The sequence below is a fragment of the Amycolatopsis sp. NPDC026612 genome, assembly GCF_040638285.1.
Lineage (GTDB): Bacteria > Actinomycetota > Actinomycetes > Mycobacteriales > Pseudonocardiaceae > Amycolatopsis.
This window is the reverse complement of record NZ_JBEZYB010000070.1, coordinates 1-40,711: the sequence shown is the minus strand read 5'-3', so window position 1 is coordinate 40,711 and position 40,711 is coordinate 1. Positions and strand designations below refer to the sequence as shown.

The 40,711-nt window shown below is 71.7% G+C and carries 34 protein-coding genes and 1 pseudogene; 12 read left to right on the top strand and 23 right to left on the bottom strand.

Going from position 1 to position 40,711, the window contains the following annotated elements; genetic code table 11:
• The coding region (locus AB0F15_RS36635) for a hypothetical protein (protein WP_360280900.1) at positions 1–189 on the bottom strand (189 nt) is incomplete at its 3' end.
• A 392-nt stretch (positions 190–581) separates the two neighbouring features.
• On the opposite strand from AB0F15_RS36635, the gene AB0F15_RS36630 reads away from it, so the two are divergent.
• Both AB0F15_RS36630 and AB0F15_RS36625 read left to right on the top strand, forming a co-directional pair.
• A complete protein-coding gene (locus tag AB0F15_RS36630; protein WP_360280897.1) occupies positions 582–893 on the top strand; it encodes a hypothetical protein in 312 nt (103 codons plus the stop codon).
• A gap of 25 nt (positions 894–918) precedes the next feature.
• Positions 919–993, top strand: a pseudogene (locus AB0F15_RS36625) (DUF418 domain-containing protein); the annotation flags it as partial.
• Positions 994–1,130: 137 nt separating this feature from the next.
• Here the strand turns inward: AB0F15_RS36625 and AB0F15_RS36620 are convergent.
• Positions 1,131–2,564: an alpha/beta fold hydrolase gene (locus AB0F15_RS36620; RefSeq protein ID WP_360280894.1), complete on the bottom strand. Its 1,434-nt coding sequence runs from the start codon at positions 2,562–2,564 to the stop codon at positions 1,131–1,133.
• A gap of 44 nt (positions 2,565–2,608) precedes the next feature.
• Here AB0F15_RS36620 and AB0F15_RS36615 point away from each other — a divergent pair, with 44 nt between their 5' ends.
• Positions 2,609–3,088 carry a MarR family transcriptional regulator gene (locus AB0F15_RS36615; protein WP_360280891.1) on the top strand — a complete coding sequence of 160 codons (480 nt, stop codon included), beginning with the start codon at positions 2,609–2,611 and terminating at the stop codon, positions 3,086–3,088.
• 424 nt (positions 3,089–3,512) lie between these two features.
• A complete protein-coding gene (locus AB0F15_RS36610) occupies positions 3,513–4,790 on the top strand; it encodes a hypothetical protein (RefSeq protein ID WP_360280887.1) in 1,278 nt (425 codons plus the stop codon).
• 41 nt (positions 4,791–4,831) lie between these two features.
• Here AB0F15_RS36610 and AB0F15_RS36605 read toward each other — a convergent pair whose 3' ends face one another.
• Positions 4,832–5,836, bottom strand: a complete 1,005-nt coding sequence (locus AB0F15_RS36605) for a nitrilase-related carbon-nitrogen hydrolase (protein ID WP_360280884.1) — start codon at positions 5,834–5,836, stop codon at positions 4,832–4,834.
• Between the two features lie 444 nt (positions 5,837–6,280).
• Positions 6,281–6,550, bottom strand: a complete 270-nt coding sequence (locus AB0F15_RS36600; RefSeq protein ID WP_360280881.1) for a hypothetical protein — start codon at positions 6,548–6,550, stop codon at positions 6,281–6,283.
• Between the two features lie 296 nt (positions 6,551–6,846).
• On the opposite strand from AB0F15_RS36600, the gene AB0F15_RS36595 reads away from it, so the two are divergent.
• Complete coding sequence (locus AB0F15_RS36595) at positions 6,847–9,774, top strand: CHAT domain-containing protein (protein WP_360280878.1); 2,928 nt, start codon at positions 6,847–6,849, stop codon at positions 9,772–9,774.
• Here AB0F15_RS36595 and AB0F15_RS36590 read toward each other — a convergent pair.
• Both AB0F15_RS36590 and AB0F15_RS36585 read right to left on the bottom strand, forming a co-directional pair.
• Positions 9,759–10,190, bottom strand: coding sequence for a hypothetical protein (locus AB0F15_RS36590; RefSeq protein ID WP_360280876.1), 432 nt, complete (start codon positions 10,188–10,190; stop codon positions 9,759–9,761). The genes AB0F15_RS36595 and AB0F15_RS36590 overlap by 16 nt on opposite strands.
• Before the next feature lie 91 nt (positions 10,191–10,281).
• Complete coding sequence (locus AB0F15_RS36585) at positions 10,282–11,586, bottom strand: DUF3592 domain-containing protein (RefSeq protein WP_360280873.1); 1,305 nt, start codon at positions 11,584–11,586, stop codon at positions 10,282–10,284.
• Between the two features lie 168 nt (positions 11,587–11,754).
• On the opposite strand from AB0F15_RS36585, the gene AB0F15_RS36580 reads away from it, so the two are divergent.
• Positions 11,755–12,495, top strand: a complete 741-nt coding sequence (locus AB0F15_RS36580) for a VIT1/CCC1 transporter family protein (RefSeq protein ID WP_360280906.1) — start codon at positions 11,755–11,757, stop codon at positions 12,493–12,495.
• Positions 12,496–12,554: 59 nt separating this feature from the next.
• Here the strand turns inward: AB0F15_RS36580 and AB0F15_RS36575 are convergent, their stop codons facing one another.
• The gene (locus AB0F15_RS36575) at positions 12,555–12,995 is read right to left on the bottom strand and encodes a MarR family winged helix-turn-helix transcriptional regulator (RefSeq protein WP_360280870.1); all 441 of its coding nucleotides are present in this window, start codon (positions 12,993–12,995) and stop codon (positions 12,555–12,557) included.
• A gap of 88 nt (positions 12,996–13,083) precedes the next feature.
• Here AB0F15_RS36575 and AB0F15_RS36570 point away from each other — a divergent pair, with 88 nt between their 5' ends.
• Both AB0F15_RS36570 and AB0F15_RS36565 read left to right on the top strand, forming a co-directional pair.
• Complete coding sequence (locus AB0F15_RS36570; RefSeq protein WP_360280867.1) at positions 13,084–14,301, top strand: amidohydrolase family protein; 1,218 nt, start codon at positions 13,084–13,086, stop codon at positions 14,299–14,301.
• A gap of 236 nt (positions 14,302–14,537) precedes the next feature.
• Complete coding sequence (locus AB0F15_RS36565; protein ID WP_360280863.1) at positions 14,538–17,222, top strand: glycoside hydrolase family 9 protein; 2,685 nt, start codon at positions 14,538–14,540, stop codon at positions 17,220–17,222.
• A gap of 59 nt (positions 17,223–17,281) precedes the next feature.
• Here the strand turns inward: AB0F15_RS36565 and AB0F15_RS36560 are convergent, their stop codons facing one another.
• From AB0F15_RS36560 to AB0F15_RS36545, 4 genes are all read right to left on the bottom strand, one after another.
• Positions 17,282–18,250, bottom strand: a complete 969-nt coding sequence (locus AB0F15_RS36560; RefSeq protein WP_360280860.1) for a sensor histidine kinase — start codon at positions 18,248–18,250, stop codon at positions 17,282–17,284.
• Complete coding sequence (locus AB0F15_RS36555; protein ID WP_360280857.1) at positions 18,247–19,095, bottom strand: MEDS domain-containing protein; 849 nt, start codon at positions 19,093–19,095, stop codon at positions 18,247–18,249. Before AB0F15_RS36555 ends, AB0F15_RS36560 begins: the two co-directional genes overlap by 4 nt.
• A gap of 61 nt (positions 19,096–19,156) precedes the next feature.
• Positions 19,157–19,978 carry an ANTAR domain-containing protein gene (locus AB0F15_RS36550; protein WP_360280854.1) on the bottom strand — a complete coding sequence of 274 codons (822 nt, stop codon included), beginning with the start codon at positions 19,976–19,978 and terminating at the stop codon, positions 19,157–19,159.
• 128 nt (positions 19,979–20,106) lie between these two features.
• Positions 20,107–20,523, bottom strand: coding sequence for an STAS domain-containing protein (locus tag AB0F15_RS36545; RefSeq protein ID WP_360280851.1), 417 nt, complete (start codon positions 20,521–20,523; stop codon positions 20,107–20,109).
• Between the two features lie 512 nt (positions 20,524–21,035).
• Between AB0F15_RS36545 and AB0F15_RS36540 the strand changes: the two genes are divergently transcribed.
• Positions 21,036–21,740, top strand: a complete 705-nt coding sequence (locus AB0F15_RS36540) for a GAF and ANTAR domain-containing protein (RefSeq protein ID WP_360280848.1) — start codon at positions 21,036–21,038, stop codon at positions 21,738–21,740.
• 46 nt (positions 21,741–21,786) lie between these two features.
• Positions 21,787–22,527, top strand: coding sequence for a GAF domain-containing protein (locus tag AB0F15_RS36535; protein ID WP_360280845.1), 741 nt, complete (start codon positions 21,787–21,789; stop codon positions 22,525–22,527).
• A gap of 52 nt (positions 22,528–22,579) precedes the next feature.
• Here the strand turns inward: AB0F15_RS36535 and AB0F15_RS36530 are convergent, their stop codons facing one another.
• The 11 genes from AB0F15_RS36530 to AB0F15_RS36480 all read right to left on the bottom strand — a co-directional run bounded on the left by AB0F15_RS36530 (position 22,580) and on the right by AB0F15_RS36480 (position 34,968).
• On the bottom strand, positions 22,580–24,022 hold the full coding sequence (locus AB0F15_RS36530; protein WP_360280842.1) for a PP2C family protein-serine/threonine phosphatase: 1,443 nt from the start codon (positions 24,020–24,022) through the stop codon (positions 22,580–22,582).
• A gap of 1 nt (position 24,023) precedes the next feature.
• Entirely contained in the window at positions 24,024–24,746 is a 723-nt protein-coding gene (locus AB0F15_RS36525; protein WP_360280903.1) for a GAF and ANTAR domain-containing protein, read from the bottom strand.
• 112 nt (positions 24,747–24,858) lie between these two features.
• Complete coding sequence (locus AB0F15_RS36520) at positions 24,859–25,098, bottom strand: hypothetical protein (RefSeq protein WP_360280839.1); 240 nt, start codon at positions 25,096–25,098, stop codon at positions 24,859–24,861.
• A 277-nt stretch (positions 25,099–25,375) separates the two neighbouring features.
• Positions 25,376–26,191: a helix-turn-helix transcriptional regulator gene (locus AB0F15_RS36515; RefSeq protein ID WP_360280836.1), complete on the bottom strand. Its 816-nt coding sequence runs from the start codon at positions 26,189–26,191 to the stop codon at positions 25,376–25,378.
• Positions 26,184–26,744 (bottom strand): carboxymuconolactone decarboxylase family protein, encoded by a 561-nt coding sequence (locus AB0F15_RS36510; protein ID WP_360280833.1) that lies wholly within the window; start codon positions 26,742–26,744, stop codon positions 26,184–26,186. Before AB0F15_RS36510 ends, AB0F15_RS36515 begins: the two co-directional genes overlap by 8 nt.
• 54 nt (positions 26,745–26,798) lie before the next feature.
• On the bottom strand, positions 26,799–29,081 hold the full coding sequence (gene yicI / locus AB0F15_RS36505) for an alpha-xylosidase (protein WP_360280830.1): 2,283 nt from the start codon (positions 29,079–29,081) through the stop codon (positions 26,799–26,801).
• Between the two features lie 131 nt (positions 29,082–29,212).
• Positions 29,213–29,905, bottom strand: a complete 693-nt coding sequence (locus AB0F15_RS36500; RefSeq protein ID WP_360280828.1) for a hypothetical protein — start codon at positions 29,903–29,905, stop codon at positions 29,213–29,215.
• 290 nt (positions 29,906–30,195) lie between these two features.
• The gene (locus AB0F15_RS36495; protein WP_360280825.1) at positions 30,196–31,926 is read right to left on the bottom strand and encodes a trehalase family glycosidase; all 1,731 of its coding nucleotides are present in this window, start codon (positions 31,924–31,926) and stop codon (positions 30,196–30,198) included.
• A 25-nt stretch (positions 31,927–31,951) separates the two neighbouring features.
• Entirely contained in the window at positions 31,952–32,761 is an 810-nt protein-coding gene (locus AB0F15_RS36490) for a carbohydrate ABC transporter permease (RefSeq protein ID WP_360280822.1), read from the bottom strand.
• A complete protein-coding gene (locus AB0F15_RS36485) occupies positions 32,758–33,711 on the bottom strand; it encodes a sugar ABC transporter permease (RefSeq protein WP_360280819.1) in 954 nt (317 codons plus the stop codon). The genes AB0F15_RS36490 and AB0F15_RS36485 overlap by 4 nt, the downstream gene beginning before the upstream one ends.
• A gap of 9 nt (positions 33,712–33,720) precedes the next feature.
• Positions 33,721–34,968 (bottom strand): ABC transporter substrate-binding protein, encoded by a 1,248-nt coding sequence (locus AB0F15_RS36480; protein ID WP_360280816.1) that lies wholly within the window; start codon positions 34,966–34,968, stop codon positions 33,721–33,723.
• A 119-nt stretch (positions 34,969–35,087) separates the two neighbouring features.
• Here AB0F15_RS36480 and AB0F15_RS36475 point away from each other — a divergent pair, with 119 nt between their 5' ends.
• Together AB0F15_RS36475 and AB0F15_RS36470 are read left to right on the top strand one after the other, a co-directional pair.
• Entirely contained in the window at positions 35,088–36,149 is a 1,062-nt protein-coding gene (locus AB0F15_RS36475; protein ID WP_360280813.1) for a LacI family DNA-binding transcriptional regulator, read from the top strand.
• Positions 36,150–36,456: 307 nt separating this feature from the next.
• Positions 36,457–39,096 carry a CBM35 domain-containing protein gene (locus AB0F15_RS36470; protein WP_360280810.1) on the top strand — a complete coding sequence of 880 codons (2,640 nt, stop codon included), beginning with the start codon at positions 36,457–36,459 and terminating at the stop codon, positions 39,094–39,096.
• A gap of 246 nt (positions 39,097–39,342) precedes the next feature.
• Here the strand turns inward: AB0F15_RS36470 and AB0F15_RS36465 are convergent, their stop codons facing one another.
• Positions 39,343–40,584 (bottom strand): GDSL-type esterase/lipase family protein, encoded by a 1,242-nt coding sequence (locus AB0F15_RS36465; protein ID WP_360280807.1) that lies wholly within the window; start codon positions 40,582–40,584, stop codon positions 39,343–39,345.
• Positions 40,585–40,711: the final 127 nt, after the last annotated feature.

Here is a 40,711-nt window from a genome sequence, read left to right as displayed (position 1 = left end):
GACGCCGTCACCGCGGAGTACGACTGGTGATGATCGTGCTGTGACGAGTTTTCCCGCCGCGGCGGCCACCGACACGGCGCCGAGCAGCTCGCTCGGCTGCTGAGGGCCCAGGACCACTTGCGTGTGCGCGGCGTCGAAGGCCGCTGTCAGGTCCGGCACCGTGAGCGCTTCGGCGAGCTCGGTAGCCATCTTCTCGGGGCCCCCGTGGTGCCGAGGCACACCGTCGTCACAGCCGACCAGCACAGCCCGGGAGCACCGAAGGTCCGGCAGAAGCGGGTGTCTCGTCACCCCACCAACCATCCACGCCCCAAGCCGCGAACGCCACCCGCTGACCACCGTCTTGGAGAGCTTGCCCGCGGCGGCGGCCGGGCCGTTCGACGCTGAGGGCATGGGCAGCTCCGAGTTCGCGGTGCAGTCATAGTCTGCCGCCTCGTATCCGGCGGCACGAGAACACCAATTCCGGACACCTGTCCGGACACGGTGTCTTGACAGGGTGTCCGAACGAGTTCACCCTGACAGGGACCGAGAGGGAGGACCGCTGTGAATTCTGGTGTGTCTCGTTGTGCGGCAGGGGAAGCCCGGTGACCGCGGTGCTGTGGGTGATGCTCGGCCTGGCCTGGGTCTCGTTCGCCGGCACCGCCACGCTCTGGGGGTACCTGGCGCGGCGGAGCCGGCGCGGGGATACCGGAGCCGACATGGGCCTGCTCGCTATGACGCCCTTGTGGATCGTCGACTTCGTGCTCGCCGTGCTCGGCACCGTTGCGGGCGGTTGGCTCGCCGTCCGGCTCGACGGTCTCGGCGCCCGGCTGATCGCCGGCATCGGGGCCGCGGTGCTGCTGGCCCGCCTCGCGCTCGGGGCGGTGCAGTCGTGGTGGTCTCGGTCGGCCGAGTGACTCGCCTCGCGGACGGTGGTCCACGCTCTGGCTACGCCGATACCGCCAAGGCCCGCTCGAATGGCTGTGGCGCTGGGCAACCTTCGGACCGCGGCGATAGATCCTCCCTGACATTCCCGACGTCGGCCCTTCCAGGACCGGCGTCCCCGCAGCCGCGCTGTCATACCGCTGACCGAGCGTTGCACCGTCCTCACCTGCCGACGTGCGGGCTGTTCATTGCGAGCACGGTGGCGGAAGTCAACGAGAAAGGGCTTCTCTGCCGGGCGACCGGGAAGGGTTTCCGGTTCCGTTGCGGCACTTCTCGTCGGGCGGCAGCGCGCCGGTCGCCAGGTACGTGTCGATCGCGTCTGCCGCGCATGGTGCGTTGTCCAGCGCGCCGTGTCCGGCGACGGGTGCGATCAATACGTGGGAGCCGGCGATCCGCGCTCCGAGGTCGGCCGTCCATGCCGATGGGTTGATGGGGTCGTCCTCGGTGGCGGTGACGAGGATCGGTGCCGCCGGGGCGAGACGGCCGGGCAGCCGCTCGGCCAGGCTCGGCCCGTCCGGCCAGCCGGTGCACGACATGAGTGCGTCCCAGTGCAGTGAGATGCCGCCGGTGTGCGGCGCCAGCGCGTGGACCCGCTGAGCGAGCCCGGTCAGCCGGCCGGGAGTGCTCGGGTGATCTGCGCAAGTCTGGACGTGGGCGGCCGTGTAGTCGGGTTCGGTGTAGGTCAGAGCGACGAAGGGCGCGAGCTCGCTGCCGTCGCCCTCGCTCGCCGCGGCGAGCGCGTGCGCGATGCCGGGCCAGGCGACGGGGTAGCCGAGGAGGAACTGCCCGACGGCGATGCGCACCTCGTCGCCAGTCAGGCCGGGCACGCCGCGGGTGACGACTTCGTCGAGCACGGCCGGGACGTCCTGGCCGGCCAGCGGGCACTCGGGTGTGCGGGTGCACCAGGCGGCGAACCGGGTGAACGCCGTCTCCTCGGCGCGGGCCACGTCGAGCACCCGCCGGGAGGCCGGCAGGAACGGGTCGATCGCGGTGTCCAGGACGATCCGGCCCGTGCGGGCCGGGTGGCGCGCGGCGTACACCACCGCCAGCTCGGCGCCCGTCGCCTGGCCGAGGAAGTCCAGCCGGGGCGCGCCGAGCGCGATGCGGACGGCTTCGAGATCGTCGGCCTGTTCGGCCAGGCCGGTGCGGGCGATCAGCGGGCCGGTCGCGGCGGCGCAGCCGAGGTACACCACGGAGCCGTGCCCGGCGATCCGCGCGGTGTCCCAGGGCGCGGTGGGCAACTCGGGCAGCGCGGGGTCGTGCGCGGACGTCGGGCAGCGCACCGGTGTGCTCCCGCCGAGCCCGCGGGGATCGGCCAGGACGATGTCGTGCGTGCGGTGGGTCTGCGGGAGCCGGGCCAGGTAGTTGTCGCCGTGCCTCAGGAAGAAGTCGATCTGGCTGCCGCCGTAGCCGTCGATCTCCTGCGAGTCGGCGAGGACGGGGCCTTGTGAGGTTCCGGTGGACGGTATCCGCAACAGCGCGAGCGCCACGCCGCCGGTCGCGAGAGTGGCGCATTCCGCGTGGTACTTCGCGGCCTGCGGCTGGGGGCACGACACCCAGCCGAAACCCGGTGCGGCGGTCGCGGGCGCGGGGACCGCGGTGAGCACGAGCGCGGCCACGACGGCCAGGGTCTTCGCGTGCACGGCACCTCCATAATGTTTGACGATCAAACACTATACTGGGTGGCATGTCCGATCGTGAGGCGGTGACCGCCGCACTCGGCGCGTCGATGGCCGACCTGCAGGCCGCCATCGACGCCGACGACCAGGCGCTGGCCGACCACCTCGGTGTGCACCGCACCGACCTGCGCTGCCTGGACCTGGTGTTCCGGCACGGACCGCTGGCTTCCGGCCGGCTGGCACGGATGCTGGGGTTGACGCCGGGCTCGATGACGGCGCTGGTCGACCGGTTGATCAAGGCCGGCTACGCCCGCAGAACACCCGACCCGACGCACGGCAGGCGGGTGCTGGTCATCCCGACCGAGCAGGCCGTCCGGATCGTCACCGGTTCCTTGCGGGACCGGCTGGAAGAGGCCCACGCCGACCTCGAGAACTTCAGCGACGCCGAACTCGGCGCCATCGTGCGATTCCTGCGCTCGGCGACCGATCGGCACGAACGGGCCGCGGCCCGCCTGCGCGGTACCGGCCACCCGGACAGGCAACGCTGACCGGCCGGCACCAGGACACCCGCGCCGCTCGCCGCGGATGCGGACATGCTCTGCTCCCCGCGACAAGCGGGCCGCCCGCGCGGGGTGAGGGTCAGGGTTGTTCGAAGGCGACTTCGGGGTTGTTCGCCGAGACGCCGTCCAGGACGGGTCGCGACCGGGAGCGTGGTCGGCCTTGGTGCCCAGCAGCAGGAAGGCACGGCCACCGAGGCCGGTGGGCGGGACTGCCGCGCGGAACGTGCCGTCCAGGTTCACTCCGGCGCGGATGCGGGGGTCGGCGGCCATCGCGGTGGTGCTCGCCGCGCCGCCGATGGAGTGGCCGGCCATGCCGATCCGGCCGGGTCGCCGCCCTGTTCCGGCTGAGGGCTCGCCCGGCCTCCCCGGAATTCGCTGGCCGAACGAAAAGCGGCGGCCCACACTGGCGGAGATGACCGACGATCCGGATGCCGGGGACGACGACTGGCACTACGCGCCGGCCAAATCATTGCGTGGCGCATTGCAGCGCGGCCACGGCGCGGCCGGTGCCTGGGCCGCCACCCACCCGGTCGCGCCGGACCTGGTGCTGGAGTGCCTGCACCGGGACTACCGGTGGGATCGGCAGGTCGACGAGCGGACGGTCTTCCTCGCCCGGCTGGTCCTCGACCTCGGACTGTCCGTGGACCCGGTCGTCGACCAGGTCCGCGCCGGGCGAAAGACCGGGTACGACGGCAACCGGTTCGGTCAGGCCGTCGACGTGCTGGCCACCGTCGCCCTGGCCCACGTCCCCGCGGCGGCCGACGCTCTACGCCAGTACGTGGGCGAGGGTGAACGCTGGCTCGACGTCCTGCACACCGTCGTCGGCACCTGGCCTCGCGCATGGTGGGACGACCTCGCCCCGATCGTCGCGGGCCGGGCGGCGGACGCCGCACGTGAGGACGTCGCCGCCCTCGAGGAGCCCTGGCTCAGCTGGGCCGGGCGTGACCGCCGGATCGACGTGCTGCTCGAGCGGGCCCAGCCGTCCTTCGACTGGCAGTGCCCGAGCCGGCTCCACCACGACACTCCGGTCACCGCCTTGCTCGGCCTGCTCGCCGACCCGGATGCCGCGCCCGGAACGCTCTCGGCGGTGCTGCACGAATTCGCCCGTCATCGCGACCCGGAGCCGCGGTTGCTCGACGTCACCGATCCGTTGGCGGCCCGCCCGGACGTGCAGCGAATCGGGTTGTTCCCCGTGCTCCAGAAGCTGGGGCCGCGGACCACGCGACACGCCCGTCAATGGGCCCGGGACCCCGCACATCCGCTGTGGTGGAGGGCCGTGGTGACCCTTGCCGAGCACGGGGAAGCCGTCGACGTGCCCGCCCTGCTGGCGGCCCTCGACCACCTCGACAGTGACACGGACGATTGGTGCGGCTACGACGCACTGGCCCGGGGGTTCGCGCGCCTCGGTGTCGCCGAGGTGGCGCCGAGGTTTCGCTCGCTGTGGCGCCACAGCCCGCACTCCTACGAACGGACGAGCTACCTGGAAGTGTTGCTGGCACTGGATCCTGACGCCACGCGGCAGGAACTGCCCGAGGCACTCTCGGACTGCGAGAGCGACGTCCGGCTACTGGCCGCGCAGCACGCTCCGCTGACCGGCGAAGTCCGCCGGCAGCTCGTCCGGCTGCGGGATTCTGCCATCGAGCACACCGCTGTCCGTGCGGCAGCAGCCCTTCGCCTCGCCTCGGAGTAGCGCGATCCCCGGACGCAGAGCACGTCACGCACGAAGAACGGCTAGAACACGCGGCGGTCGTCGCTCCTGCGGTCGTCCTGGACGAAGTGCGGGTCGTAGACGCCCGAACGTGCTGTGCGCCGCCACAGTCGTGCGAAGTTCCGGGGACCGTTGTCGAGATCGGCGATCGTCATCGACGGCTCGCCGCCCTCGGGGCAGCGGGCGACCCATCGCCCCGCGGGGGAGATCACCCCGGACGGTACGCCGGAGACCGCGTCCTGCGCCGGTCCGGCGTAGCTGACCCAGTAGCTGTTGGTGGCCGCGTGCGCCTGCGCCTGGGTGGCGAAGGACCCATCGTCGGTTTGCCGGCCCGGCCCCGCTGTCGAGAACAGGACGCAATCGACGTCGAGCCGTTCGTACTCGATGAACAGCTCGGGAAAGTGGACCTCCATGCCGAGCGCGAGACCGAACCGCAGCCCGTGGACGTCGAAGGTCACCGGCGCCGATCCCGGCGTGTACATGTGGGTGACCTTGGTGTTCGACAACATGCGCTCGTCGTAACGCGTGACCACTTCGCCCCGGTCGGAGAGCACGTACAAGCTGTTGTGCGGGCGATGCGGCGGCGTGAGGCGATGGACCGAGCCCAGAACGGTCCACAGGCTGAGTTCTCTGGCCGATTCCGCAATGGCGGCCAGCTCCTGTTGCAGCACACTCCACTCGAACCGGTTCCAGTCCGCCGGTCCGACCTTGTCCGGGCCGTCGACGGACATGACCCGCTTGTGGGGAGAACAGGTCACGCCCTCGGGGAAGTGGACGAGCGCCGCACCCGCCTCGTGCGCCTCGCGCATCAGGCGACGAATGTCGCGTCCGCTGTCCCGCAGACCCGCGCTGTGGCGGGGGTCCTCGCGCAGAACGGTTTGGGCCACGGCCAACCGCACCTTCTTCGTCTCCGCCATGGCCTCTTCGGCCGGAGTCTGCCGGAAGTGCTGGAGAGCAGTCGTGTAGGACTGGCCGGTCTTGGCCGCACGGGCACGAACCCGGCGTTTGAAGTTCTTGTTCGCTGTCATCAAGGTCCTTCCGCAGCCCGAACGGAGGTCCCCCAGCGATCACTCCGCCCGAGACGGACGGAACGGATAGCGACCCGAGACGAAAGCCCCTTTGCCTCCGTTCAAGACCGTGCTGGGGACAGTCGATGGAGGTTCGGCGTGAGCCACGCCGGAGAGCACGTTAGCACGACACCAGCCATGGACACGGCACCTCACCCCCGGCTTCTGCAAGAGCCCGGTCGGCAGGGGCGATCGCGGGCTGTTCGTCGACGTCGTGTCCCTCGCCGCTCCCGCGCAGACGTGGGTGGGATGCGGGCACTCGAACTTCCACTGGGTGGGCACCGTCAGCTGGTCCGGCTGACGCCCGTTCCCCGGCACGGAGCCGCCTCCCGCGGCAGGCCCGTCGACGGCGCCGCCCGGAGTCAGCTGGTCCACAATGGACTCAAGTGGTTCCGGGCGGGTTCCCTACCGGTCGTTCCGGCGGCGGACCAGCACGCCGCCACCACCGGTCGTCACCGCTTGCCAAGGGCTGCCGGGACGGCCGCGGGCGAGCCACACGCCCAGGACTGCGGGCCAGGCGAACATCGAGGCCATCTGGGTCAGGAACCACGGCAGGCTGCCGAATATCGTGAACAACGACAACCGGCCGCGCTGACTGATTCCGGCGCGGGACCGACCGACGCCGACCGTCGCGAGCATCCCGACAAGGTAGCCGAGCGCGAAAGCTGTTCCCATACTATTGGCCCTTCCCGCGACGGACATGCGCGAGTCCGCGAATGGTTGTGCCCGCTAGAGTCGACCACCTCCACCCTTCGTTACGGCAAGACGAAACCGGCGTTCAGCTTCACCCGATCAGTGCATCTCCCCTGGGCTATCCTCCATTGTGGCTTTCCGCCTGCCCGAGGGGGTCCGAACGATCGATGTGGGGAAGAAAGGCACCCAGGACGTCATTCGGTTACCAAGCGCCGTCCGGAGCGCGAATTGCCGGTTGGCGTTGTCACGCGGAAGGGTGCCACCAAGGTGGGACAGAAGTGCCGCGCCGGTGGCCGTTCAACTGCCGGGGATGCGGCCGTCCGGCCGACCCGGTCTTCGCCGAGCCGTGGGAGCACGAATCCCGCGGGTTCGAGTTGCGCAGCTTGGCCACTTCCGCCGGCAAAACCGACCGGGAGATCGCCGGCCTCGACCTGATCGTCTGGCGCTACGAAACAGCTTTCCGCGACGGCGACCGCGCCGGCGCCGACGCGGCACGGGCGGATCTGCGGGCCACCGCGGCCCGGCTGCGGGCGGAAGATCCCGGCTGGAGCCTTTGTTCGACGCGATTCCGGATGGTCGGGCTCGCGGTCGGGGCCGGTGAACTCACGGCGGCCGCGCACGAAGTGCTCGCCTTCTTCGAAGACGTCCGGAACTTGTCCGAAAAGGACTTGGAGCACAGCCGGGATCGGGGCAACGCGCGGCTGTTCTTCCACACCTGCCTCGTCTTCCTCGGCGATCCGCGCTCGGTGGGCCACCGGGAAGAGGCCCGCGTCACCGCCGCGATGACCACGATCGGCAACCTGCTCCGCGCTTCGGACTACCTGACCGCCGGTTTGGAAACCGGGTACCTGGAGGCCATGCGGCTCCGGGCCGCCTTGCACGGCGCGGCTCGTCCCGCGGCGCCCGAGTGGGTACCGCCCGCCGTGGTCACCGGAGCGGACACCGATCCGGACTCACCACCGGAGGTCCACGCACGCCTGGGGATCGCGGCCGGGGCTGTCGCCGCCGCGAAAGACGGGACGAAGCCGGAAACCCTGGCAGCGACGCTCGACGACATGGCGGCGCTGGTGACCGCGAGCGGCAGCACTCGCGATGCGGCTCGGGCGGCCGAGCTGCTGGCCGATGCGGCCCTCACCGTGGCCGAGGCCCACGACGATCCCGCGCCGCTGTTCGCCGCGGCCGGGCGGCTCGCCGCCACTTCCCCGCTCGCGCGCCTGCTGCGGGCTCGGGGCCACCTCATCGCCGGCCGGCTCGAGAACGCCGGCACCGAAGCCGCTGCCGCGTTGACCGAGCCCGGCAGCGCCCGCCCCGAGGTGCTTTCCCACCTCCACGCAGTGCGCGGCTGGACGCTGGTGCGGCTGGACCCGGCCCGGCTGGATGCCGGCATCGAAGATTGCCGCCGGGGCCGGGCAACAGCACGCGCGAAACGCACTCCGGCCGACCTGCCGCTCGCTCGGCTGCTCGTCGAGAAGGCGTTGCACCAGGACACCCCGGCGGAGGACGCGGTTCCGCTGCTCCGGGAAGCCCGCGCGTTGTGCGGGCAGGGCGGCGCCGATGCCGACCTGGTCGTGCAGGAGGCCGGGTGCGCGTTGGCGGCCTTGACCGGACGGGGTGACCTCGGCAGGCGAGCGCGCGCATGGCGGACAGCGGTGCGGAACGGCCGAGGGGCACCGGTCGCGGCTCGGATGCGCCTCGCCACGGCGTGGGTGCGCTGGGCTCTCGGGACCACCGAGATCGAGGCCGCCGCGGAGGCTTACCACCACCTCGTGTCCCTCATCCCGGAGGCCGTCCGGATCCGCTACCGCGCGGAAGCGAAGACGCGAGTGCTCACCTCCCTGCGGGAACACACCGAGGAGGCGGGTTACTGGCTGGCCCGGGCCGGCCGCTTCCGCGACGCCGCGGTAGCGCTGGAGACCGGACGGGCGGTCGCGCTCAGCACGCTGCTCGAACGCGATGATCCGAGGATGGCCGAGGCGCTGCACGAGGCCGGCCGCGGCGACCTGCTCGCCCGCTACCGGCAGGCCCTCGCGGACGTGCAGGCGCACGAGCGCGAACCGGGCGGCACCAGCCACCGGACGTGGACCGTCTTCCGGACGCTCACCCGGGAAATCGCCGACGTCATCGGGGCCGACCCGGAGCAGCCGGTGGTGGAGTACACCGACATCACCTCCGCGACCGGTGACGGCGCGGTCGTGTACGTGGCGGCCGCCCGGGCGAGCGGCTACGCGATGGTCGTCGCGGCGCGCCACGACCCGCAGTGCGTGTGGTTGCCCGACCTCGCGCGGGGTGCGGTCGAAGCCTGGCTCCACGGCCAGGCCGGGCACTTCGTCCGGCGCGCCCAGCGCCTCAAGCAGGATCTCGACCGGCTGTGGGCGTCGGGCCTGCGCGACCTCCTGGCGTTCTACGCGCACGGGCCGATCGTCACGCTGGTCCCCGTCGGGGTGATGACCTTGCTGCCCCTGCACGCCACTCCCCGGCACCCCGTTCCGGTGTCCCCGATCAGGTACGCGCCCAACGCACGCACCCTGCGCTGGTGCGGGGCCCGCTCCGCCGCGCTGGCGGGCCGGCCGGCGAGGCTGCTCGTCGCCGACGTCCCGGATGCTCCGGGCATGACGCCACTGCCGCACGCGGCCGGCGAAGCGGCCACGGTGGCCGCCGCCTGGTCCGGACAGTGCACCGCGCAATCACGGGCCACCTGGGCGAGGTTCGCCGCCGCGGCCCGAGACCACGATGTCTGGCACATCGCGTGCCACGGCCAAGCCGTACCGCACGCGATCATGGAGAGCCGGCTCGCGTTCGCCGACCGGAAGGTGACGATCAACGACCTGCGCGACCGCCTCCCCTACGCGCCGCGCAGGCTCGCCATCGTCTCGGCCTGCGACATGCACACGACCGGGGATGAACTGCCGAACGAAACGATCGGCCTGCCGTCGGCGTTGCTGCAGCTGGGGTTCGCCGGCGTGATAGCGGCGTCCTGGCCGGTGAACGACCTGGCCACCGCGTACTTGATGGTCCGGTTCCACCGCGAGTGGCGTCGCGGGAGGGTGCACCCGGCCGTCGCGCTGACGTGGGCGCAGAAATGGCTCAGGGACGCCACTCCGGAGGATCTGGCGGTACTCGCACCGAGCCTGCGGCCGCCGGACACCGGCTCCCGTCCGTTCACGCACCCCTTCTACTGGGCCGCGTTCGCCTACACCGGCGGCTGAGCGGCACCGCCGGGCCAGGTCCCGAACCCGTGTACCTCGTTCCACCGGAACAACTCGTAGCCCTTCAGCATCGTCTGCGGCAGGTGCCGGGCCCGTTTCACCTCGATCGCGGCATCCAGGAGGGCGAGGGCGTCCGGGGTACGGACGTCCGTCCCGGCCAATTCGACGACGAGGCAGTACGCCCCGTAAGTCGCGAACCCGGTGCCGTCGCCGGCAACGCCGGCCCGGAGTTCCGCGACGAACCCGTTCAGATCCTGTTCGGCGAACTCGAGAAACGGCTGGATGCAGGTCGGGAAGATCTCCCCCGAGTCGACACCCGATCCGCGAACGTCGAACTCGAACCGGCCCAGCAGCTCGAGGCGGCGTGCCAGATCCGCGGGCAGCCGGGACCGGGTTTTTCGGCTGAACCAGGCCATACCGTCGGATTCCTTCCGGAGGCGATGTCGACGAGCAGTGTCGTTCCGCCCGGCGGAGTTGTTACGCCGGGCCCGCCTGCCGCCCGAGTGGTCATTTCTCCTCCAGCGCCGTCCGCACCCGGCTGAAGTAGACCTGCGTGAGCGGGAGCGGCGCGAGTGAGCCCAGCAGCACGACGAAGAACATGGGCCACAGCAGGTTCTGCGTCACCAGCACGACCGCGGCCACGAGCACCACGGCGTACCAGCCCGACAGTGCGATCACGAACCGGCGGAACTTTTGTTTCACCAACGCCGTCTTCGCCGGGTCCTCCGGAGCGGGCGCGGCCGCGGTCTTCGTGCTGCCGGTCCGCAGGTTCAGCGCGTAGGCCGGGACCGCATACGACGGCTTGCGCCACCGTCCGTGCGGGAAGAGGACCACCATGTCGCGGTCGGTGCCGCCGATCCAGGCGCGCCGGTTCGGCTGGTCCTTCAGTGGCACCGAGCCGTGTGACGACGTGGCCGCGCGCAGCGTGATCCGGGTGTCGTCGCGGTATTCGACCTCGATGTCCGGCATGTGCCTGCCCTGGCGGACCGGGTAGTCCGGCACGACGGTCACCGACGCGGTCCGCCAGCCGGTGGCGAGGACCGCGCGGTAGCGGCGTTGCCAGTTCACCGCGGCGATGACCGAAAGCACGAGCCCGCTCGCCCCGGCCGCGATCCCGACCACCAGAACCCACGTCCAGGTCCGGTCGTCGTTGGTCTCGTCCAGCGTCCGCACCCGACGGGGGTCGGCCTTGTCGTAGACGACCGTGATCTGCTGCCCCTCGGTGTACTGCCGGCCGGAGTCCCAGACGATCTCGGCGGACCGGTAGTCGCCGTAGGCCGCCATGTACCCCACGAAGATCACGTCGTCGCCCCGGCTGTACTTGTGGACGCCCAGCACCTTGCCGGTCACGCGCACCCCGGTCTGCAGCAGGTGGTCGGCCGACGCGCTCATCGCGGCGAATCCCGCGACCACCCCCGCGAGCACGGCCAGCCAGACGAGCACGAAGCCCACGGAGCGCAGCACCGACTGCCGCAACCGGGCGGTCTCGACGTCGAGGTCGACCTGTCCCTGGTCGGTGTGTTCGGCCGGGGCCGGCAGCCAGTGCTCGTGCTCGGCGCGCAGCGCGGCGCGCCGCCGGTCGTGCCGCCGCCCGAGGGCGACGCAGCCGGCCACCAGGGCAACGGCCAGGACGAAGACCGTGAGCTCGACCGCGAACTCGCCGTCCTCGAAGACATATCCGGGTGCGGTCAGCGCGTAGATCGTCCCCGCCGCGTCAGTGAGCGCGGCCAAGCCGAAGACGATCGCTCCGGCCAGAAAGGTGTTCTGCCACCGGCGGTGCTTCGTCGCATCCCGGTCCATCCCCAGTTTCATCGCGTGAGCGTAAACCCGGAGAACACGCCGTGACCTGCGATCAAGCAGACACCGGAAGAAGGCAACCGATCCGGCTCGCCGAACGTGCAAGCGAGCAATGCCCCAAGGTGGTTCCCGCACCACACTCGGCGCGCGAGGCGCGGCGACCCCGGCGAGAATCACGGTGTGATGGCTCGACAGGATCCGGCGCAGCGCTCGCCGAGGCCGGGAACCGGTTCCGGCTGGGCGCACCGCCACCGTGCCGTGTCCGGCGGCTGGCTGCGGCCCACGGTGTTCGGGGCGGTGGACGGCCTCGTCACCAACGCCTCGCTGATCGCCGGGGTCGGGGGCGGCGGGGTCGCGCCGCACACGATCGTGCTGACCGGGCTGGCCGGGCTGGTCGCCGGTGCCTTTTCCATGGGCGCCGGCGAATACGTTTCCGTCACCAACCAGAACGAACTCGTGCACGCCGAAGTCGCCCTCGAGGCCGAAATGCACGCCCGGTTCCCGCAGGAGGAACACGACGAACTCGTGGACCGGTTCGTCTCCTACGGCGCCGACCGCCGGACGGCCTCGGCGATGGCCGCGGCCGTCGCGCGCGACCCGGAACAGGCACTGCGCCTGCACACCCGCGAAGAGCTCGGCGTCGATCCCCACGATCTGCCGTCCGGGTTGCTGGCCGGCGGAGCTTCGTTCGCCGCGTTCTCGATCGGTGCCTTGCTGCCGCTGCTGCCCTACCTCTTCGGCGGGCACACCCTCGTCGCGTCGCTCGTGATCACCGCGGTCGCGCTGCTGGCCGGCGGCATGACGGTCGGCAAGCTCACCGGACGGCCGCTCGTGCGGTCGGGACTTCGCCAGCTCGCCCTCGGGGGACTCGCCGTCGTCGTCACCTTCGGCATCGGCCAGCTCATCGGCGCGCCACCGGCGTGACCGGATCGCCCGGCGAGGCGCCCGCTCGAGCCGGCAGGCGAAAGACTCGGCGGCTGCCGCTACCCGCCGTCCGAACTTCGGCGGGACCAAGCGGCGGCGTCCGCGGCGTAGCGGACGAGGAGCCGGGCGAACCGGGTGCGTTCCTCCGGTGACCAGGCGGCGGTGATCTCTTCGAACGCCGCGCGCTGATCGGCGGCGAACCGAGCGCGCTCGGCCTCGCCGCGTTCGGTGAGCTCGAGCACGGTCCGGCGGCCGTCGGCCTGGGAGGCGGCCCGCCGCAGCAGGCCGTCGGCGATGCAGGCCGCCACCGTGCGGCTGGCCACCGGCTGCACGACGCCCATTTCCGCGGCGAGCCCGCCGACCGTCATCTCGCCCGGCGCGTCGGCGACCACGTTGAGCACCAGGTTTCGCGACAGGTCCCGGGCCGAGGCCGGGGTGCGCCGACGCAACCGCGACAGGGCCGGGCCGATCTGGTCCAGCAGAACGTCCTCACTGCTCACCTCCGGGAGCGTAGTACCCACGGCATTTGCATACCAGAGGCAATATGCATAGCATTGAGTATGTAACTACGAGGAAAGCGAGGCCGCCATGGCCACCACCGCCATCACCGGAGCCCAGGTCTTCGACGGGGAAAAGCCGCTGGGGGTGCACACCGTCGTCCTCGACGGGCCGAAGATCCATGCCATCGGCGGCGACGTGCCCGACGGCGCCGAGGTCGTCGACGGCCGGGGCGCGACCCTGCTGCCCGGGCTCATCGACGCGCACGTCCACTCCGGCCCCGGCTCCCTGGCACTGGCCCTGCGGTTCGGCGTCACCACCGAACTCGAAATGCAGGGCATGAACACCCGCGAGAACCGGGCGCACATCACCGAGGACGACACGGTCGCCGACATCCGCTCGTCCGGCTTCGCCATCACGCCACCCGGCGGCCACCCCAGCGAACTGATGCCCGAAGGGTTCCGGCCGGCCCGCGATCTGCCGCCGGTCATGCCGCTGATGCCGTTCTCCACCACCCCGGAGCAAGCCGCCGCGTACGTCCCGCAGCTGCTGGCGCGCGGCTCCGACTACATCAAGTTCATGATCGACGACGGCAGCGTCGAGGGCCACCCCGGCCTGCCGATGCTCGACCAGGCCACCCTCGATGCGGGCGTCGCCGAGGCCAAGAGGCACGGCGCCCTCACCGTCGCGCACACCCTGACCCTCGACGCCACCAGGATGGCCGCCGAAGCCGGCATCGACGGCCTCGTCCACGTCTTCATGGATCGGCCGCACACCACGGAGATCGTGGACCTGATCGCCGGGGCGGGCATGTTCGTCGTGCCGTGCGTATGCCTCGACGCGTCGATGATGGGCATCACCGGCAGCGAGCTCGCCGACGACGCCCGCGTCGCCCGCCGCCTCGACGACAAGTGGGAGAAGACCCTGCGATCCAGCTACGACCGCTACCCGCAGGGCCGGCTCGACGACGTCCTGGAGACCGTCCGGGCGCTGGCCGCCGCGGGCGTGGACATCCTGGCCGGCACCGACGCGTCCATGGCCGAGACCTTCTTCGGCGGCCTGGCCCACGGAGCCAGCCTGCACCAAGAACTGCAGTACCTCGTGGCCGCCGGTCTGACGCCCGCCCAAGCCCTGCGCGCGGCGACCGCGACCACCGCCCGCCGGTTCGGCCTCGGCGACCGGGGACGCATCGCCGAAGGACTCCGCGCCGACCTCCTGCTCGTCGACGGCGACCCGGCGAAGAACATCGGCGACACGCTCAACACGCGGGCGATCTGGCGGCGGGGTACCCGGCTCGAAGAATCGTGAGGCGAGGGGGTCGGCGGCGGCGCCCGGTCAGCTGACGTTGTTGAGAGCGCTCCCAGCCAGGCGCACCGTCGTCCGGCCGGCGAAGAGCGTTCAGCCCGCTTCCGGCGCTCGGGATACGGCTGGATGGCGGTGCTCCGAGCGGCCGAACTGCCCACCGCGAGGACCGACGCTTTACACAGCGCAGCCGGTTTCTTACCCTTTCGCTCTGGAAGCGCTCCCAGGCTCGAGGAGGCGGCGTGCGCACTTCACCGACGAAGGCGATGTCCCGGGCGGTCGTGGCGCTGCTCGTGCTCGGTCTGTGCCTGGTGGTCCCGGGGGTGTCCGCGGGCGCCGGCGCTCCCGCCGGGAAGTTCAACTACGGCGAGGCGCTGCAGAAGTCCGTCTGGTTCTACGACGCTCAGCGCTCCGGTGTGCTGCCCGCGGGCAACCGGGTCTCGTGGCGCGGGCCGTCCGCCCTGAACGACGGCAAGGACGTCGGCCTCGACCTCACGGGCGGGTTCTACGACGCCGGTGACCACGTCAAGTTCGGGCTGCCGTTCGAGTCCAGCATGACCATGCTCGCCTGGGGTGCGCTGGAGAACCGCGCCGCCTACCAGAATTCCGGCCAGTGGCCGTACCTGCTCTCGAACCTGCGCTGGGGCGACGACTGGCTGATCAAGGCGCACCCGCAGCCCAACGTGCTCTACGGCCAGGTCGGCAAGGGGGACGACGACCACAAGTGGTGGGGTCCGGCCGAGACCATGACCATGGCCCGGCCCGCCTACCGCGTCGACACCTCCTGCCCCGGTTCCGATCTCGCCGGCGAGGGCGCCGCCCAGATGGCCGCCGGTTCGCTCGTGTTCAAGGCCGACGACCCCGCCTACGCGGCCACCCTGCTCACCCACGCCAAGCAGCTCTATGCGTTCGCCGACAACTACCGTGGCGCCTACTCCGACTGCATCACCGACGCCCAGAGCTTCTACAAGTCCTGGAGTGGCTACCAGGACGAGCTGGTGTGGGGCGCGATCTGGCTCTACAAGGCGACCGGCGACCCGAGCTACCTGGCCAAGGCGCGCGCCGAGTACGAGAAGCTGTCCACCGAACCGCAGACCTCCACCCGCTCCTACCGCTGGACTCTCGCGTGGGACGACAAGTCCTACGGCGCCTACGTCCTGCTCGCCCAGCTGACCGGCGACCCCGAGTACGTCACCGACGCCAACCGCTGGCTCGACTGGTGGACCACCGGCGTGAACGGCCAGCACGTGCCCTACTCCCCCGGCGGCGAAGCCGTGCTCGACCAGTGGGGCTCGCTTCGGTACGCGGCGAACACCGCGTTCGTGGCGCTCACGTACTCGGACTCGTTGCGCGCCACCGATCCCGCACGCGCCACCACGTACCACGACTTCGCGGTCCGGCAGATCAACTACGCGCTCGGCGACAACCCGCGCGGCGCGAGCTTCCAGGTCGGGTTCGGCGTCAACCCGCCCCGCAACCCGCACCACCGCACCGCGCACGGCTCCTGGGCCGACAACATCAACGAACCCGCGCAGAGCAGGCACGTCCTGTACGGTGCGCTCGTCGGCGGCCCCAGCTCGGCCAACGACACGTACACCGACGACCGCACCAACTACACCATGAACGAGGTGGCACTCGACTACAACGCCGGCTTCACCGGCGCGTTGGCCCGCCTCTACGGCGAGTACGGCGGCGCCCCGCTGGCCGCCTTCCCCCCGAAGGAAGTCCCGGACGGCCCGGAGATCCTGGCGCAGGGCGCGCTCAACCAGCCCGACGGCGGGACGTTCACCGAGGTCAAGGCGTACGTGATCAACAAGTCGGCGTGGCCGGCGCGCACGTTCACCGGCTCGCTGCGCTACTACTTCACCCTGGACGGCGGCACCACCCCGAGCCAGATCTCGGTCACTTCCGCGTACAACCAGTGCGATGCGCCCACCGTGCACCAGTTCTCCGGCCCGGTCTACTACGTCGAGGTGCCGTGCTCCGGCGGCGTCGCCCCCGGCGGGCAGTCCCGCTACCGCAAGGAGGTGCAGTTCCGGATCACCAGTACCGGCACCTGGGACCCCGCCAACGACTGGTCGCACACCGGCCTCGCCCCCAGCGGGACCGCACCCGCCGACAACCCGAAACTGGTGCTCGCCCAGGGATCCGCGGTGCTGTGGGGCAGCCAGCCGGGACAGTCCACAGGAGACACCACCCCGCCGACGGCGCCCACCGGGCTCACCGCCACCCCGGGCAGCACCAGCGTCACCCTCTCCTGGACCGCCGCCACCGACAACGTGGGCGTCGCCGGGTACGACGTGCTGAACCCGGCCGGCGCGACGGTCGGCAGCACCACGAGCACCGGCTACCAGGTCACCGGCCTCACCCCCGGCACCGCGTACACGTTCTCGGTACGCGCCCGGGACGCCGCCGGCAACCAGTCCCCGGCAGGCAGCCCGGTGTCGGTCACCACCACGACCGGCGGCAACACCGGCACCGGCTCACTCGCCGTCCAGCAGCGTTCCGGGAGCGGCGCCGCCGACAACCAGATCCGCACCAGCCTCCAGATCGTCAACCGCGGCAGCACGCCCGTCGCCCTGAACAGCGTCACCGCGCGCTACTGGTTCACCAGCGACGCCACCAACCCGGGCTACCAGATCTGGTGCGACTACGCGGTTCTCGGCTGCGGCAACGTCACCCTGCGCGTGGTGAAGCTCAGCACGCCGCGCCCCGGCGCCGACGCCTACGTGGAGGTCGCCTTCAGCGGCGGCACCCTCGCCGCCGGCGCGACCACCGGCGAGGTCCAGGTCCGGGTCGCCAAGGCCGACTGGACCGCCTTCAACCAGGCCGACGACTACAGCTACCGCACGGCGGCGTCGTTCACCGACCTCGTCACCGCCACGGCCTACCAGGCCGGCGCCCTCACCTGGGGCACCGAACCCTGATCCGCCCCGATTCCGCTTGCCCGCACCGGCCGGGAGCGGCCGCCGTGCATCGGCGAAGGTCAGCGTGCGATGCGGCGAAGCCCGGGTTGTCCCGCGGTGAGACGGACGGTGAAGCCGGTGTCGTCGCGGTGCAGGGCGACCTGGCTGCACACCTGATGCGTGATCCACAGCCCGCGGCCGCCGGTGGCGCGCTCGGCGGGCAGCAGGCCCGCGAACGGGTCGCCGGCGCCTTCGCCGGTGTCGTGCACGGTCACGACCATGTGTGCGCGGTCGGCCCAGATCCGGACGCGGACCGGCGGACGGCCGTGGCGCAGGGCGTTCTCGACGATCTCGCTGACCGCGAGGACGAAGTCCTCGATCTCGGCCTCCGGGAGGTCGGTCCGGTTGGCGTCGACGACGGCCCGGCGGGCGGCCGGGGGCCGGGGATCGGTGAGCTCGACCAGCGGCGCGGTGTGCTGGATGGGGTGCGGGGTCATCGGCCGTGAGGTGGACAGGAAGGTCAGCGGGTCGACGTAGCCGGCGTTGACCTGGTGCCCGCCGCCGGCCGTGGCGACGAAGGGGTGGGTGCGGGCGACGTCGTCGAGGACGTGCCGCGGGGTGGTGCGGGTGTCGTAGGCGCACATGCTGCGCAGGGGGAACTCGTCGTAGGCGTGGTTGACCGCCGCTTCGTAGCGGGCCCACCAGTCCCAGGAGGTGTCGATCGCGGCGCCGGGCACCTCGCCGACGATCCGGATGCCGGAGGCTCCCCCGGCGACGAACCCGGCCATCATTTCGCGGTACGACTTGATGGCGGCGGCGGGCCGCGCGTAGAGGTCGTCGATGGGCAGGAAGCAGGTGTCCGCGGACGGCGGCAGCGCCTTGCGCACCAGCTCCGCGCGCTCCGGCGCCAAGGAGACGACGGTCGGTTCGCCCGCCGTGAGCCCGCCGTCGAGGAACGGCACGACGACGGCGAGCAGGTCTGCCTCGGAGGTGTAGTGGATGGCGGCGTGGTCGTAGCCCCGGCCGGCGGTGTTCGGGTCGATGCTCATGACGCGCGCTCCACGCGGACTCCGGTCAGGTCGAGCAGCTCCACGAGGCGAGCCGGGGTGGACAACCGCGTTCGCAGGACCACCTCGGTGGCGTGCCGCTCGGCGTAGCCCGCCACGGCGAGGAGGCTGCGGTGATCGATGAACCGGAGGCCGACGGCGTCGAGCACGACCGTGCCCGCCGTCGGCCGCAGCCCGGCGCGTTCCAGCGCGAGCGGCCACAGCCGGCGCGCTTCCAGGTCGAGCTCGCCCTCCAGTGCGGCGGCGCTCCCCGCCCGCGCGTGGCCGTGCAGGTGGAACAGGGTCGCGCCGTCGTGGGCGCAGGGATGCATGCAGGCGAGCTGCGCGACGACTTCGCTGCCGAGTTCGCCCAGGTCGTAGCCGCACAGCGCCGACATCGGGTGCGTGGCCATGTAGCGGTCCACCAGGTGCTCGTAGCGGGCGAAGGCGTCCAGCTGGGCGGGCGTGCGCACCAGGGACGTCGCCTGGGCCGCGACCCGCAGCCCGGTGAACCCGGCGGCCAGCGCATCCGCGGTCGCCGTGGCGTAGAGCTGCACCTGACCGGCGGGGTCGACGACCGTTCCGGTGGTGTAGGTCGCGTCCACGGAGGCGACCTGGAGCGCACCGCGCCGCAGGTCCTCGTCGAACCGCCCGCCCGCCCGCAGCCGCGCCGCGAGGTGGTCCTCGTCACCGGCAGCGACGTAGAGCACCCGCTCTCCCGCAGCCAAGCCGTCGGCCAGGAAGTCCTGAGCCCGCTCCACGAAGTCGTCCAGCTGCCGGTAACCCCAGCACACGTGGTCGCGAGCCGCCGGGGACGACGTGCTGTCCCACTCGGTCGGTCTGTGCACGTCCGGATCCTACGCTGCGGCCCGGGTACCCGCGCGAGCTTGGCCCCTGCTCCGCGCCGGGCTACGTCGCCCGATCCCGTCCGCCGAGCTCGGTGTGGCGGGTGGTCAGGGTTTCGGCCAGCTTGACCAGCTTCACGTTGAGCTCCTGCGACGTCCGCCGCAGGATGTCGAACGCTTCCTCGGCGCCGATGCCCTGGCGCTGCATCAGGATTCCCTTGGCCTGCCCGATCACGTCCCGGCTCTCGAGGGCCTTCCGCAGATGAGCAGTCTGCAGTTCGGCGGTGGTCACCGCGTGCGTGGCGGCCAGCGCCAGTGACGCGTGGCTGGCCAGCAGCAGGGCGATCTCGCGGTCGGTGGCGTCCAATCCCCGAGGACTCTTCGAATAGACGTTCAACGCGCCGTTCAGCTGCGGCGACCGGGACGACGGGAGCAGCGCGGTCGACACCACGGACGAGACCCCCCGCTGCGCCGCCAGTGGACCGAACCGTGGCCACTTCCGCTCCACGCTCAGGTCGTCGCTGATCGCCACCGCCGGTCCGGGACTGCGGGCCGCATCGACGCAGGGGCCCTCGTGGAGGCGGTACTGCACCTGGTCGAGCACGGTGGCCACGTCGTCGGTTTCGACCGGGGTGTGGAAGGAACCCTCCGGCCCGAGGAGCGTCACGCTGACCAGGTCCGCGCCGGGCACCACCGCCAGCGCGGTGCGGACGACGTTCTCCAGCGCTCCGGCGACCGTCGTGGTATCCAGCAGCTTCGCCGTGAGCGTGGCGAACTGCCGGGCCAGTGGTCCCGGCCCGGCCGGACCGGCGTCGGCGGCCACGTCCCCGTGCGCATCGGCGACGAACTGCCGCTTGTCCCGTTCCCAGTCGCCTTCACTGGTCATCACGCGCCTCCGATCGGGTGCTCACGAGGCTCCGGCCACTTCCGGTCTCGTGGGGGTCTACCCCCGCCGTGCAGGCCGTACACCCGTGCCGATCTTCGCGACGGCGCGCCCCGCGGCCGGGGCGTCGATCAGTGACGACGTGTCCCCAGCCGGGGCAGCACGGCGAGCCAGTCCAGTGCGTCGGCGACACTGCGGTGGACCGGCAGGACCCGCTCCAGCCCGAGGACCGCGATCGGGCGCACCACCGCCCGCTGACCCGCGGCGATCGCGAACGGCACCCCGCTGACGTGGGCCTCGGAGGCCGCGACGAGCAGCTCGGTGATCCCGCCCGCGCCGCAGAAGCCCACCTCGGTGAGGTCCAGGACGAGCGCCGGTGGCGCGAGGCCGGTTTCTTCGGCCAGCCGGCTCCTCAGCCGGCCGGTGACCGTCAGGTCGATCTCTCCGCGGACGGTCACGATCGTGGCCGCCTCGGTGGCGGTCACCTGCATGGTCAGCGCGGCCGCAACACCGTCGCGGACCTTCGGAGCGGTGGTCTGGTCGAGCACACGGGCCTCCTCGAAGCGAGGTACGGCCGGGAAGCCGGCACACCGGTACCCGTTTCCCGGACCGCCTGCGGACGGACACGCAGGCGACGAACGGACGGCTCCCGGCTGAACCGTGATGTCCTCACCGTACGCCGCCGAGCGAGGGAAACAAGCCACGTGCCGCGGTGTCCCCCGAACCGGTACGGGCCGAACCCGGGATCGGTGTCCCACCATCACCCGGCCGGGTGCACGCCGGTGTCCTGCATGGACCGCGAAGGCCGTCACGGCCGCGTGAACGCCTCGTCCGCACCGATTTGGCCGATCCGCCGGACGGCCGAGTCGTGCCGGAAGGTGGAGCACCGCAGGTCCGATGCGCACGGGAAACCTTCGCCGTCCCGGCTCGGCGGGGAACGCAGACCGGACGGCGCGCGTGAACGGCACGAGCCGGGGGTAGCCACGGGCCGGTGGTGCGCGGCCCGCGGGAATCGGGTCGAATGGGGGTCGTCGGGCAGGCACGCGAGAAGGGACCGTCGGTGGGTGAGGAGCACCGTGACCGGCTGTGGCGGCTCGTCGCCGAGCGGAAGGGCGCCGGCGCGTGGGCCGACGCGGTGTGCGCCGCCGTCCTCGCCGTCCTGCCTGCCGTGGACGGCGCGGCCGTCTCGGTGCGCTCGACCCGCCGGGCCCAGGAAGTGCTCGCCACCACCGACGCCTGGACCGCCCGGGTCGAAGAACTCCACTACGCACTGGGTTCCGGGCCGTCGGTGGAAGCGTTCGAACACGGGCGTCCGGTGCTCGTGCCCGACCTCGCCGTGGACGACCAGCGCTGGCCCGTGTTCACCGACAGTGCGGTCGCGCTGGGCGTGGGCGCGGTTTACGCGTTCCCCCTGCAGGTCGGCGCCGTCCGGCTCGGCACGCTGACCCTCTACCGGCGGACGCGCGGCGTGCTGAGGGCCGGTGAACTGGAAACGGCCGTGCTGCTCGCCGAGGCCGCCCTGCTGGGGGTGCTGGCCGACCAGCGGCAGGCCGACGAACTCCCCGGGAGCGACCGGCTGGACCTGCACGGCGGGTACCAGGACGTCCACATCGCGACCGGCATGCTCGCCGCCGAGCTCAAGATCGCCATCGACGACGCCTTCGCCCGGCTCCAGGCCCACGCCTTCAGCACCGGGCGATCGCTCCTCGAAGTGTCCAGGGACGTGCTCGAACGACGGCTGAAATGGGATCGCCATGCCGAGTGACCCGATGGACCCCGGCGAGGCCGAGACCGCCGCGTACGCTGACCGCATGCCCGAAGCCGCCGGAGGTGAACAGCTCGCCACGCTCCTCGCGCCGATCACCACGGCCCTCACGGGCCGCCACGACGGGCTGACGATCCTCGCCCGGGTGAACGAAGCTGCCCGGGTCGCCCTCGGCGCGGACGCGACCGGGGTGCTCGTCCGGGCTCCCGGCGGCGACCTCCACCTGCTCGTGGCCTCCGACGAGCGTGCGCAGCTCGTCGAACTGCTGCAAGCCCACACGGGCGAAGGCCCGTGCGCCGACACGATCCGCACCGGCGAACTCACCAGTGCCGGCGATCTGGCCGCCGCCGGTGACCGCTGGCCCGTCTTCACGCCCGCCGCGCTGGGGGCGGGGTACCGGGCTGTCCACGCCGTCCCGATGGTCCTCGACGGCCACCCGTTCGGCGGCGTCAACCTGCTCTACGAGTCCCCGGCCACGCTGTCCGGCACCGAACGGTCCCTCGTCCGCTGCCTGGCCGACCTCGCGGCACTCGGGTTCGCCCAGGAGGACGGCGATCGCCGGGCGCGGCGGCTGGTCGAGCGCACGTCGGCCGCAATCGACGACCGGGCCCACCTCTCCCAGGCCATCGGGTACGTCGCGGGCGCACTCGGGATCGGCGTCGACGAGGCACGCACCCTGGTGTGGCAGTACAACCGGCGGACGGGCGAACCCGTCCGGTACCTCGCACGAGCACTCGTCGACGGCACGCTCGCCCCCGGCAGGCTCACCGCGCAGCCGTCCGGCTGAACCCGCGACGACGCCGGGCGGCTCAGGACCGTTGCCCGGCGGCCACGCCGCGTCAGAACCACCGGGACGCTTGCTCGTTGCCGAAGGGGCGGAGGAGCACGATGGTCGCGTCTTCGGCCAACGCGCCGGCCCGGTGGGCCAGCACGGCCTGGGTGACCCGGCGGGCAGCCTCGGGCAGCAACCCGTCCGGCACCTCGCGCTCGAGGACCTCGGCCAGCCCGGAAAAACCGAACGCCGCGCCCTGCCGGTCGCGCGCGGCGACGATCCCGTCGGTGTACAGCACCAGCACGTCGCCGGGCCGCAGCTCTTCCGCGGCCACGGTCCACCTGCCGCCGCCGCCGAACGGCGCGGCGCGGCCCTCGGCCAACGGGCCGGCCACCTTGCCCTGCCGCAGCAACAGCGGCAGCGGCGGGTGCCCGGCCACCACGTACGAAACCCGGCCGGTGGCCACGTCGAACTCACCCAGCACGCCGCGGACGGCGCCGTTCCCGAGGCCGGCGACCGCCTCGTCCACCGCACGGGCCTGGGTCTCCAGGCCCAGCCCGTCGCGGCGGGCCGCGCGATAAGCGGACAGCGCGACCACGGCGCTGAGGGCGGCGGTGGGCTCGCCGGCGCCCGCGTCGAAGACCGCGAAGGACACCGAGGACTCGGACAACGCGTAGTCGAACACGTCGCTGGTGAGGTCGTCGGCCGGTTCCGCCGCCGCCGCGATGGTCACCGACTCCGTCGCCACCGTGAACGGCGGCAGGGCCGACCACAGCAGCTCGGTCACCGGGCCGCGGTGCTCCCGTCGCCGGGCGCGGTCGAGGCCGTCCCCGTACTGCGTGGTGATGGTGACCAGGTGCCCGAACAGGTAGGCCAGCCACCGGACCTGCTCACGCAGCAGCGGGTCGCGCGGGTCGGTGCCGTCGGTGGGGGCCACCTCGAGGACGCCGAGCCGCTCCACCCCGTCCAGCAGCGCCGCCCACAACCGGGGTCCGTCCTGCTCGTCGGTGACCACCAGGTCACCGCGCTGGAAGGCTTCACCCGCCGGGGTGTTTTCGACCGGGACGGGCCGCCGCCCGGTACCGCCGATGGGCACGAGCGTGCACTGGGCGTAGTCGGCCAGGTAGACACCCACCCGCAGGTCAAGGGTCTCGCCCGCGGCGTCCATGATCGCGGGCAGGCGCTCCGGCGGGGCGCGGTGGGCGCCCTCCAGCAGGCTCACCAACGCTGCCAAGGGGCCACGGGCGGGCCTGCTCTGCCGGACCGGGCTGCTGTAGGGCACCCGGTTCCGGCCGACCAGCTCGTCGAGCCGCTCGTTCACCGCGTGCGCCACCATGTCCCGCTGCACCCGCGGCAGCACCATCACCCCGTTCAGGTACGCGTCCAGCTCCAGCAACCCGACGTCGCCGCCCAGGGCGAAGTACCGCATCCACAGCTGCTCCAGCGTCAGGCCGGCGCGCTCGAAGCATTCGACGAGCCGCCGTCGCTGTTCCTCTTCGGTGGCTGCCATGTCACCGGCTTCCTCGCGCGGCCCGCTCGGCCACGGCCGCCGCGGCCGCCACGGTGTCCTGCCGTTCCGATCGGGCGAGCCCCAGCAGCATGTCGAACGCCGCTTCCTCCGAGATGTGCTCTCGCTGCATCAGCGCCCCCTTCGCCAAGTTGATCACATCGCGGTCCCGGAGGACCCCCTTGAACTCTTCGCTGACCCGGCGTGCGTCGTCGTAGGACCGCATGTTGGCCACGAAGATGCCCGCCTGCCCGGCGAACAACGTCAGCAGCCGCTCGTCACGGCCGGAAAAGCCGCCGGGCTCACGGGCGTAGACCTTGACCGCACCGGCACAGCTGTCCCGGACCAGCAGCGGCGCGCTGAGGGCCGCGCGCATCCCGAGTGCCGCGGCCGCCGGACCCCACCGCGGCCACCGGCGGTCGGCGAGCACGTCGTCGACGCGGACCACCGCCCGCTCGGACCAGGCGGCCAGGCACGGTCCCTCGCCGAGCGCGTACTGCCGGTCGTCGGTCTGCCGCACCACCTCATCCGACGCCGCGGCGGTGGTCCGCCGTCCCGTCTCGTCGAGCAGGCTCACCCCCGCCCCGGCCGACGCCGGAATCGCTTCGGCGGCTGCGGTCACGACGGTTTCCAAGGCCGACTGGATCGTTTCGCGCGACAGGAGGAGGCCGGACATCCTGGCCACCACTACGGCGAGCTCGTTCGCCAACGGCAGGTCGGCCACCATCGTCACCTCTTCGGTCCCGCATGAGATCTCTTCGCGGGGACTACCCGGGGTGGCACCCGCTTACTCGTCCTGGACCGAAGCTCGCCGACGGCCACACCGCTCCTGAGCCGGCTCAATCCCAGGTCGCGTCGGGATCCGCTTCGCCATCGGCGTCCCGGCGCACCTGCGCGGCCACCCCCGCCGAGGCGGCCCGTTCGTCACCCGCGCCCAGCCTCCGCAGTTCGCTGCGCGCCTCGGCCCGCCCACACCCGAGCCGGCGCTGCAGCGCCCCGTTGCCCTCGCCGATCTCCGCGGCCGCCTGGACGCGCTCGAGCAGCCGTCGAGCGGACTCGACCTGCGTCGGTGTGGCCATCTCCCCACTGTGCTCCTCGCGCATCCCCCTGACCAGCCACCGGCTTCTTCCCGGTGCCCGAGCCTCGGCCGGACAGTGTGCTGGCTCCTCGCTCCCCGGTGGCCGCGGCGGCCGCCCTGCAGGCCGGGCCCGGCTGCTCGCCGTCGGCGTCCCGGGCAGGCGAGCAACCGCCTGCGGCCCTGGCTGCCGACGCTGCTGGGCCGCGCTGGTCTCGGCAGCGGTGCGGAAGGTGCACGCCGGTGAACCGGCGCCGCCGAGCCTCCCCGCCCCGCGCCCCTCACGGCCTGACGCGCGCCGGCTCCTCGGCGAGGCGGTGGGCCTGCGCCCGGGTTTCGTCGTTCATCGGGAAGAAGCACTCGATGCGCAGTTCCTGGAGCGTCACGTCCTGGGGTGTGCCGAGCGTCGTCACCGTGGAGAAGTAGGCGAACTTGCGGGTGCCGCGCTCGTAGTGGATCGGCACGATCGGGAGGAGCGGCGCCGCCGGGTCCGGCGACCGCAGGCTCGCGGGCACCCGGGGGTAGTGCAGGACCTCCTCCAGGATGTGCTGGGCGCGCTCGTCGGCCACCCCGCCGATCGCCTCCCGGTGGACCCGGCGGACCAGCGCCTCGGCGACGTCCGGCCAGTTCGTCACGTACGGGCGGACGCCGTCCGGGTGGAACATCCGGCGCAGGACGTTCGGCGGTCCCGGCGGGCTCGCCGGTTGTCCGTCCCGGAGGAAGGCGAAGAACCGGCGGGCGGCCGTGTTCACGTGCCGGATGTCCCAGCCCCGGTCCATGACCAGCGCCGGGAACGGCTCCTGCTGAGCGAGAATGGCTTCGAGCGCTTCACGAACCGCCGACAACGAGGGTTCGTCCCAAGCGGACTCTCGATACTCCGGCGAGAACCCGGCGCTGAGCAACAAGGTGTTGCGTTCGCGCAACGGAACGTCGAGCACCTCGGCGAGCTTCAGCACCATGGCGCGGCTGGGCTTCGCCCGGCCGGTTTCGAGGAACGACAGGTGGCGGACCGAGACGGCGGCCTCGGCGGCCAGTGTCAGCTGGCTCAGCCGCCGGGCACCACGCCAGTGCTTCAGCAACGTGCCCACGTCAGGCATCGGCCGGGTGTCCCGCGGTCCAGGCGTGCGGCGCCACGTCTTCCTCGAGCGCCGGCCGGGCGAGGTTGACCGTGTAGTTCGTCATCGCGGAGATCGCGACGCCGGCGATGACCTCGAACCCCTGCTCCTCGGTGAAGCCGGCCGCCCGGAAAGCGGCCAAGTCGGTGTCGTCGACATGGCCGCGCTGCTCGATCAACGCCTGCGAGAACGCCGAGAGCGCCGCCATCCGCGGGTTCCCCGGTACCTCGCCGCGACGCAGTGCCTCGACCACCTCCGGTTCGACGCCGTCGGCGAGCGCCTCCAGCGTGTGGAACGCGACCGCCCACTCGGCACCGTTGGCGACCGCGTTGGCCAGCAGCAGGACCTGCCTCTCGGCGGCCCCGAACGTCCCGCCGCCCCGGAAGTGCCCGAACGCCGAGAAGAACGTGTTCAGCAGGGCCGGGGAGTTCGCCATCAGGGCGGCCGCGGCGGGCACGAACCCGAACGCGTCCCGCAGGGCCTGGAGCGGTTCCGCGGTGGCGGTGCCCGCGGCGTGGATCCGTTGACTCGTCATGTCCTGAAGTCTGCGGCCGCCACGGCCCGAAACCAATTCCCCGTGAGGTAAAGGCTACCCCTCGATCCGCAGGGTCACGGCGCCGCCCGCGGGCCGGACGACGGCCCCCGCCTCCGTCGGCTCGACCGCGCCGCCGGTCACCGCGGAGACGGTGCCGACGCCCACCAGCAGGATCTGCCAGTCCGCCGGGGGTTCCGGGGTCTCGATCCGCACGTGGTCGCCTCGGCGGTGCGTCACGAACACCGTGTCGCCCACGGTCGTCGTGCGGGTGCCCTCGCTCAGCTCGTACAGGCACAACGTGACGCCGTCCGCGTAGGCGTAGTCCGGGCGGGAGTCGACCGCTCCGAGCGGCAGGACCGTGTCCGGGCGGACCAGGACCGGCAGTTCGAGGAAGCCCCGGTGGTCGTGGATCCACCGTGGTCCCCGCACCTTTCTCCCGGTCAGCAGGTCCGTCCAGCACCCGTCGGGGACGTAGTAGGAGACGGCGCCGTCGTCCGAGAACACCGGCGCCACCAGCAGGCTCTCCCCCAGCATGTACTGGCGCTCCAGGTGCGTGCACGCCGGGTCGTCCGGGAACTCGAGGACCATCGCGCGCATCATCGGGACGCCCTCGGCCACCGCCTGGCGGGCCACCTGGGCGAGGTACGGCATCAGCCGGGCCTTCAGCTTCGTGAACCGGCGCAGGACGTCGACCGCTTCCTCGTCGAACAGCCACGGCACCCGGTACGAATGACTGCCGTGCAGCCGGCTGTGCGACGACAGCAGCCCGAACGCGATCCACCGCTTGAACAACGCCGCCGACGGCGTGCCCTCGAACCCGCCGATGTCGTGGCTCCAGAACCCGAACCCGGCCATCCCGAGCGACAGGCCGCCGCGCAGGCTTTCCGCCATCGCCTCGTATGTCGCCTCGCAGTCACCGCCCCAGTGGACCGGGAACCGCTGCGACCCCGCCGTCGCCGACCGCGCGAACACCACGGCGTCACCCCGCTCGCGCAGGAGCTCGAACACCGTCTCGTTGTAGAGGTACGTGTAGTAGTTGTGCATCCGCTCCGGATCGGATCCGTCGTGGTAGACCACGTCCGTGGGGATCCGCTCGCCGAAGTCGGTCTTGAAGCAGTCGACACCTTGCTCGAGCAGAACGGCCAGGTTGGCCGCGTACCATTCCCGCGCGGCCGGGTTGGTGAAGTCGACCAGGGCCATCCCGGGCTGCCATTCGTCCCCCTGCCACACGTCGCCGCCCGGTTTCCGGAGCAGGTACCCGCCCGCCACGCCCTCGGCGAACAACGCCGAACGCTGGGCGATGTACGGGTTGATCCACACCGAGACCCGCAGTCCGCGGGCCTTCAGCCGGGCGAGCATCCCGGCCGGATCGGGGAACGCCACGGGATCCCAGGTGAAATCGCACCAGTGCAGCTCGCGCATCCAGAAGCAGTCGAAGTGGAAGACGCTCAGCGGCAGGTCGCGGCCGGCCATGCCGTCGATGAAGCCGGTGACCGTCCGCTCGTCGTAGGACGTCGTGAAGGACGTCGACAACCAGAGCCCGAACGACCACGCCGGCGGCATCGCGGGCCGGCCGGTCAGTGCGGTGTACGTGCGCAGGACGTCCTTCGGTGTCGGCCCGTAGACGACGAAGTACTCCAGCGACTGCCCTTCGACGCTGAACTGCACCTTCGACGTCACCTCGGACGCGACCTCGAACGACACGCGGCCGGGGTGGTTGACGAACACGCCGTACCCGGCGTCGGTCAGGTAGAAGGGGATGTTCTTGTAGGCCTGCTCGGTCGCCGTGCCCCCGTCGGCGTTCCAGCTGTCCACCTGCTGGCCGTTGCGGACCAGCGGCCCGAACCGCTCACCGAGGCCGTACACGCTGTCGCCGACGCCGAGGTTCAGCTGCTCCCGCACGTGGTGCACGCCGTCCACCGTCAGGAAACCCAGGCCCTTGCCGGCGCTGGAGGTGAGCACTTCGCCCGCGGCCACGAACTCGACCCGCCACGCGTCCTCACGCACCCGGACCGACAGGTTCCCGGACGTCAGGACGACGGCGCCGTCCTCCCGCGACACCTCACCACCGGGTTCGCCGTCATCGACGGCGAACCGCGGCCCCCGCTCCCGCTCGCCCGCGAAGTGGGTGACCTCGACCTTGATGACGTCCGGCCGTGGGGCGGACAGCGCGACCGTGATGAGCGGTCCCTTGAGCAGGTCGCCCCGGTGCCGGACGGCGTGGGCGGGCGCGTGCACCACCAGGGAGCCGGGCCCTTCGGTGATCTCGCGGACTTCGACCGGGTGGGCCGCCGTGACCCCCGGTTTGAGCTTCCAGTAGCCGTCGCTGAACTTCATCGCGCTGCCGGACCTCGGCCGCGACACCGGCCGGCGCCGGGTTCGTGACCCGACCTCCGCCACCCGAGGCGCCTACCCGCCGCCGGCCGGTGCTGTCGCATGACGATGTCCTCCATGAGTGCGGTGAACGGTCAGGAAGCGGTTACCGAGTAGCTGTTCGAAGTGAAGTTCAGGCCACCCGAAGACGACGTGATCTCGAAGCCGAACTGCACCTCGCCGAGGGTCACGTCCCCGAACCAGCCGCGGGCCTTGATCCAGTTCATGACCGCGAGGACGTCGACGGTGCCGGCGTTGGTGTTCGACGTGCGCAGGAACGAGAACACCGCGTTCGAGCCGTTCGATCCCTTGTAGACGTCCCAGGTGTGCCCGCCGACGCTCACCGTCGTCTGCTTGGTGCCCAGCGGACCGACCGCACCCTGCTTGTTGACCCACAACATGATCTCGTAGGCGTTGTTGTTCGCCCAGATGTCATAGGCCGTCTCGTAGGCGCCGCTGCCCGGCCGGCTCACGTTGAAGCTGCTGGAAACCTGCCGCAGCGAACTGAGCGTCCGGCCGACGTTCTTCGCCGAGTGCGGGTAGGACTTGATCCCGCCCGTGTTCGGGTGGTCCGCCCACACACCCCAATTGCTGTACGAATTCGCCCAGATCGTCTGCGGACCGGCGCCGCTGCCCCAGACGTCGTTGCGGACGGTGTATCCACCGTTGGACCACGTCGCCCATTTGTCGGAAGACGACCAGGTGGCCGCTTCGGCCACCCCCGCGGTGGTCGCCACCACTGCGGCCGCGGTCAGCGAGACGAGCAAGGAACGCACAACGTTGTGCATGGTTCTGTCCTTTCCCGGTTACCCCGATGTCGAATCGTTTCGACGACGTTTTCACGGCCAGCGCGGCGCGAACGGGAGTGGACCGACTATCGCAGGTACTCGCGTACGGGTCAAGATACGGTGGGTGACTTACCCGCATTCGACCAGCATCGACAATGAACCGCAAAAGAATACTTCGATGATTTCGATATCGGCGAAGATGTCGATTCCATCGAATCGGGAACCGTACTCGCACTCCACCAGGCGACCTCCCGAATGCGTAACGTCGATGCGTTTCGACGAATCGGCGATCAGGCGTCCCGCGCGGCCGCACGCGCGCGGCGGCGTTCGGCATCCCCCGCGAGGAGGAGGTACGCCGCGGCCGTCCACGTGTACGCGCGATCGCGCAGGCCGTCGCCGGTCACCGCGTCGAAGTTCTCGGCGAACCCGGACTTTTCGCACACCGCCCGGAACCGGGCGCCGACCCGGTCGGCGAGCTCGACGGCACCGGCGCGGCGGAGCCCGTCTTCGATCAGCACGGTGACGGGCGCCCACACCGGCCCGCGCCAGTAGCCGTCCGCCTCGTAGAACTCGGACGCCGGCAGCTCGGTCGCCAGCCCGATGTCGGTGAGGTGCTCCTCCAGCCCGGCCACGACCTTGTCGCGGACGTCCGGCGGCAGGTGTTCGCCGAGCACGATCGGCATGAGCTCGAGCAGGCTCGCGCCGGACTGGACCGCCCCGGTGACGGCCGAGCGGCTGACGAACCTCGTGCCGTCCCAGAGCTCGCCCAGCAGCGACGCCAGCATGCTGTCCGCTTCGGCGTGCCACCGCGCGGCCGCGCCGGGATCACCCTGTTCGGCGGCCAGCACGGCGAGTTCCTTCAGCTGCAGGACGAGGAACGCGGCGAGGTCGGGTGTCTGCACGAGCCGGCGTTCGGCGAACGGTGTCGCGTTGTCCCAGCCGCTGTCGTTGCCGTGTTCGTAGTGGGCGAACGGCCCGCCGGGCACCCGGCGGTGCTCGAGCCAGAACGTCGTCCAAGCCGCCAGCTGCCGGTAGACGGCGCCCCGCTCCGCTTCGGGCAGGCCTGCCGGAAGCCGGCCGCGCAGGCGGCCGAGCGTCCAGCCGTGGATGGGCGGTTTGACGAAGTTGCGCAGCACCTCGGCGTGGGTGATCGAGTCGGGCAGCGCGCCCCGGTCGTCCTGGTGGTCGAAGACGACCTGGAACTGGTGCCAGGCCAGCTCGGGCCGTCCACCGGCCAGCGCGAGCGCGTTGAAGCAGTGGTCCCAGCTCCACACCTTGTCCATCCAGTGCTTCGACATCAGCACGGCCGGACGGCCCACGAACCCGGCCGGCGCCACAATGGCCGACCAGAGCACGTAACAGGCGAGCTCGGCGGCCGGGGTGTGCTCGCTGCGCCAAGGCGCCACTGAATCAGCGAAAGTGGCGAACTCGGTGCGGGTGGCGGCGAGCACGTCGGCGAACGTCAGTGCCGTCGAGTACGGCTCCCGGGTGCCGGGGAGTTCCTCGATCACCACTTCCCAGGCGTCGCCGCCCACGACGACGGCCCGCTCGGCCGTGCCGAGCGCCTCGGCGCCGACGTGCCGCGCGTGTCCGGAAAGGACGGTCACCCGGTAGCGGCAGCCGGTCTCGTAGGACGTGAACACGGCCGAGCCGTCGACCGGATCGGTGAAGAAGTAGCTGCCGGTGAACGGGGTGAGCGTGGGTTCCGCCGCGCGGATCCGCAGCTCGAGGCCGCGCCCGGCGATCCTGAGCGCTTCCGGTGCCGCGAACACCGCCGTGATCCGCCGGTCGCCGGTGCCCCAGGTGAGTGCGGACGGCGTGGCGCCGGCCGCGACCGCCGCGGGTGCGCCGCCGCTTTCGGGGACCAGGGCCAGCACGGCGTGCATGCCGTGGCGGTGGGACACGACGTGGAGGTCGTCCGCGTAGGTGGCCTGGGCCACCACCGGGGAAACGTCGAACCACGCTCCCGGGTAGCTGAAGGGAATCTCCCGCAGCGAAAATTCCTGATCACCCGTGGGCACAGGGTCGTCCTTTCCGAAAGGGGGCTCAGTCCTTGACGGCGCCCGCGGTGACGCCGGCGGCGACGAACCGTTGCGCCAGCACGAGAAGCACGGCGGCGGGCACGGAAGCGACCACCGCCGTCGCCATGATGGAGTTCCACTCCTGGTTGTTGTTGCCGATGTAGCGGTAGATGCCCAGGGTCAGCGGCCGCATCGAGCCACCGCCGTCCAGGGTCGCCGCGAAGACGAAGTCGGACCAGGCCCACAGGAACGAGAACAGCCCCGCGGTCACGACGCCGTTGCGGCTCGCGGGCAGCACCACCGACCAGAACGCGCGCACCGCACCCGCCCCGTCGATCGTGGCCGCCTGGACGAGCTCGTCCGGCACCGAAGCCATGAAGGAGGTGAGGATGAGCACGGCGAACGGCACCGCGATCGTCGAGTCGGCGAGGACCAGCCCCCAGGCGGTGTTGGTGATGCCCAGCGTGACGTAGATGCCGTAGAACCCCAGCGCCATGATGATGCCGGGGATCATCTGGGCGACGAGCAGCACGAAGCCCAGCGTCCGGTGGCCGCGCGGGCGCAGCTTGGCCAGCGCGTACGCCGAAGGTGCGGCCAGGGCCAGAGTCAGCGCCACGGTCCCCAGCGCGACGAGCAGGCTGGTGGCGAAGTACGGGAGCTGCTCGTGCAGGACCCGCTCGTAGCCTTCGAACGTCGGCGCGGCGGGGAACCAGTCGGGCGGCGACTTGCGCATCCGCCCGGCCGGCGTCAGCGACACGTTGACCATCCAGTAGACGGGGAACAGCATCACGGCGGTGAGGACCAGCCCCACCGCGGTGCGCCAGCGCCGGATCACGCTTCCTCCTGCCTGCGCTGCGCGCGGACGTAGAGCAGCCCGGCGGCCAGTGCCAGCAGGATGAGCACGTTGCCCACGGCCGCGCTGGGCCCGAACCGCGGGAGCATGCTGCCGAACCCGAGCTGGTAGGACCAGGTGGCGAGGGTGGTCGACGACCCGCCGGGGCCGCCCTTGGTCATGATCCAGATGACGTCGAACACCTTCAGCGTGTAGACCAGCCCCAGCAGGAGGGTGATCGCCGAGACCGGCCGCAGGAGCGGGAAGGTGATGAGCCGGAACCGCTGCCACGCCCCCGCGCCGTCGAGCGACGCCGCCTCGTAGACCTCGCCCGGGATGTTCTGCAGGCCGCTGTGCAGCACGACGAGGTTGAACGGCACGCCGATCCAGATGTTGGCGACGATCACCGAGACCAGGGCCCAGGACGGCGACGTCAGCCAGTCGATCCGGCCGGCACCGAACCAGCCCAGCACGGAGTTGACCACCCCGGACTCGCTGTTGAGCAGCCACGCCCACGTCGAGCCGGAAACGATCAGGGGCAGCAGCCAGGGCACCAGGAACAGGGCACGCAGCGTCGGGCCCAGGCGGAAGTTCCTGGCGAAGAACACCGCCATCGCCAGCCCGATGCCGTACTGGAAGAGCAGCGACGCGGCGGTGAAGACGACCGTGTCGAACAGGGCCGTGCGGAAGGTCGGATCCGTGAACACAGTGGCGTAGTTGTCGAACCACACCAGCGGTGCCCCGCCGTGGACAAACGTCCGGACCGTGTAGTTGCGGAAGCTGAGATCGAGGTTCGTCGCCAGCGGATAGCCGTAGCAGAGCACGAGGTAGGCGACGAGCGGCACGAGGAACGCCCACGCGAGGAGCTGCTGGCGCCGTCGCCGCTCCCGGCCCGCCCGGCCGGGCGCCGGGGCGTCCGGCCGGGCGGTCACCGGCTCACGGATGTCCTGCACGAGCCGGCCTCACTTCGCCGACGCGGCGGTCGCCTGCGCGGCCGCGAGCGCGGCGCCGGGGGCCTTCGCGCCGGTGAGCGCGCCCTGCACGGCGCCCCAGAGCGGTTCCGAGATCCGGGGGTACCGGGTGCCGAGGTTGTCGCTCGTGCGCCCCTTCGCGACCTTGACCGCGTCGACCCACACCTTCAGCTCCGGCTGGGCGGCGACCTGCTTTTCCTGCACCGAAGGCACGGCGGAGACGTAGGTCAGCGCCGTGTCGGAGTCGAGGACGTTGGCCGGGCTGGTCAGGCAGGACGCGATCCGGCCCGCCGTCTTCTCGGCGTCCGGGCTGCTCTGGGCCGGCACGGTGACGAATTCGCCGCCGGTCGGTGCCGGGGCCGCTCCCCCGGCGCGGGCCGGGATCGGGAGGACACCGTACTCGAAGCCGGCCTTCTTCGCGTTCTGCAGCTGCCAGGTCCCGTTCTCGGCGAAGGCGTACTCGCCGGTCGCGAACTCCTGCCAGCTGGTCGTCTGCGTGTTGCCGACCACCGAATTCGGGGCGTAGCCCTTGTCCAGCCACGACTTCCACTGCGTGAGCGCCGAAACGGCGTCGGCGGAGGCCAGGTCGGTCAGGTTCGCTCCCGCGCCCCAGAACCACGGCAGGAACTGGAAGCTGCCTTCCTCGGTGCCGATGGCGGAGAACGTGATGCCCTTCTTGCCCGCGGCGTGCACCTTGGCCAGCGCCGCGTCGAGCGAAGCCCAGTCCCGCACGGACGCCGGGTCGACGCCGGCCGCGGTCAGCACGGACTTGTTGTAGTAGAGGGCGAGCGTGTTGGCGCCGATCGGCACGCCGTACACCTGGCCCTTGACGTCGGCGGCGGCGACCAGGTTCGGGGCGGCCGGCGTGGCGTCGAGGCCGGTGTCCGCATTGGACTTCACCACCCCGCCCTCGGCCAGGGTGGAGACCACGGGGTTGTCCACCACCAGGACGTTCGGCGCCGTGTTCTGCTGGGCGGCGAGCAGCACCTTGTTGGTGAGGTCGGTGGTGTCGAAGGCCTGCCGCGCGATCTTCACCCCGGCGTCGGCGCCGCACTTGTCGACGACCTTCGCCCACGCGGAACTCGCGTCGAACTGCGGGTAGGGGTCCCAGACCGTGAAGGCGCCGTCGGCGCCCGTCCCGCCGGCGCCCGCGGCGGGAGCCGGTCCGGAGGAGCACGCGGCCAGTGTCGTCGCGGCGACGGCCACCGACAGCAGCCGGATGATCGGGTGACGCTTCATAGGAGGTCCTTCCTGTCGGCACCTGTGACGACCTGGAGGCGGTCTGCGCGCCATCGAACCGGTTCGATGACCGAGGCCGCGCCACCGTAAACCCCGCGAGCTCTCTTGCGCAATACTGCGTGTACTACGATCGAACCGGTTCTCGAAAACGGCTCAGGAGTGGCATGAACATCGGGGAGATCGCGCGGCGTGCCGGGGTTTCGCGCAGCACCGTGTCGTACGCGCTCAGCGGCAAGCGACCGGTGTCGGCGGCCACCGTGCAGCGCATCAACGACGTCATCGCCGAGCTCGGTTACCGGCCCAACGCCAGCGCCCGCGCACTGGCCGAAGGCCGCACGCGCACCCTGGGCCTGGTCGTCCCGCCGGCCAGCCGCCGGCTGACCGACGTCCAGCTGGGCTTCGTCGGCAGCGTCGTCGACGCGGCCGCCGCCCACGACCTCGACGTCCTGCTCTCCCCCAGCGGCGGCGACCACGACCGCTCGTTCGAACGCATCGTGACCGGGCGGCGCGTCGACGGCGTGATCCTGATGGAAATCCTCCTCGAAGACCCGCGGGTCGAGCGGCTGAGCCAGGCGAGCCTGCCGTTCGTGACCATCGGCCACGTCGAGCACCCCGGGGCGTCCTGGTGGGTGGACGTCGACTACGGCGCCCTGATCACGCGGTGCGTGCACCACCTCGCGGACCTCGGCCACGAGGAAGTCGTGCTGATCAACCGCTCGGCGGAGCTCGTCGCGGCCGGGTACGGGCCCGCCCTGCGCTCGGCGACCGGGTTCCTCGACGCCACCGCGGCGCGCGGCCTGACGGCCCGCACGGTGTGCTGCGCGGACGAAGCCGCGGCCGGCCTGGCGTGCTTCGAGCAGATCCGGACACAGTGGCCCTCGGTGACGGCGGCGGTGACGATCAACGAAGCGGCCCTGCCCGGCGTCCAGCGCGCGCTGCACCGGGCCGGCCTGGAGGTCCCCCGCGACTTCTCGCTGACGGGCGTGATCGCCGAGCGCCTGGCCGAGGACTTCCACCCCCCGCTCACCGCGGCGGACGTACCCGCCGTCGAGCTCGGGCGGCTCGCGGTGGACCTGCTGCTGGCCCAGATAGCGGACGCCGGCGCGGCACCGCGGCACGCGCTGCTGGAGCCGCCGATCTCGCTGCGGTCGAGCACGGGTGCCCGGCGCCGCCACGGCTGACCGGCGCCGCCTCACCGCAGGCCCACCCCGGCGCGACAGCCGACTGGCACCACCCCGGCCCACCGCCGGTCACACCCCGCCGCACACCACCGACCGGCCCCCACCGGAGCGCTTCAGCCCTGCCGCGCCCGAGCCCCACCCCCCACCGATCCGCACCCCCGCCGAGCAGGCCCCAGCTCCAGCCGACTCATCGAACCGGTTCGCCAATCCGCCCGTTGCCTTTGCGCCACACCGTCCCGTAGTGTGCACTTCGCGATCGAACCGGTTCGATGGTCACCGACCTCCCCTCGACCTGCCCGGAGTCCCCATGGTTCAACGGCGAACTGTCCTGCCCGTCGCGCTCGCGGCGATCCTCACCACGGCCCTGCTGCACACCCCCGCCGGCGCGGCCACCAGCGTCCTGACGGTCGACCTCGGCGCCAGTACCGGCGCCTTCCACGGCGGGGCCGCCGGTTCCCTTTACGGCGTCTACGGCGACGGCGTCCCCAGTGCCAACGCGCTGGCCGGCTTTTACCCCAAGACGCTGGCCACCAAGGCCCAGGACGGCCCGCAGCACCCGGGCGCCGACGCCCTCGAGGTCGCGAAGCCGTTCGTCGCCGCCGGTGGGCGGGACGTCTACGTCTACCTGACCGACAGCTATCGCGGCTTCCCCTACCAGCGTGCCCAGGGCCAGGCCGGGGTCGACGACTACCGCGCCAAGCTCACCACCCAGGTCAACCAGGTCCTCGGCTCCGGCGAACGCGACCACGTCGTGTACGTCCCCTTCAACGAACCCGAAGGGAACATGTACGGCACCGGCCAGTACAGCTACGACAACGTCAGCTGGCTCACCGATCCCCGGCACTTCTTCGCGGAGTGGAAACAGGTCCACGACCTCATCAAGAAGCTCGACCCGCTGGCGCGCATCGCCGGCCCCAACACCAGCGTCCTCTACGACCAGGTGAAGGGCTTCCTCCAGTACTGCAAGGCGAACGACTGCCTGCCGGACGTGGTGACCTGGCACGAGCTGTCCTCGCCCGCCTCGGTCCGGTCCAATGTGGACCGTTACCGCGGCTGGGAGCGCGAGCTGGGCATCGGGCCGCTGCCGGTCAACCTCGACGAGTACGCCTACCGCTACCACCTGTCCGTGCCCGGCCAGATGATCCAGTGGATGTCGGCCATCGAAGACGCCAAGGTCGACGCCGATCTGGCGTACTGGAACATCGACGGCAACCTCGACGACAGCGTCGCGGAAGCGAACAAGGGCAACGGGCAGTGGTGGCTGTTCAACGCCTACGGCCGGCTGAGCGGGAACACCGTGCGCGTGACACCGCCGTCCCCCGGCCGGCAGTACACCCTGCAGGGCATCGCGACGCTCGATCGCGCCAAACGGCAGTCGCGCACGATCTTCGGTGGTTCCCGGGGCGCCGCGGACGTCCGGTTCGCCCACGTCGACCGGAAGGTCTTCGGCAGCCGCGTGCACGTCACCGTGCAGGAGATCCCGTGGACCGGGCAGCTCGGTGACTCCCCGGCACCGCAGCGGAAGCTCGACACCGAACTGGCCGTCCCGGCGGACGGCAGCCTCACCCTGCCCTTCACCGACCTCCAGGAGATGTCGGCCTACCAGGTGATCCTCAGCCCCGGCGGGAGCGGCACCACCGACGGCTCGCCGGCCCCGTGGCGCCACACGTACGAAGCCGAGGACGCCGCGCACACCGGCACCGGCTGGAGCCGCAACGGCCCGGAAGGCAATCCCGGCAACGTCGGCAAGTTCGCCACGTCCGGCGACTACAACGTCGGCGGCCTGCGAACCGGGTCGGACGTCACGCTCTCCTTCGACGTCGACGTGCCTCAGGACGGCCGTTACGACCTCAGTGTCTTCTCGAACACCTACGACAAGTACCCGAGCGTCGTCGCCCAGGGCCCGACCAACGTCTTCCTGCGGGTCGACGGCCGGGACCCGCGGCAGCTGAACCTGCCCGTCTCCTACGAGTGGGTGGTCTGGGACCACACCGGCACCCGCGTGCCGCTCACCGCCGGACGGCACACGATCACCCTCGCCGCGGCCGACCCCGACCTCGGCACCACCCGCGGCGACGCGATCATCGACAAGATCGACCTCACCCGCGTCGATCCCGCCACCGACGGCCGCACGAGCTACGAAGCGGAGTACGCCGACCTCGGGACGGCCGCGATCCGGTACGACGTCCGCGGCACGTCCGGCCCCGGCGCGGTGTCGCTGCGCCGCGGCGCGTCGGCGACCTTCTGGGTCCACGCCGACCACGACGGCTACGCGTCCGTCAGCTTCGACCGGACCGGCCTGGGCACCGCCCGCGTCGACGTCAACGGGCAGACCGGGTGGCCCCTCGGCGCGCCTGGGGCCCCGGACACCGTGCCGCTGTTCCTCTCGGCGGGCATCAACCGGCTCGTCGTCACCGGCACCACCGGCGAACTCCTGCTCGACCGCGTCCGCACCGCGCCGTCATCGGTCCCGGCACCGGCCCGGATCGAAGCCGAAACCGGCGTCCTCACCGGGGCCGCCCAGCGGAGCGGCGACTTCTCGTTCGCCTCGGGGCAGGTCGTCACCGCGGTGGGCGACGGGCCGGGCAACGCGCTGACCCTGCGGGTGACGGCGAAGCAGGCGGGCCACCACGTCCTCGTCGTCCGCTACGCCAACGCGGAGGAGTCGATCCCCACCCACTACAACCCCGACCCGGTCGCGCGGCACGCCGACATCGCCGTCAACGGCGGCGCCGCCCGGCGGGTGCTGTTCCCGACCACGTTCCACTTCAACCAGTTCCGCGATCTCGCCGTCCCGGTCGACCTGCGCGCCGGGACCAACACGATCACCTTCACCGCCCAGGAGCTGCCGGACTGGGACGGGAAGACCTCCAACCAGTTCGGCCAGCGCTCGAAGTACGCCCCGAACATCGACTCCGTCTCGGTCGCGCCCCTCACGGCCGGCTGAGCACGGTTCCAGCGAAACGAACGTGAGCCCCCGCCGGGTTTCGGCTTCCGCACCACGGGTAGCCCGGAGCCCGGAGGGGGGCTCGCCGGAGCTGCGGAGAGGCCTCGATGTCGCCCATCGACCACCTGATCGTCACCGTCATCGGTCCCCGCCGGGCGCAGGCCCGGGAACCGCGCCCCACCGCGCCGCCGGACCCCGGCGAGCCCGGGCGGCCCTCCCCGGAGCCTCCGTCCGGTCAGGGGCCCGTCAGCGGGTGAACACCCGGAGGTCGATCGAGTCGCCCAGGAGGCGGTCGCCTGCCGCGTTCGGGTGGTAGCAGTCGCTGCGCCAGTCCGCGCGGATCACCGTCGGGTCGGCCGGATCACGGAGCACCGAATCGAAGTCGAGCACCGCGTCGAACGTTCCGGACGTGCGGATCCACGCGTTGACCGCGAGGCGGGCCTGCTCCTTCGGGCCACCGGCCGCGTTGCACATCGGCAGGATGGTCGCGCCGACGATCTTGCGGCCCGTGGCGTGCACGCGCCGGACGATGGTCCGCATCGCGTCGATGACCTGCGCGGCGGGCGCGGGCGCGGCGTTGTCGCCACCGCCGAGGTCGTTCGTCCCCTCCAGGAGCAGGACGTACCGCACGCCCGGCAGGGAGAGCACGTCCCGGTCGAGCCGGAGCGGCGCGGGCGGGCCGCAGCACTGGCCGGTGGGGTCGTACGGGTTCGGCTGCACGCTGACGGTGTTCCCGCTGATCCCCGCGTTCGCCACCGACAGCTGCCGCGACGGCGGCAGCTTACCGAGGCGTCCGGCGAGGACGTCGGTCCAGCGCGGGCCACCGCCGAAGGCGTTGTAGCCGTCGGTGATCGAGTCGCCGAGGGCGACGATCGTGCCGCGGGCCGGGGACACCGCACTGATCGCGTCCGCCCACCACAGGACACCGGGCGCGAAGGGACCGTAAGCGGTTCCCGGCTCGTCCGCTCCCGCGTCGCCCGCTCCGGCCGAGGTGAACGACCCCGGTGTGTCGGTCTGCGGTGGCGGGAAGGTGTGGCCGTTGACCGGCGCACCCGGGGCGTAGACGCTCACCGCGACGTGGTCGCCGCGCCGGACGGACAGGGGCAGCGGATCGGTCCACGCGCTCGCGCCCGGCGGGATCGTCACCGCGTGCCGGAAGCCGAACGTGGCCCGGCGGTTCGACCCCGGAACCAGCGACGGCGAATCCGTCGACGGCTGCCGGCCGACCCACACCGACCGGACGGTCATCGCGGTGCCGCCGAACGGGTTGCTCAGCCGGACCCGCAGCGCCGCCCCCGGCGCGGTCACGGTGAGCACGTTGCGGATCGTGACGTCGGGTGCGGTGCCGTGCACCCCTTCGAGCGCGGACTCCGTCAGGGTGACCGTGCCGGGCAGCCCACCGCCGCCCGAGGACGCGGCCTCCGCCACGGCCGGGCTCACCAGCGACGCGGAAACGGCCAGGACCACAGCAGTTCGGCGGATGCGCATCCGACCGTCCTCTCGTCGAGTTGCCGGTGGCTCGGGAATCAGCTTACCGCCATGACAAGACCGGCCAAAGCCCGAACGTCGCGAATGACTCATCGGGGACGTCGGACGTCCCCGATGAGTCATTCGC

Bases quoted from the DNA above. Each gene is read 5' to 3' on its own strand.
- AB0F15_RS36615 (WP_360280891.1), top strand. From the start codon at position 2,609: ATGTCCGATCGTGAGGCGGTGACCGCCGCACTCGGCGCGTCGATGGCC.
- AB0F15_RS36610 (WP_360280887.1), top strand. From the start codon at position 3,513: ATGACCGACGATCCGGATGCCGGGGACGACGACTGGCACTACGCGCCG.
- AB0F15_RS36605 (WP_360280884.1), bottom strand. From the start codon at position 5,836: ATGACAGCGAACAAGAACTTCAAACGCCGGGTTCGTGCCCGTGCGGCC.
- AB0F15_RS36600 (WP_360280881.1), bottom strand. From the start codon at position 6,550: ATGGGAACAGCTTTCGCGCTCGGCTACCTTGTCGGGATGCTCGCGACG.
- AB0F15_RS36590 (WP_360280876.1), bottom strand. From the start codon at position 10,190: ATGGCCTGGTTCAGCCGAAAAACCCGGTCCCGGCTGCCCGCGGATCTG.
- AB0F15_RS36585 (WP_360280873.1), bottom strand. From the start codon at position 11,586: ATGAAACTGGGGATGGACCGGGATGCGACGAAGCACCGCCGGTGGCAG.
- AB0F15_RS36580 (WP_360280906.1), top strand. From the start codon at position 11,755: ATGGCTCGACAGGATCCGGCGCAGCGCTCGCCGAGGCCGGGAACCGGT.
- AB0F15_RS36570 (WP_360280867.1), top strand. From the start codon at position 13,084: ATGGCCACCACCGCCATCACCGGAGCCCAGGTCTTCGACGGGGAAAAG.
- AB0F15_RS36560 (WP_360280860.1), bottom strand. From the start codon at position 18,250: ATGAGCATCGACCCGAACACCGCCGGCCGGGGCTACGACCACGCCGCC.
- AB0F15_RS36550 (WP_360280854.1), bottom strand. From the start codon at position 19,978: ATGACCAGTGAAGGCGACTGGGAACGGGACAAGCGGCAGTTCGTCGCC.
- AB0F15_RS36535 (WP_360280845.1), top strand. From the start codon at position 21,787: ATGCCCGAAGCCGCCGGAGGTGAACAGCTCGCCACGCTCCTCGCGCCG.
- AB0F15_RS36530 (WP_360280842.1), bottom strand. From the start codon at position 24,022: ATGGCAGCCACCGAAGAGGAACAGCGACGGCGGCTCGTCGAATGCTTC.
- AB0F15_RS36525 (WP_360280903.1), bottom strand. From the start codon at position 24,746: ATGGTGGCCGACCTGCCGTTGGCGAACGAGCTCGCCGTAGTGGTGGCC.
- AB0F15_RS36520 (WP_360280839.1), bottom strand. From the start codon at position 25,098: ATGGCCACACCGACGCAGGTCGAGTCCGCTCGACGGCTGCTCGAGCGC.
- AB0F15_RS36515 (WP_360280836.1), bottom strand. From the start codon at position 26,191: ATGCCTGACGTGGGCACGTTGCTGAAGCACTGGCGTGGTGCCCGGCGG.
- AB0F15_RS36510 (WP_360280833.1), bottom strand. From the start codon at position 26,744: ATGACGAGTCAACGGATCCACGCCGCGGGCACCGCCACCGCGGAACCG.
- yicI (WP_360280830.1), bottom strand. From the start codon at position 29,081: ATGAAGTTCAGCGACGGCTACTGGAAGCTCAAACCGGGGGTCACGGCG.
- AB0F15_RS36500 (WP_360280828.1), bottom strand. From the start codon at position 29,905: ATGCACAACGTTGTGCGTTCCTTGCTCGTCTCGCTGACCGCGGCCGCA.
- AB0F15_RS36480 (WP_360280816.1), bottom strand. From the start codon at position 34,968: ATGAAGCGTCACCCGATCATCCGGCTGCTGTCGGTGGCCGTCGCCGCG.
- AB0F15_RS36470 (WP_360280810.1), top strand. From the start codon at position 36,457: ATGGTTCAACGGCGAACTGTCCTGCCCGTCGCGCTCGCGGCGATCCTC.
- AB0F15_RS36465 (WP_360280807.1), bottom strand. From the start codon at position 40,584: ATGCGCATCCGCCGAACTGCTGTGGTCCTGGCCGTTTCCGCGTCGCTG.